This is a genomic window from Faecalibacterium sp. An121 (assembly GCF_002160915.1).
Taxonomy (GTDB): Bacteria; Bacillota; Clostridia; order Oscillospirales; family Ruminococcaceae; genus Faecalibacterium; species Faecalibacterium avium.
The window spans coordinates 1-54,897 of record NZ_NFLM01000016.1 but is presented as its reverse complement, the minus strand read 5'-3'; the positions used below and the strand labels follow the sequence as shown (position 1 = coordinate 54,897).

The following is a 54,897-nucleotide window of genomic DNA, read 5'->3' as shown; positions in this document are numbered from 1 at the left end:
CCCAGGTGATCCAGCGAGAACTGCACGGCGCGCTTCAGGTGCTCATAGACCGTGCCCTCGGACCGGTTGGCAAAGGGGATCACCTCATCCAGGAAAGCGGTGTTGCCGGTCTCGGCCACATATTTGTACACCGTGGGGAACAGCCACAGGGCGTCGTCGGCGCGGTAAGCGGGGTGGCCGGTCTCCTTGACATAGGAGGCGTCGTCCGGGGTATCCTCGTGGCCGGGGTTGTGGGTGAACTTGACCAGGGGGAGCCCGCCGCCGTTGTCCACCTGGGCGGACAGCATGAAGCGGATCTTCTCGCAGGCCATTTCGGGCTCCAGATGGATGATGCCCTGGATATCCTGCACGGTGTCCCGGTAGCCGTAGCCGTTGCGCAGGCCGCAGTAGATGAGGGACGCGGCCCGGGACCACACAAACGTGATGAAGCAGTTGTAGGCGTTCCAGGTGTTCAGCATGGTGTTGAAGGCCGGGTCGGGGGTCTGGACCTGCAGATGGCTGAACCGGCCATACCACTCCGCCTTCAAAGCCTCGATCTCACGGGCAGCCGCGGCGGCGGGGTCGGCATAGTTCTGCAGGATCTCGGCCGCCTCGGCCGAGGGCTTCATCCCCAGCACGAACGCCACCGTCTTCTGCTCGCCGGGGGCCAGCTCCACCACGCAGGACAGGGCGCCGCAGCTGTTCTCGTTGTAGCTGTCGGTGTTGCCCAGGTCCCCGGCAGCGACGCCGGCAGGGTCGCCGTAGTCGTGGTAGGGTCCGAGAAAGACCGACTTGTCCCCGCAGTAGGAGGACACCGGCGCGCCGGCCAGACCGAAGAAACGCTCGGTCACCGTCTTGTCATCCACATCCTCCCCCTGCGCCAGGGCGTCCAGATTGCCGTGGATCTGCTGGGTGACGCGGTTGCCCTCGAACAGGGTGCGGCTGATAAAGAGGGAGTATTGCAGGTTGACCTGGTCCTGCTCGTAGTTGCTGTGATTGGTGAACTCGGCGTAGCCGGTCAGGGTCAGGCTGCGGGGGCGGTCCGACTCGTTGGCCACCGTCAGGGCCCAGACCTCATAGGCCTTGCCCTGGGGCACATAGTAGGCCGCCTCCGAGCGGATGCCGGCATAGCTGGCCTTCATTTTGGTGTAGCCCATGCCGTGGCGACACTCGCTCCGGTAGACGTCCACCGGCTTTGCCACCGGCTGCCAGGAGGCCGACCAGTAGTCGCCGCTGGCGTTGTCCCGCAGATAGAGGTAGCGGCCGGGGCGGTCGAACTGGTTGAACACATAGCGCAGAATGCGCCCGTTTGCGCCCGAGCGGGCAAAGCTGTACCCGCCTGCGTTGTTGGAAATGATGGCGCCATATTCCGGCGAGCCCAGATAGTTGACCCAGGGGGCCGGGGTATCGGGGCGGTCGATCACATATTCACGGGCGGCATCGTCAAAGTATCCGTATCTCATAAAATCGTTTCCTTTTTTTGATCTATCTGTTCCCTGCCTGCTTCGTTCAGCAGAGCGTCACCGTGATACGGTGTTCCGGCGCAGCCGGCAGTGCTTCCACTATGGCCCGGGGGATCAGAAGGCTGCTCGAGCTGCCTGCACACAGCTCTGCGCCGTCACACGCCGCAGCCCCGATCCGGTAGCTGCCATAATCCAGCCTCTCCGGGTTTTCATAGCAGACCGTCAGCCTGCGCCCTGCAAAGGTAACGCTGACCATGGCGCGGCCCTTTTCGTCGAACTGGCCGGCGGTCAGCTTGGGCTCCAGCAGCAGATCCCCGGCTTCGCCGCGCACGCCAAAGACCTGGGTGATCATGGTCATCATGTACCAGCTGGCCGCGCCGGTGAGGTAGTGGTACATCCCCCGGCCGTCGGCGCGGAAGTATTCGGGGATGCCCGGGTAGATGCGGCTGGTGTCGAAATCCAGCGCGGTATCCGCCAGGCTCTTCAGGGCCTTCCAGCCCTCCTGCACGAAGCCCCGGCGGTAAAGCGCGTTGGCATACATCACAGCCATGTGGGAGAAGACCGCGCCGTTTTCCTTTTCACCATAGGCAAAGCCGAACATCCGTCCCAGATCGAACTTCAGTTCGTGGAAATCGGTATTCAGCCGGTAGCCGCCGATCTCCCTGCGATAGAGATAGCGGTCTGCGCTCCGGGTGATCTGGCCGACCTGCGCGTCGGTGGCCACGCCGCCCATGATGGCAAACACCTGCCCTGTCAGCATCATGCGCACGCCGGTGGGGAAGATGCCTTCCACCGCCCGGCCATGGTCATCGTAGTAGCTGTTGTACCAGCCCTGGCCGTCGCCCGCGTCGATCCACTCATGGCCCTGCAGCCATGCGGTCAGCCAGCTGGCCTTCTTTTCCAGGCTGGCGGCCAGATCTTCCAGCCGGACTTCCACCTGCCGGCCGCTGATGGTGTGGCTGCACGCGCCGGCGTACTGCTCCAGCACCCGGTGCTTGGCCTCCACCTGGTCCAGCACCTCGGGCTGGTCGTTCAGCAGCACCAGGGCCTCCTCCAGGATGCGGGCGCTGGCGGCTCCGGTGCTGCGCTGCAGCAGGCGGATCATCCCCGCCAGCTCCCGCAGGTTGCCGGCATAGGCGCAGGTGAAGGCGACGCTCTCGCCCTGCGCGGCGGCCATATCCAGCGCGTCGTTCCAGTCTGCGCCCCGCAGGCGGTAGATGTTGTGCCGGCCCACCTCATAAAATGCGGCCAGCTGCTGGATGAGCAGATGCTCCAGGATGGTGCCTGCATACACCTCCCCGCCGGCCGTGCGCTGCCAGCAGCCCTGCTCGGGCCGGTGTTCGGGATCGATCCGGGTGCCCCGCATGGCCTGTGCGTCCTTGAAATAGGGGGCCTGCCGGTTCAGGATGGCCACGTCGCCGGTCTGGTCTATGTACAGCTTGACGGTCATCTGGGGCCACAGGGCGTGGTCCATCCAGACACGGGCAATGCCGTTGCGGTCTGCGATGAAATTGCCGTCCCCGTCCCCGATGATGGTGGCGTTGGTGCCGTCGATCCGCACGCCGCCGAAGTTCTTCTCGATCATCCGGCCGACCCCGCCGGGGTCCATCAGCAACAGGGAGAGGCAGTCCTGCCAAAGATCGCGCCATCCCCGGCCGCCCCGGCCATAGTCGTGGTGCGGGAGGAAGGAGCAGCCGAACAGCCGCCGCAGGAAGGGCTGGAAGCAGACCCACCGCATCAGGCAGTCAAAATCCGCGTCGCCGGTGGCAAAGCGGACGTTCACCTTCTCCAGCCAGTCGGCCCGGGTGCTCTCCAGCGCGTCCAGGGCCTTTTCCGGTCCGCCGTACTTTTCCCAGACGGCGGCAATATCCGCCTCGCTGTCCTCTACGCCCAGCAGCAGGACATATTCCGCCTTCTGGCCGGGCGCCAGGGTGACGGCCGGGAAGCGGAATGCGCCCATGGCCTCACGGCCTTCCGCCGTGCAGCCGGCCGCAGCGCCGGGGCGCCCTTCCAGGACGGCCCGGGGATGCAGGTAGGTCCCGCCTTCCCCCAAAAAGTCCTCCACGGTGGGGTAAAAGCCCTCCGGCTTCTGCCCGTCGGGGCCGCAGCCCCACACATAATAGATCTTGTGGTTGGGCCGGTGCCCGCGCTCATCAAAGGACATGGTGGGCCGCACCATCACGCCGTTGTCCCCGGTCCAGATGCGGTGCAGCATCGAGGTGACGTTGCGGTGGTCCCGGATGTTGTCCGCGCTGCGGCCATAGATGGGGATGGCCGCGGTGGGGGTCACCCGGCGGGGCTGGTCCGACCGGTTGTGCACACAGACCAGCATGATCTCCACACGGTCCCGCCGGGGGCAGAAGGTGGTGACCGCTGTGTGCAGCCCCATGGCCTGCCAGTCCCGCTCCAGGGTGTGCCACATCAGGCCGGCGGTCACCGCGCTGTCGTCCTGGGCGGGCGTGAAGCGGGCGGCCTCCTGCCCGGCCGAGGCCCCTGCCGCCGAAAAGACTTCGCCTTCCGGCCCTGCCAGCCAGAAATTGCGCACCGAACGGTTGTTGTGAAGGTTCTCCGCGCTGACCGGCTCCAGCAGGAACGTCTCCTGATCCAGCTTGGCGTCGCCGCCCAGATTGGGGGTGACAGAGCTCTTCATCCCGGTCTCCGAGGCAAGCGGGAAGTACAGATAACTGACATTTTCGGGCTTGCTGAGGGTGAAGCTGCCGTCCCCGTCCACAAAGTGCAGATGGTTCAATGATACCTCTCCTTTCCAGTGCAGTATGTTTACCCATATTATATAGGATCCGGACGCAGCCCAAAATCAAAACCGTGTGCAAAAGTGTCAGAATCATGACACATTTTACTCTTATATCCAAAAGCTTGTCAAGGATTTGATATTTTTTATGGAATTGTTATATATTCAGCCGGAAATATTCCGTTATAATACAGTTACAAGACGGGGCTCCCACAAAAAAGCCCCCACTGCACGACCAAAGAGGAGGTACATACTATGAACACAAGCAAAATCAGCCGCCGCTCTTTCCTGAAGGGCGTGGGCGCTGTGGGCACCACCAGTTTGCTGGCCGCCTGCGGCGGCGGTGATTCCACCGCCACATCCGGCGCTGCATCCGGCGCCGGCGCCACGGCCGAGGGCAAGGTCATCAACATCTACAGCTGGAACGACGAGTTCCGCACCCGTCTGGAAGCCGTTTATCCCGAAGTGGAGAGCACCTCGGACGACGGCACCGTGACCACCCTGAAGGACGGCACCGAGATCCACTGGATCATCAACCCCAACCAGGACGGCGTCTATCAGCAGAAGCTGGACGAGGCCCTGCTGAACCAGGCAAGCGCTGCCGCCGACGACAAGGTGGACATCTTCCTGTCCGAGACCGACTACGTCTTTAAGTATACCGACGCCGCTGCCGACGTGGCCATGCCCCTGACCGACCTGGGCATCGACCCCGACACCGACCTGGCCGACCAGTATCCCTTCACCAAGACCACCGCTTCGGACGCCAACGGCGTGCAGCGCGGTTCCACCTGGCAGTGCTGCCCCGGCCTGCTGGTCTACCGCCGCGACATCGCTCTGGACACCTTCGGCACCGACGATCCCGTGGCCATCGGCGAGAAGGTCAAGGACTGGGATACCTTCCGCGCCACCGCCGAGGAACTGAAGGCCAAGGGCTACTATGCACTGGCCTCCTACGCCGACACCTTCCGCTTGTACGGCAACAGCATCAGCCAGCCCTGGGGCGTTGAGGGCTCCGGCACCATCACCGTGGACGCCCAGATCATGAAGTGGGTCACCGACTCCAAGGAGTGGCTGGACGCCGGCTACCTGAACAAGACCGTCAAGGGCCAGTTCAACGACGACTGGAACAAGGCGATGGGCTCCGCCTCCAAGGTGTTCGCTTTCCTGATGCCGGCCTGGGGCATCGACTTCACCCTGGCCCCCAACTGGGACGGCCCCGAGGGTTCCTGGGCTGTCACCAATCCCCCGCAGGAGTACAACTGGGGCGGTTCCTACATCCACGCCTGCCAGGGCACCGATAACCCCGAGCACGTGCGGGACATCATCCTGGCCCTGACCGCCGACAAGGACAACCTGATCAAGATCTCCAAGGATTACCTCGACTTCACCAACACCGTGAGCGGCATGGAAGAAGCCGCCAGCGACGATTCCTTCGCCTCTGCCTTCCTGGGCGGCCAGAATGCCTACGAGTACTTCTCTCCCGTGGCCCAGAACATCGTCATGGCTCCCCTGTCCTCCTATGACCAGGGCTGTGTCGAGCTGATCCAGAACGCCTTCAGCGATTACTTCCAGGGCAACGTTGACTTCGACCGTGCCAAGGAGAACTTCGAGACCTCCATCATGGAGCGCTACCCCGACATCACCACAGTCCAGTGGCCCGACTGACCGGCAGCGCCATCCATCCCGGCCTGAAACCCCATGCCGGTTTTTCCAGAGAAAGGAACGGTGAGTTATGAAGCAACCAAAACGCAAGCACCTGAGTTATGCAAAGTGGGGATACATTTTTATCATCCCGTTCTTTCTGTGCTTTTTCATTTTTTCTCTGATCCCGCTGGTGGATACCATCCGCTACAGCTTTTATGAGTATTACCGCTCCGGCATCAAAGAGATCGGCCCCAACTTCATCGGGCTGCAGAACTACAAGAGCCTCTTTGAGTCCGACCTGCTCAAGTACGCGGGCAACACCCTGCTGCTGTGGCTGATCGGCTTCATCCCTCAGATCGTCATCGCACTGCTGCTGGCCAACTGGTTCACCGATATACGGCTCCGGATCCGCGGCAAGCAGTTCTTCAAGGTGGTCATCTACCTGCCCAACCTGATCATGGCTTCGGCCTTCGCCATGCTGTTCTTCGCCCTGTTCTCCAACAGCGGCCCCATCAACTCGATCCTGATGTCGATGGGCATCACCAAGGAGCCCATCGACTTCATGGGCACGGCGTTTGGCACCCGCAGCCTGGTGGGCCTGATGAACTTCCTGATGTGGTTCGGCAACACCACCATCATGCTGATGGCCGCCATCATGGGCATCAGCCCCGAGATCTTTGAGGCTGCCGAGCTGGACGGCTGTACCAGCGTCAAACGCTTCTTCCGCATCACGCTGCCCCTCATCCGGCCCATCCTGGCCTACACCCTGATCACCTCGATCATCGGCGGCCTGCAGATGTTCGACGTGCCTCAGATCCTGACCAACGGCCAGGGCAGCCCCGACCGTACCTCGATGACCCTGATCATGTTCCTGAACAACCACCTCAAGAGCCGCAACTACGGCATGGCCGGCGCTCTCTCGGTGTTCCTGTTCATCGTCAGCGGCATCCTGTGCTTCATCGTCTACCGTATGACCAACGGCAAGGATGACACTGCGGCCAAGCCTGCCCATACGGCGAAAAAGAAAGGAGGCGCAGAGGTATGAAAAACAGACGCGTCAAAATGGGCGAGACCATCCTTGCCTATGTCGTGCTGGCGATCCTGTCGTTCCTGTGCCTGTTCTTCTTTTACATCCTGATCATCAACTCCACACGTTCCCACGCCGACCTGCAGAAGGGCTTCTCCTGGCTGCCGGGCAACTACTTCTTTGAAAACCTCAAGAACGTGGCCAACGACGGCAGCTTCCCCATGTTCAAGGGCATCCTCAACAGCCTGATCGTTTCCTCGGCGTCGGCGGCACTGTGCACCTACTTCTCGGCTCTGACAGCCTACGGCCTCTACGCCTACAACTTCAAGCTGAAGAAGTTCGCCTTCACCTTCATCATGGGCATCCTGGTCATGCCCACCCAGGTCACCGCCATGGGCTTTCTGCGGCTGATCACCAACATGGGCCTGTACGATACCCTGTGGCCTCTGATCATCCCGTCCATCGCATCCCCCTCCATCTTCTACTTCATGTACAGCTACCTGAAGTCCTCCCTGCCGCTGTCCCTGGTGGAAGCGGCCCGCATCGATGGTTCGGGCGAGTTCCACACCTTCAACCGCATCGTGCTTCCCATCATGAAACCCGCCATCGCGGTGCAGGCCATCTTCAGCTTCGTCGGTTCGTGGAACAACTACTTCGTTCCCGCCCTGATCATCCAGTCCAAGGATAAGATGACGGTGCCTATCCTGATCGCCACGCTGCGCGGTGCAGACTACATGAACTTTGACATGGGCAAGATCTACATGATGATCATGGTGGCCATCGTGCCGATCATCCTCGTTTATCTCCTCCTCTCCAAGTACATCATTGCCGGCATCACGCTGGGCGGTGTAAAGGAATAAGCATTTATCTTTCTCCTTCTTCTACATCACAAACGTTCGGGAAAAGCCGCCATGGTCCAAGCTATGGCGGCTTTTTCTCGGCGGAAGAACACATACGGAGGTCATTATGACACACGCACGCACATACAGCGGCACCCTCATCCAGGAGCCTTCCCTGCGGGAGCAGGAACACAGCCGCCTGGCCCGCCGGGCCGCCGCAGAAGGCATCGTCCTGCTGAAAAACACGGGCACCCTGCCCCTGGATCTCTCGGCCCCGGTGGCGCTGTTCGGCGCCGGCGCCAGCCGGACGGTCAAGGGCGGAATCGGCTCGGGCGACGTCAACAACCGCTCCAACGTCTCCATCTACCAGGGCTTGAAGGACGCAGGGCTGCGCCTGACAAGCGAGGGCTGGATCGAGGACTACGAGGCCCGCTATCATGCGGCCCGCGCCGCCTGGAAACAGAAGGTGCTGGAGGCGGCCAAACAGGTGGACAATCCCTTTGACGCCTATTCGGCCAACCCCTTTGTCCTGCCCCAGGGCCGGCCCATCGTACCCCAGGACGTACAGGGCGCGGCAGCCGTGGTCTATGTCCTGAGCCGGATCGCGGGCGAGGGCAAGGACCGCCGCCTGGAAAAAGGCGACTACTATCTCAGCGACAGCGAGTGGAACGACCTGCGCACCCTGGACCGTCTGGGCCTGCCCATCGTCCTGCTGCTCAACGCCGGCGGCCCCGTGGAGCTGACCGACCTGCTGGACGTGGCGGTGCACATCGAGGCGGTGCTGCAGCTGTCCCAGCTGGGCCAGGAAGGGGGCCATGCCGTGGCAGACGTACTGCTGGGCAAGACCACGCCGGAAGGCAAGCTGACTGCCACCTGGGCCCGGCGCTACACCGACTATCCCTGCGCCGAGCGTTTCAGCTACCTGGACGGCGACCTGGAAAAGGCCGTCTACCAGGAGGGGATCTATGTAGGCTACCGCTACTTTGACAGCTTTGGGGTGCAGCCCCTGTTCCCCTTCGGCTACGGGCTGTCCTACACCGACTTTTCGCTGCGCTTTGCGGGCCTGCGCGTGGGATCGGACGCCATCGAGGTGGACGTGGAGACCGAAAACGCAGGCATCTGCTTCTCCGGCCGGGAAGTGGTGCAGGTCTACATCTCCTGCCCCCAGAACGGCGGCGCCAAGGAACTGCGCCGGCTGGCAGGCTTTGCCAAGACCCGCCTCCTGGCCCCCGAGGAGTGCCAGACCCTGACCATCCGCATCCCCCAAAAACAGCTGGCCGCCTTTGCCCCGCAAAAGCAGGGCTGGGTGGTGGAGCAGGGCCTCTATGGCGTCTGGGTGGGCAACAGCAGCGCCTCGGTGACCCTCTGCGCCCAGATCCGCGTGGACGCCGAAACCCTCATCGAGCGGACCCATCCCATCTGCCCCCTGGACCATTCGCTGGATGAGCTGGGCGCCGCAAACGCCGCCCAAAAGGAAGCGTCCCACCCCGCAGGGCTGCCGGTCTACGGCTTCTGCCCCCAGCCCCAGAGCCTCCCCGAGCGTCCCGCGGCGCCTCTGGCCGAGGGCCCTGTGGAGGAGCTGATCCCCCTGCTGTACGGCAACATCACCAAGGGGACCAGCACCCTGGGTTCGGCCGGCGTCCGGGTGCCCGGCTCGGCCGGCGAGAGCACCGAGGAGCTGGAGGCCAGCCACGGCGTGCCCTCCCTGATCATGGCGGACGGCCCTGCCGGCCTCCGCCTGCGCCAGAGCTACCAGGTGGACCGCGCCTCAGGCCGGGTCTACGGCGTCGGGGTGCTGGGCTCGCTGGAAAACGGCTATCTGGAGACCCCGCCGCAGCATGACAACGCCGACACCTACTATCAGTTCTGCACGGCCTTCCCGGTGGGCACCGCCCTGGCACAGACCTGGGACACCGCCCTCATGGAGGAATTTGGCCGGGCGATCGCCCGCGAGATGGAGGAGTTCGGGGTGGACCTGTGGCTGGCCCCGGGCATGAACATCCAGCGCAACCCCCTGTGCGGACGCAACTTTGAGTACTACGCAGAGGACCCCTTCCTGTCCGGCACACTGGCAGCCGCCGTGACCTGCGGCGTCCAGCAGAGCGGCCGGTGCGGGGTGACCATCAAGCACTTTGCCTGCAACAACCAGGAGGACAACCGGATGGGCGTGGATGTCCAGATCAGCCAGCGGGCCCTCCGGGAGATCTACCTGCGCGGCTTTGAGATCGCCGTCAAGACCGCCGCCCCCGCAGCCATCATGTCCTCCTACAACCGGATCAACGGGGTCTACGCCTCCAACAGCCGCGACCTGTGCACCGTGCTGGCCCGGCAGGAATGGGGCTTCGACGGGGTGATCATGTCGGACTGGAACACCACCGTCCCCGACGACGGCAGCACCCCCTGGAAATGCGCCGCAGCCGGCAACGACATCATCATGCCCGGCAACCCCGACGACGATGCCGACATCCGCAGCGCCTACGCCGGCGGCAGCCTGTCCGAGGAGGACATCCGCACCTGCGCAGGCCGCGTGATGGCGCTGGCCAAAAAGCTGAGAGGCTGATCTTCTCCGGCTCAAATCTTAACCATTCAAAATGCCCCCGGCCTTGCGGCCGGGGGCATTTTGTGTATGTGTGCTCTTAGGATCAGAGGGCGGGGGCCTCGATCTTTTCGAGCAGGATGTTGTCGATGCAGATGCGGTGCTGCTGGCTGATCTGTTCCCCGGCCACGGCGCCCATCGAGATGCTCAGCACGGCTTTCAGGTCGGTGGGATAGGCCATCTGGAACGTGACCGAATAGGTCTGGTAGTCTGCACCCAGCTGGACGATCTTTTCGCCGGAATAGGGCGTCCAGTTGTCATCGGCGGAGCCGTCGCGCTGGATGGCGAACATCAGTTTGCGGTCCAGGTTGGACTTTGCCTGGAAGGACAGCCGATACCACTGCCCCTCCTCCAGCTCCACATTGCTCTGCTTGAGCTGGATCTTCCAGGCCTCGTCGCCGGTGTTGCGGATGGTGATGTCGGCGGCGTTGTCCTCGTTCAGGCTGTCCACCACATAGCTGACATCGGAAGTGGTATAGGCGTACAGCTCATACCCTGCAAAGCCGGCGTTGAAGCTGCCGTTCTTGATCAGGCTGTCCTCCTCGATCCGCACGTTGTCGATGTAGTAGACGCCGGGCTCACGGATGATGAAGGCGATGTCGTTGCAGGCGGGCTCCTTGGCCAGCGAGAGCTTGTACTCATAGGCCGTCTCGCTGCCGTTCATCTCCGCCTTGAAGCTGCGGCCCGCGGCCTGAACGGTGATGTTCTTGCCTGCGGCGCCCTCCGCGTCAAAGCTGAGTGCATAATCCCCTGCCGTCAGGGCCAGGTCTTTCTGATAGACCACCACGGGGTTGAGGATGGAGGTGAAGGGGCCGGCCTCGATCCGCAGCCGGCGGACATTGTTGTCGTTGGTGACGGTGACCTGCGAGCTGCCCAGCTCCCAGACGCTCCAGTAGCCAAGGCGCTTTTCGCCCTCCTGGAATTTGCCGTTGTAGACATAGTTGCCGTCTGCCAGCACCGTCTTTTCCTGCCGGCTCATGTCCTCCTGGCCCACCTTCTTGACGCTGACATTGGCGATGGTGACGCCGGCGGCAGAGCCGGCCGCGCCGAGGTTGAACTCCAGACGGCCATTGGCGTCGTCATCCGCCTCCATGGTGAAGGTGTAGGTATAGGTCTGCTTTTCGGGGGACAGGGCGACGGTGGTATCCTCCAGGTAGCGCTGGTAGGAGCGGTCGGGGGCCGACACGCCCACCTTCATGGTGCGGGGAGCGTCCGCCCATCCGTCAAAGCTGACCTGATAGACGCCGCCCTGTTTCAGGGGCAGGCCGGGCTGCACCAGCTGGACGCTGTAATCCACGGTGCCCTCGTCGGTCGTGGCGATCCGCATGGTGTTGTTCTGGATGGCTGCCTGAGCCTGCCCGCCCAGGGTGGTCAGGAAGATCCAGCCGGACTCGTCCGCCAGGTCCTCGGCCTGGGCGAAGTCGCCGTTGACGATGTAGTTCCCGTTGGCGTCGGGATCGCGCAGGACCACCACCTTCTCGGGACGCTCCACATCCTCATCGTAGCTGTCCTTCTGATAGACGCGGACGTAATCGATGTACATGGCCGCCTGGGCAATGTTGGTCGTCTCGTCCGGGCTGCCGGGCCAGTTGCCGCCCACGGCCAGGTTGAGGATGATGTAGAAGGGCTGGTCAAAGGGAGCGGGATAGGTGATCTCGCCCTGCCCTTCGGTGGCCGAATACCAGTCGTTGGCGGTGTGGATCAGGTTGCCGTCCACATACCAGTTGATGCGGCCCGGCTCCCACTCCACCGCAAAGTTGTGGTACTCGCTGGAGAAGCTGCCGGAAGGCAGCACATAGCTGCCCTGCTGCTCGCTGTGGGGGTTGCCATAGTGGACGGTGCCGTAGGACTTGGTGGTGTCGTTGCCCAGCACCTCCATGATGTCGATCTCACCGCAGCGGGGCCACTGGCCGTACAGGTTCTCGTCGGTGGGCATCATCCAGAAAGCGGGCAGGAAACCCTGGCCTTCCGGCACCTTGACCCGGGCCTCGAACAGGCCGTACTTGAAATCATGCTTGTTCTGGGTGTTGACACGGCCCGACGTATAGGACACCGTGCCGTCGGCATTTTTGATCTCCACCGGCTTGATGACCAGGCTGCCGTCCTGCAGGTAGATGTTCTCCGGCGAGTCCACATAGGCCTGCAGCTCGTTGTTCACCCAGCCGGGATCGTGCAGTTCCACATTCCAGTCCTCCCGGTTGAGGGTGGTGCCGTCGAACTCGTCCTGCCAGCGCAGGGTGTACCCCTCGTAAGACAGGCTGTTTTCTGCCTCGGGGGCAGTGTTGATGGGCTGCTGCATTTCAGCTTGGACCTCCTTGTTTTGGGCGGACACCGGACCGGCCGCCAGAGCCGGCGCCCCAGCGCCGCACATTCCTGTTGCCATTACAGCCGCCATGGCAGCTGCCAGTAACCTTCGTATTCTCATGACCATGCCTCCTTTTTTGGTCTGCTTGAACAGTTCTCTGCTATTCCGGCGCATTTCTGTTCAATTTGTACAATTTATTTTAACAAAACGGAGAATGGTTTTTATACCAAAATTGTGCAGATTCTGTCGTATTCTTGTTCTCATCGGAAAAGCCGTCTTTCCGGCAAGCGCCGCGCCCCTGCAAACCGGCCCGTTTTTTGTTTGGCAGCGCTTGCGAAGCGGCCCGCAAAACCTTATAATCAAAGCGTACGCAGAACCTGTCATACAAGTGGAGAGGTGGAACGCATATGACCGGCCAGAAAAAGCAGGCGGTGCTCAAGCGGTTTTATTTTCGTAATTTCACCATCATGGTCGTCATCCCGCTGCTGGTGGTGTTTATAGGGGCGTTCAGCATCGTGAGCTACCTGATCCGGCAGACGGCGGTGGAAACCATCGACGCCTTCCAGGACAGCGTAGTCTCCGCCCTGGAAAACGATATCCGCACCGCTTCCCTGCAGCTGTCCCACTTCGTATACGCCAACGACGGCGAGTTCCCCGCCATGGCGGCCCAGGTGCATCAGGCGGCCAATGCGGACCAGTATTTCACCTACAGCCAGCAGCTGGACCAGGCGTTCCACACCGCCGTGGTCCCGTCCCAGGACATCCTCAGCGGGATGTTCTATATGAAGGACGGCGGCAGCGTCTATATGGCCGACAAGATCATCCTGCCGGTCGATGCGGTGCAGGCTTCCGGCTGGTACGCCCGGGCGCGCCAGGATCCCAACCAGGTCCAGATCGGCGGCTACGACACCAACCGCGTCCGCCTGACCTACACCGGCCAGCGGCGCAATGTCCTGATCCTGGTGGCGGCGATGGCCCTGGACACCTCCTCGGACAAAAGCGGGCAGATCGACCTGCTGGCCTTCTTCACCTCCACCCAGGCGGGGGATGTGATCCGCAGGGCGCGGGGCCGGGAGGAGCTGGGCCGGACCGTCCTGCTGGACGAGAACGGCCAGGTCCTCTATGGCGATTTCGGCAGTCAGGCGCTGCAGGAATACTTTGCCGCGCACACCGGGATGTTTTCCGCCGACAGCCAGCTCCACCGCGCGCCGCTGCGGGAAAACGGCGGGTCCGCCCTCTTTCTGTTCCGCTCCCGGCCCATCCCCGACACAGGCTGGACCCTGGTCACCTTCATCGAGGAGGCGCAGCTGACCCGGGGGTTCCGGCAGGTGGGCAGCGCCCTGGTGCTGGTGGTGGCGGGGCTGCTGGGGCTGTTCTATCTGTTTTCCCGCCGGTTTTTGAACGCCATTGTCGCCCCCATCCAGACGGTGGCCCAGGGGATGCGCCAGCTGGTCAACAACGACCTGGACATCCAGGTGGAGCCCAGCGGCCACGAGGAGATCCGCGACCTGATGGAATCCTTCAACCAGATGGTCCTGAGCCTGAAAAATATGCTGGCCATCAACGAGGAAGCCCACCGGCGCAAGCACGCCGCCGAGATGCAGGCGCTGCAAAGCCAGATCAACCCCCATTTTATCGTCAATACCCTCAACTCGATCCGGTTCATGGCCCAGGTATCGGGGCACGACGGCATCCGCAGGATGGCCGCCGCCCTCATCAGCATCGTGTCCTGCTCCTTCCGCAGCAACGTCAGCCCCTATACCGTGCGGGAGGAACTGGAAGTGCTGGACAGCTATGTCTATCTGATGCAGATCCGTTACAGCGAGGGGTTCGAGGTCCACTACCAGATCCAGCCGGAGTGCGAGGGCTATCTGCTGCCCCGGCTGATCCTGCAGCCGCTGGTGGAAAACGCCATCACCCACGGCCTGACCGAGATGGACGAGGAGCTGGGCCAGGTCTGGATCTCGGTCTACTGCGAGGGGGACAGCCTCTGCCTGGAGGTGCGGGACAACGGCCAGGGGATGACGCCCGAACAGATCGAGCAGATCCTGCGGGGACGTCCCCGCACCAAAGAGGACAACACCAGCATCGGGCTGGAAAACGTCCTGGCCCGCATCCGGCTGTATTACGGGCCGCTGGCCAAAATGGAAGTGGAGAGCCAGCCGAACGTTTCGACCTGCGTGCGGCTGCGGCTGCCGCTGAACCGCTGCGAAAAGGAGGAAGCACATGATCCGGACACTGATCGTGGATGACGACGCCCTGGTCCGCGCCAACCTGTCCTCCCTGCTGGACTGGGAGAGCTGCGGTTACCACATCGTACACGACTGCATCAACGGGCTGCAGGCCCTGGACTACCTGCGCCTGCACGACGTGGATCTGCTGATCACCGACATCAAGATGCCGGGCATCGGGGGCCTGCAGCTGCTGGAACAGCTGCGGGCCAGCGCGCGGCTGCCGGTATCGGTGGTGCTGTCGGGCTACGACGAATTCGAGCTGGTGCGGGATGCCTTCCGCCTGGGGGCCTACGATTACCTGCTGAAAGCCAACCTGAACGAACACACCCTCCGCCGCCTGCTGGACGACCTGCGGGACAAGGTGTTCCATGAGGCGGCGGCCCCGGGGACCGGCCGGAAGGAGGAGCTTTCCCTCCCGCCGGGGCGGTACATCGCGGCGGCCTTTTCGGTGCAGAACTTCGCCCAGGTGGCCCAGCGCTACGGGGGCGACCTGCGGGAGCGGATGCAGCGGCCCATGCTGGAGCTGGCCCGCCAGATCCCGCGGGTCAGCGCCCGGGCAGCCATCCGGGCGGTGGACCCCTCCTACTATGAGCTGTATTACCAGGCGGCCGACCCCTTCCGGGCCGAAAGCGGGATGGATCTGGCGGTCCGCCAGATCTGCCGGGTCTGGAAAGATATGATGAACCTGGAGGTCTCGGTGGGGATCAGCGGGGTGATCCCCCACACCCAGATCCCCGAGGCGGCGCGCCAGTGCGGGCAGCTGTGCCGCCTGGCTGCCCTGCGCGGCCCGGGAGCGGTGTGCGGCAGCCTGCGCTATGGTTCGCTGGCCCACCGGTGCGAGCAGGAGGCAGCGGCCTGTGCCGGCCTGGTGGAAGCGGTCTGCGGCGGCAGCGGCCGGGACGCCCAGCGCCAGACCTCCCTCTGGTTCGTGGACCTGCGCCGGCAGGAGGGCGAGGCCCACACCGCCCGGTGCGCCGCTTTGCTTCTGGGCCTGGAGCAGAAGCTGCAGCTTTCCGGGCAAAGTCTGGCCGCGGTCCTGCCCGAGCGGCAGGATCTGCTGGACACCCTTCTGGAGATGGATTCTTCCAACGACCGGGAGCTGTGGCTCCAGGGCATCCTGCGGCGGGTGCAGTCCGCCTGCGCCGCGGCATCCCACCAGGAGGCAGACCCCATGGCCCGGGCCAGGGTCTTTATCCAGGACAACCTGATCAACCCGGAGCTCACCCTCAAGACGGTGGCCGACCATGTGGGCTTCAACGAAAAGTATTTCAGCTCCCGCTTTGCCAAAGAATACGGCTGTACCTTCATCAGCTATCTGAACGGTTTGCGGATCGAACGGGCCAGCCAGCTGCTGCTCCAGACGGACATGAAGATCTATGAGGTGTGCGAGGCATCCGGCTACCACAATGTTGAGCACTTTAACCAGGTTTTCAAGAAAAAGATGGGCACAACGCCCAAGCTCTACCGTCAAAGCAAGAAAAACACCTGAAAAAATCTCAAGAAATCAAACGCTTCCTTCTGTTTTCCCGACCCCCGGAACGGTATACTTTTGATAGAAAAAGGGACGGCGAAAACCTGTACACGCCGCCGTCCGCTGACTGTGAAAACGCATCCACTTTGGTACATGGGGAGGAAATCATCATGAAAAAGATCTCACGCCGTTCGTTCCTGCAGGCTGCCGGTGCGGCCGCCGCAGCCATGGGCCTGGCCGCTTGCGGCGGTTCGGGCAGCAGCACCGCCGCTTCGGGCGCGGCCGGCAGCGCCGGAGCCAGCCTCTCGGGCGAGCTGGTCTTTACCATCTGGGACAACAACCTGATGAACTACATCGACGAAAACGACATGGTGGGCAAGTTCCAGGAGAAGTACCCCGACGCCGAGATCGAAGTGGAAAAGATCAAGGACGACACCGAGTACTGGAACGCCATGAAGATGCGCGCCTCGGCCAACCAGCTGCCCGACGTCATGTTCAACAAGCCCTTCACCCTGGCCCGCTTCAAGGACTATCTGCTGGATCTGAGCGACACCGAAGCCGCCAAAAACAACAGCCTGGCCGAGGGCTATGCCGTGGACGGCAAGATCCTGGGCGTGCCCATGACCGCCGGCTACGAATACGTGTACTACTGGAAGGACCTGTTCCAGGAGGCCGGCGTGGAAGTGCCCACCACCTGGCCCGCGCTGCAGGAAGCAGCCAGCGCCCTGCAGGCACACTTCGGCGCATCCGACCCGGACTTCATGGCCATCGCCATGGGCGCCAAGGACGAGTGGCCCGACTATCCCTTCATGGAGTTCATGCCCTCGCTCATCAACGGCAACGGCCAGAACTGGAACGACATGGCCGCCCAGGACGCCCCCTTTGCCGACGGCACCGACATCAACGTCGCCTACCACCGCATTTATGACCTGTTCACCAGCGGCGTCTTTGGCAAGGACCCCCTGGGCCTGAGCAAAGACCAGGCCACCACCCTGTTCACCCAGAAGCGGGCCGCTATCACGGCTCTGGGCGACTGGGGCCTGCAGGACATCATGAACGGCGCCGAGAACGTGGACCAGCTGGGCACCTTCTACCTGCCCGTCCGGATGACCGAGGACGAGCCTTTCCGCTACATCGTCCAGGGCGACAGCTTTATGGGCGTGACCACCCACTCCAAGAACCCCGAGCTGGCCAAAGCCTTTGTGGAGTGGTTCTACAGCGAGGACTGGTATCCCGGCTACCTCGACTACATCACCAGCGCTTCCTCCATGACCAACTTCCCCAAAGAGAAGGACCCCATCCAGGCTGAGTCCGACACCGCCCAGCCCGATGCCGAGATGGTCCTGTACGGCGGCGCCGGCGACGACTTCACCGCCATCCAGAACGAGATCGCCTTCGACTACAAGAAACTGGGCGCCCAGATGTTCACCGAAGGGTTCGACCTGGACGCCACTCTGGCCGACCTGGACGCCAAGTGGGCAGCGGCCCGCTCCAAGTTGGGCATCCAGTAACCGCTCATTCGTCCGAGGGGCCGCTGCAAAGCGGCTCCTTTTCTTGAAAAGGAGGGTCTTTCATGCATACGCTTGCCAAACAGCGGCGCATTTTTATCCTGATCTCGCTGGCGGTGCCGGTGCTTCTGCTGGTGGGGTTCGTCGTTTTCCCGGCCGTGGATCTGTTCCGGATGAGCTTCACCGACTGGGACGGCCTGTCGCCCACCAGCAACTTCATCTGGTTTGAAAACTACATCGATATGTTCCACAACCCCGACCTGTGGCAGAGCCTGCGCAACAACGCCGTCTATTTCTTTGCCCACCTTCTGATGATCCCGGTGGAGCTGGCCTTCGCCGTTCTGCTCAACTCCAAACTGCGGGGCGCCAAATTTTACAAGACCATGGTCTTTATGCCCTATATCATCAACGGCGTGGCCATTTCCTATGCCTTCTCCTATTTCTTCTCCCCCATCAACGGCGCGTTCGACTCCATCCTGGAAGCGCTCAAGCTGGGGATGCTGAGCCAGAGCTGGCTGTCCGACCCCAAGATCGTCAATTTTGTGCTGGCTTTCGTCTCTCTGTGGCGCTACTCGGGCTACCACATCGTGCTGTTTCTGGCGGCGCTGCAGTCGGTCTCCAGGGACATCCAGGAGGCGGCCATCATCGACGGCGCCAACACCTGGCAGATGTTCCGCTACATCCAGATCCCTTCCATCATGCTGATGGTGGACTTTGTCCTGTTTGACAACATCCGCGGCGCGCTGCAGGTGTTCGATATCCCCTTCGTCATGACCTCGGGCGGCCCGGGCTACGCCTCCAGCACCTTCACCCTCTACACCATCAAAACCGCCTTTACCTTCTCCGACTTCGGCCTGGCTTCCACCATGGCGGTGGCCATCATGGTCCTGATCATCGTGATCTATCTGGTGCAGAACAAGATCATCCACGGCGTGATCTTAAAGGAGGACAAATAATATGCTCAACCAACGCAGTCCCCGCGCCATCATGGCGCAGATCATCAAACAGATCATCTGCATCGGCATGACCCTGGTGGTCATTCTGCCCATCCTGCTGACCGTCTTTGCCGCCCTCAAGACCCGCGGCGACATGGTCAACACCTCTCCCCTGCTGCTGCCGCCTTTGGACCGCATCACTTTGGAAAACTTCGAGACGGTCCTCGGCAACAAATACCTCTGGATCGGCTTCAAAAACACCCTCATCATCCTGGCGGTCAGCCTGATCTTCAACGTGCTGCTGGGCACCATTACAGCCTATATCATCGAGCGGTTCAACTTCCGGGGCAAAAAGATCGTGGTCGGCCTGTTCTTTGCCGGGATGCTGGTGCCCACCTTCGTCACCGAGATCGCCCGCTTCAAGATCATCAACAGCCTGGGCCTGTACAACACCCTGGGCGCCCCCATTGTGATCTACATTGCCTCCGACCTGATGCAGCTGTATATTTACCGGCAGTTCATCTCCACCATCCCCCAGGCCCTGGATGAGAGCGCCCTGCTGGACGGCTGCAACTACTTCCAGCTGTTCGGGCGGATCATCTTCCCGCTGCTGGCCCCTGCCACGGCGACGGTGGTCATCATCAAAGCCATCACCATCATCAACGATATGTACATCCCCTATCTGTACATGCCCAAAAACAAACTGCGGACCCTGACCACCTTCCTGATGGACTACGCCAACGCCCAGCAAGGTTCCTGGCAGAGCCTGGCGGCCGGCATCGTCATCATCATGCTGCCCACCATCCTCATCTACGTTTTCTTCCAGCGCTATATCCTGGCGGGCGTCGCTGCCGGCGCCGTCAAGGAATAAGCTGCGATCCTTTCTTCTCTTTTCTTCTCTCCGCGCCAAAACCCGGGCCTTTGCGGCCCGGGTCTTGGCGTTTGGAAACGATACAAAACAGGAGGGTCATTCCTATGAACACAGCACAGCAGTCAGCCGCCGTGGAGGCGGTGGTCACCAGCTACAATCAGGGTCCTCTCATCCTGGAAGCCCTGGATTCCCTGTACCGTCAGACGGTGCGGCCGGCCCGCATCCTTCTGGTGGACGACGGCTCGACCGACCCGGCCTCCCTTGCCATACTGGCCGGGATCGAAGCGGGCCCCGCGCCGGTGCCGGTCCAGGTGATCCGGCGGCCCAACGGCGGCGTCTCGGCCGCCCGAAACACCGGCATCCGCGCCGCCCGGGCCGGCCTGGTACTGGTTCTGGACGGGGATGACCGGCTGCGCCCCGCCTTCCTTGAAAAAACCAGCGCGCTGCTGGCCGCCCGCCCTGCCATGACGGCGGCCTCCTCCTGGGTGCATACCTTCGGGGTGCTGGACGCCGTGGTCCGCCCCAGCGGCGGCGGCCTGACCGCCTTTCTTTCCCGCAACAGCTGTCCCGCCACCCATCTGCTGCGGCGCAGCGCCTGGGAACAGTGCGGCGGCTATGACGAGACCATGCGGTCCGGCTTTGAGGACTGGGAGTTTTTCCTCCGCCTGCTGGAGACCCGGCCGGACGCCCAAATCGGCATCGTGCCGGAGCCGCTGCTGGAATACCGCACCGCCCCCGCCTCCTCCAACATCCAGAGCATGGACAAGCGGCTTTCCCTGATGCGCTTTATCATCGAAAAGCACCTGCCCAGCTACCAGGCCCATCTGGCGGATGCGCTGCTGGGGCTGGAGGCGGCTTCCATCCAGCGTCTCAGCGGCTGGGAGGCCGAGATCCGGCAGAGCCTGCAAGACAGACAGCCCCTGAGCGATGCCTCCCAGGACTTTCTTGCCCACCCCTCCTATGGGGACGGCGGCATGGCCGCAGCGGTACGGCTGCGGTCAGAGATACCGGACAACGCATAAAGGGTATGTCCGCCCTATTTGGGCTCAGTAACGTTTTTCAAAGGCGGCCAGCTGGTAGAGACAAGGCTCCGTCTCGCCGCTGTTGGCAAGACGGATGCCCGGCTGGCCGGTGATGGGGTCCACTATGCCCAGCTGCAAGCTGTAATGGCCGGGGGGCAGACTGCCGCTGCCAGCAAAGGTGTAGCTGAGTGTATTCGTCCCGGGCAGCCATTCGGTGATGCGCCCGTCCACCATTTCCTGCCGGAGGACGGCGCCGCCCGGGTCCACCAGACGCAGGCACAGCGGCCAGTTTTCGTAGATGGGGGCCACCCCCATGTTCTCGACGGTGAGGGTCACGTTCAGGTCGGGCGCGTTGGCCCACTGGCGCACCTGCACCTGAGTGACCGCAAAGCAATAGCCCAGCTCCTGGCTCAGGGCATTCACCCGGGCGGCGGCAAGGTCTCGCTGCTCGGGGGGCAGGTCGGCCAGGGTCTCGCTGCCAAAACAGCGCGGACCGATCCAGCTGGTGTGACTGCTGCGGATGTACTCCAGAGTGGCCTCGTAGTCCTCCAGTACATAGGCCCACACATCCCGGTCGGTGGCAAATTCCCCGCCGGAAGCGCCATTGTGCCAGAAGTCCGGCATCCCGTCCAGCTGTTCCCCGTTTTCACTGGAGCGATAGCCATCGGCGATCCAGCCCAGCCATTCCTGGTGGGAGCCCGCCTGGGCGAAGGCATCGTTGTACAGTCCCAGCCCCAGTTCGGCGCCGATCCCGTAGGGCCGCCGCAGCATCAGCTGTTTGTGAGGGAAGGCCGCCCGGTACTGCTCTACATAGCAGTCGGTGACCTCCTGCGAAGGGAAGGGGTCAATCCCCGCCTCCTCGTCCACATGCCACTCGCCCCAGTGCCCCAGGCTGCCCAGCTGGATGTAGGCGACATAGGGATCGTGGTCGTAGCGCTGGCCCAGCGCTTCCAGCAGTCTGCCGTGGGCCTCCAGAAAGGCCGGGTCCCGGTAATCGGGCGAGCAGCCGCTGCCATACTCTCCCTCATACCAGGTGCCGCCGGTCTCCTCGTACAGCCAGTCGGGGATATCCAGGTGGGGTTCCTTCCCGGGGTAGTCGCAGACCACCCGCAGCACAAGCCGGACACCCTGGCGGCGCAGCTGGTCGATCTGGTGGGCCCGCTCCATCTGGTCGAAGGCATAGACTCCCTGTTCCGGCTCCAGTTCCCGCCAGGAGACCGACACAAAGGCCAGGGTCGAATCAAAATCCTCCCGCTGGTTGCCGTTCCAGGGGGCCCAGCCCTTCAGGGGGTTGGTCACCGGCTTTTCCGCCGGCGCCAGGGTGAAAGTTTCCTGGTGCAGGGAGCCGCTCCCGGTGCAGGCCAGACAGCACAGGGCCAGCGCCAGCACCGCCGCCAACCGTCCCTTACGTCTCATAGCTGCCCCGGTACTGCACCAGCGTCACATCCCGGACCCCCTTCACCGAGGAGACGCTGTCGGCAAGGTTGACATTGTCGTTTTTCAGGATGACCTCGATGGTCAGCTCGGCGCTGTCCCCCCGGATGATCTTGGAGCGCACGCTGTTCTTGTGCTTGGCCAGCCGGCGGCGGACCTCCTCGTCGGCGTGGGTAGCCGGGTCGTAGTTGACTACCAGCATATAGGTGTGATCGGAGGACTGCAGCTGCCGCAGGGCCGCAAAGGTCACCGCCACAAACAGAAAGGCCAGAGCCGCTATGTAGTAGTAGGTGGCCCCCACCGCAATGCCGGTGGTGATGGCCCAGAACAGGAACATCAGGTCCATAGGGCTTTTGACGGCGGTGCGGTAGCGCACGATGCTCAGCGCGCCCACCATGCCCAGGGACAGCATCACGTTGGAACTGATGGTCACAATGATCACTGCGGTGAGGATGGTCATGACCACCAGAGAAATGTTGAAGGAATGGTCGTACACCACCCCGATGAAGCAGTGGCGGTACACCAAAAAGATCCCCAGCCCCAGCAGCAGGGACACGGCCAGCACTGTGACAAGGCTCCAGGGGTCGATGGTTTCGGGGAACATGTTCAGGAAAGAATTTCGGAACATATCCCCAAAGGTCATACGGGTCGTTTCTGTCATGATTTCACTCCTCTGACGGCTTATATCCGGCGGATGCGGTCGGCACACAGGCAGAACTTGGAAGCCGACGTCTGGGGCATATCCCGCAGCCGGAAGATCCTGCGCACTCGCTCGGGCAGGTAGCCGGTGAATTTGATCTCCAGGATCATGCGGTCGGGCGGGATGGCGCTGTAGGTGGGGATGCGGGGGTCAAAGAGGTCCGCCCGGGGACTGGCGGCCCGCACCCCTTTGTCAAAGGTCACCCGGACGGTGCCGGCGTCCAGGATATAGGGTTCCCGCTCATAGTCCACCACCACGTCCGGCCGCAGCAGGCGGCTGTGGGCATCGGCGCAGAACTCCCGCCCCATCTGGGAGGACTTCTCCAGCAAAAAACTGCAATCTCCCCGCAGCAGGCTCTGGTATTCCTGCCGGGTCAATGCCAGCGACTCCTTCGAGATGTAACTGCCCTGTTTGTACTTGCACTCCAGCCGGATCACCGAGTCTTTGCAGTTGTAGACCCGCACCCGGTACTTTTTGCGGGCGTAGACGCCGCTCTGTTTCTGCACATAGGCGCTGCGGTACAGATCGTCGAAATACAGGCTGCGCACCAGATATTCCCCGCCGGGGCCCACATTCTTATCCCGCTGCAGCAACGCCGCCAGCACCGGGCGCAGCTCCTGGTATTGAGGGTAGGTGATCAGGTATTTTTGCTCGTGGCGAAAGATCCTTTTGGTCAAAGCGCTCCCTCCCCTATGTCAGGACAAAACTGTACACGCCCAGGTAGTATATATCGTTGATGACGACCTCGTTCATGGCCTCGGCCACAGCGCCATCCTCCCTGATGGCACGCACCCGCCAGTAGAACTCACCGTCCCCCAGAGTATTCTCAGGCAGGGTCAGGCGGGTTGCGGTCAGGCCGCTCTGGCTGAACAGAGGCTGACGCATATCGGGATAGCGGCTGATTTCGACGCTGTAGGTCATGGCACGGCCCTCAAAATCATAGGCGGGTTCCCAGCTGAGGACGACATCCTCGCCGGTCTCCTCCGCCTCATACATCCAGAAGGGCATGGCGTCGGTCAGGCTCTCTTTGAAGTCCCGGTAATTTTCCTCCACCTCGTCTCCCAGACGGGACAGGATATCCTCCACCTCTGTACGGGTGTGCTGGAGGTTGAGGTAATCCGGCATATTGTAGATGTATTGGCTCACCGTTTCATAATAGCGGGCTGCCAGCGCATCCACCGTCTCTTTGTTGAGCCAGGTATGCATCTGGTCCACCACCGCCTCCAGATCGGCACGGTTGCCGGCGTCGCGCAAAAAGCGCTTGTGCAGCATGATGCCCCAGTAGTTGGCGATGCCCCACTCCCAGTCGGCCACCGGCTGTCCATCCTCGATGGAAGATTCGTACCGCATCAGACTGGCGTCCCCGTCCCAGGGGATGAAATAGAATTTGGAGCCGTTCAGAGGACTGTAGAGATAGTAGTTCTGCATGGTGGTGTCCCGGTTTCCCATTAGTATATTGAAGGCCAGCCACTGCATATAGTTGTCCCGGTCAAAGTAGGCGTCGATCACCTCGTTGATATCCCGGGCCGTGTCGTTCACCGCCTCGATCATCTCGAGCAGCCGGGTGTTATCCTCCCGACCCCGGCAGGAGATCACCGTATCCATGGCGGCCAGGTCGAAATCCGGGTCATCAAAGTTTTTGATCAAGTCGTTGGGCTCATAATTGAAGCTGATGACCTTGTACAGATAGCCCGCCCTGTCCAGTCCGTGGTTGGCCAGGTACTTTTTGGTGGGCACTTCTACCTGGGTGAACAGACCGTAATCCTCAAACTGGGTGGCGCCCGATGTCTCATCCCTGATGAACAGCCGCACAAACTGAGTGCGGGCGCTGGGCACGTCGCTGAGGTTTTGGGCCAGGTCGAAGTAGAGCTTGTTGCGCAGGCGGGTGGCATCGAAAGCGTGCTTGTTCAGGGCAATGTTGGACTGACCCCGCCACAGCCCCGCCTCGTCGTTCAGCGAAAGCTTATAGGACTTTTGGGGCATCAAGGTGGAGCTGTTGCCCCGGATGCGGATGGTAGCATTGCTGTCGGTCTCGCCATAGCCCAGCATACCGGGCACGGGGCCGTTTTCGTCCCCCACCTGCACCAGGGCGTCGGCATAGACCTGGGTGTCCACATGGGTGCTGTCCGCAAAGCGGACGGCATTGTTTACCTCGTTGAACGTATGGTTGGTGCCCCGGGCCTCGCTGCCATAGCGCACCGTGACATAGAAGTAGACCACCGAATCGGGGTCATCCTCCGCATAGACGCTTTTGTCCTCCCGCAGGGCGCCGTCGATATCCGCCGTTCCGGCGATCTGAAAGCCGCCGGAGGGCCGTTCTTCCTGCTGCTCAGGCGCCGGGGCCTGTTCGGGCGCCGTCTGGGCGGCCTGCTCCACCGCCACGGTCTGCCGCAGGCTGCCCGCCTGGAAAGCCAGCCCCAGCAGCAGCAACACGCCGGCTGCCGCCGCCAGATACCAAAATTTGAACCCTCGCCTCATGGTCTGATTCCTCCTCTCGCTGCGCTGTGCCTGCCCCGGCGGGCGGCGGCGCGCTGTTTTCGACGGGCCCGGCGCTGCTGCCGCCAGGTGGGCTTGTAGTGGGCCTTGAAATTCCCCCGGCCCGGCCCGCGGGATTCCACATGGTCGGCGATCCGCTTGAACACGCCGTCGGGTTCTTCGTAAAACAGGGGCTGGCGGCAGAACACCTTATATTCCAGCCGCTTGATGTAGTGGTAGAGGTAAAACAGCCCCGCTGCCGATGTAACCGCCCCTGCCGCCAGGAACCCAAGGCCATAGGCCTCGATGCCAAAGGGCAGGGTGAGGATCGACAGCAGGATGCTGCTCACCGCGAACAGGGCCGATGTCGCCATGGCGCCGACCCGGTCATCAAAGTAGAGCATCAGGATCACCAGGCTTTTGACCAGCACAAAAAAACAGTAGCCGATGCACAGGTAGCGGAAGATGATCAGCATCTCCCGGTCAAAGCCGATGGTGCGCAGGAAATTGCCTAAAAAGGTGATGCAGAGCAGCTCCACAAAAAACTGCAGCTCAAACACATGGGCCAGCTCACGAAACAGTGTCTGGCCAAGGTTCCGGTTTTCCACCTGGATATCCTCCAGGGTGCCGCCATACAGGATGGTGTCGAAGTAGCTGCGGTAGGCCTTGTAGAAGTTGACCTCCAGCGCCACCACAAAGACCACCAGAAAAGGGATAATGGTCAAGCTGGCAAAGAAGGCCGCCACATCGTATTTCATGCAGTAGACCATCCGGGGGATGACCCGGGTGTGGTATTCACTGAACCAATAGACAAAGTTGTGGCCGAACAGCCCCAGGGCGCTGCAAAAACCGGTGAGGATCAGGCTTTTGTACTTGTCCAGATAAGGGAACAGCACCACCAGGCTCATGGGCCCGGAGGGGAAAAAGTCGATCAGCTCCTGCATATACAGCACCACCATGACAAAATCCCCCAGGACGGTGCCGAGATAGGCGGCAGTCAAAATCTCCAGGCCTGCAAACATCAGCGCCATACTGGAGGCAATGGAGACAAAGGAGGCGATCAAAAAGCAGACCAGCACCTTGCTGTACTTTTTCACCGCCGAGAGATAGCTCATCTGCACCCACAGCACCTGCATCAGCTCAAACTGCAAAAACAGCAGTGCCTTGTAAACAGGCCGCAGGTCCAGCAGCAGGATGTACACCCCCGCCACCAGCGCCCCCAGCACCAGCAAATAGAACACAATGCTGAAAAAGGAAGGCAGGATGCGGTTTTTGTGGTCCTCATAGATGCTGTCGGAGATGTAGCGGCTGGTGAACATCAGGAAGGTGTTGGACAGCAGAAGCGAAAAGATCATCACATAGGTGGTGGTGATCAGATAGGTCTCCTGCACATTGTAGGCCGCCCCGTGCAGCCGCAGCAGCAGCCGTATGGCAAACTGGACCACAATGCACAAAATCATCGGTCCTTCGGTGACGGCGGCCGTCACGGCATAGGCCTTCACCGTATTCAGGTAGCCGCCCCGCTTGCGGAACAGCTTTTTCAATTCAAACCCTACGCCCGCCATGCTGTTTCACTTTCTCGTACAAATCGCGGTACGCCTGCAAAAATGTTTCTTCCCGGTAGTAGCGCTGGGCGCGGCGGCAGCCATTTTCCCCCATGCGGCGCATCCGGTCGGGGTCTGCGGCCAGCTGCAGGATGCTGCGGGCCATCAGTCCCGGGTTCATCACCGGCACGATCTCCCCGGCAGGACCCAGGCCGTCCCCGTTGCCCTCCAGCAGTTCCCGGCAGGAACCCACGTCGGTGGCCACCACCGGCCTGCGGGAAGCCATCGCCTCCAGCACCACAAAGGGCTGCCCCTCCGAGATACTGCTGAGCAGCACTATATCGACCTTGCCATACCACTGGGCCACATCTACCCGCCCCACAAACTCGATGCCCTGGATGTGGAGGCTGTCGATGAGGTCCAGGCATTCCTGGTAGTAGTCCGGGTTTTCGTCGGTGGGGCCGATCATATAGAGCTTTGCACCGGGCAGCTTCTGGCGCACCTGGGCAAAACTGTAGATCATGGTTTTCAGGTCCTTGATGGGTACCACCCGTATCACCGCCCCCAGCGCCAGGCTATGGCCGTCCGCCTCGATGGGCCCGATGCCAGCAAAGCGGGACAGCTTGATGCCGTTGGGTATGACGATGCAGCGGGCGGGGTCGGCCCCGTAGCCGATCTGCAGGTCCCTGGCATGGTAGAACAGGGAAACGATCCGATCGGCCTGGTGGTAGGCCGCCACCGACATCCCCAAGAAAAAGTTGATCCAGGTCTGTTTGAAGTAGACGTCCACCCAACTGGCCTTCAGGATCTCCTCCTCCCTCTCCCTGCTGTAAATGCCGTGCTCGGTCACCAGGAGGGGCCTGCCGGTTTTATGGCTGAACATCGCTCCCAACAGCCCCGCATAGCCCGTGGACACGGTGTGGAACACGTCCACCTCCGGCACAGGGCAGCGCAGGATGTTCAGCACCGGCAGCAGCATCGACCGCATCGTCCAGAAGGTTTGGTTGAAAGGGGTCTGGCTGTAGGCGCCCCGGCAGGCCTCCATCACAATGTCCAGGAAGGCCTCGCTGGTCAAAAATTCGTTGGCGTTGTAGCGGCCCCCCGCAGCGAACATGTCGAACAGCAGGGGCCAATCGGTGCGGTCGCTGGTGATCAGGTCCAGCACCGCCTGCTTTTCCGCCGCCGTCAGCTGGAACCGGGCCTGCCGCCGCACCTTGGCGTCCATGAACTGGTCCAGGAAGTTTTCTTCCACCGACTCCACGTTGGCGGGCAGCTGATATTTGAACTTGCCCCGCTGTTCCTCATTGGCGCCGATGGTATAGATCACAAAGCGGTGCTCCGGCATACCCTCAATGAGCATCTGCACCCAGGAGGATACGCCCCCTGCCACATAGGGATAGCAGCCTTCGGCAATCAGGCAAATCTTCATAGTTCACTCCAGCTTAAAGGAAAAGACGGGCTGATCGATCTGCACCAGGTAGTAGTACCCTCCCCCCTGGCCGCTGACAGAGCTGATGAAGCAGCTCTCATTGGTCATTTTGGGGGTGCGCTCGGTGCGCAGGTAGCACCAGCCCTGGCCCGAAAATCCGTTGCACCAGCCGCGGACGGTGCCGTCGGCTTCCACCTGGACGGTCACATCCAGGGCGTCTGCCACGCGCAGCGCACCGGCCGCCTGGACCGCCGTCATGGGCCGCAGCCCTGCAAAGCAGCTGTTGACGAACTGCAGCTTCTCGCAGAATTGCTGGTACAGCTGATCCCAGCCAAGGCCCCCGCCCCGCTCCTCATCCAGAATATCATCGGGGTGGATGAAGTGAGAGTAGACACCGTACAGCCCGCCCACGCTGAGGGTGGAAAATCGGTCGAATTCATCCTCCAGCATGCCGGAGGTGGCCCGGGGAAACTCCACAACACCGTCCGCTGCCACGTCAAAATCCTGGACGCAGACGGTGCCCTCCTCTCCTTCCATGGTATAGACCCCCGAGATGACCTGCAGGTCGGGCAGGGCCTCCACCACCGCCTGTCGGCCTTCGGCGCTCAGGTAGTTGGAAGGGGGTACATAGGTATAAAGCTTTACCTCCGGGAACAGTTCTCTTGTGATGTCCACCAGCTCGGCCAGGGAGGCCTCCATATCCCCGACACTGCCCCAGGGGGTATAGCCCAGGTCCGCAGGGACCTGGCCCGCCAGAGCCAGAGACTGATGGTTGTAGCCGTGGGCCCCCATCTCAAAGCCGTTATCCAGCAGGCTGTTGCCGAAATACTGCTCGGTGGAGTCCATCGTGTAGAAAAAGTCCTCCGGGTCCACCACGTCGTCGTAGGTGGCTATGAACAGCCCCACATAGCCGACATTGTAGCGCACAGCGGCACTCTGCATGGCGGGCCACCAGATATCCCGGAAGAACTCCCGCACGGTACGGTTGTAGTCCCGCTGGATCACTTTGCTTTCGCTGTTGTACTGAGGCGAGGGGAAGTCATCGATGAACACTGTTTTGGTGTTGATCACCGGCCAGATAGCCTCCCCAAGCAGGCTTTGGATGCAGCCGGCGGCCACGCCGGTCCACAGATCGCCGGTGATGGCGGTGGCATTGAAAGTCAGTATCCTGCCCCGGCCTGTGTCATGCCGCCAGACCACCGGCACCTCCCGGCCCTGTTCGGTCAGGCCGGCGGCCAGCACCAGGCTGTCCGTCTCCACCTGCACTCCCAGAGCCACATCTTCAAAGCCTTCTCCCTCAAAGCGCTGGCCCAGGCTGCCAGGCAGCAGTTCTTGGGTGAAGTGCAGCCCTTGGATGGTCACATAATCCCCGTACTCCACCACCCCCATGCCGCGGTACAGGGTCCGGTAGACCGAGCCGGGTTCATCCGGCATCAGTCCCAACAGCAGCCGGCCGCCCTCCTCCGCATAGCCCAGCAGGCGGCCGGCGTCATCGCCGATCGTTCCCTCCCAGTCGGAACAGGCCACCATCACAAGGTCGTATTCCGGATAGAAGGCCGTATCCCCGCGCCGGGCATCCAGGAACCGGGCGTCCATGTCCAGCCAGCGGAATACCCGCTCCAGGTTCTTTTGGTATTTGAGCGACTGCTCGCTGCCGGGGTCGTACAGCACCAGAGCTGTGGGGCGGGCGGCGGCCATCTCCTCCGCCGGGAGGCTGTCGGTCAGCTCAGGCAGCGCCAAGTCCACCGCCTGGGCGCTGGTCCTCACCAGAGCGCCGCTGTTGATGAGCAGAAAGATCAGCACAGCGGCAATGGCCGCCAGCATGTAGAGATAGATTTTATGGTAATAATCTTTCATACTCCCCCTTCTTCCTTGTCACTGCCGGGCCAGGAACCGTATATAAGGCAGGGACTTGTCGGTCAGCATCACCGGCATATCCTTCAGCCGGGCCAGGAAACGGTCCAGACTTTCCCGGTCGGACAGCTGGATGCAGGCCTGGATGACGTCCACCACCGCGTCCTCATTGTCGGGGCAGGCCTCCATAAACCGGAAGGCCGTCGCCTTCGCATGGAGGGCGGCCCCTGCCTGCAGGTCCACCCGGACCCGGTGGTGGTACCATTCCGACCGGATCTCACCGCCAGCCAGAAGCCGATCGGACAGCTGGCTGTACTGCGCCTGATAGCGCGCCATGGTGTGCCGGTCGAATACACCGCTTTCCATTACATGGTACAGCTCCTGCTCCAGCAAAGCCTGACGCTGGGGGTCGGACGGGTCTTCCTGATACGACCGGGTACACCGGTTCAAGCGGTCCTGGATGCGGTTTTGCAAGTCCATAATGACGGCGCTGGCGTAGTGGGAAGTCTCCTGGTCCTCGTTGGACAGGGCCTGCTGCAGCACCGATACATAGTCCAGGGTGTCCTCCTGCCGCAGGGTATCCATTACCAGCCTGCGGCGCTGGGCATAGTCGCTCATGGCCAGAACATCGGCGGCGGGGGCCTTGTTCATCTCCTGGGCCCGGTCCACCGGGCGCAGCAGGTCCAGCTCATCCAGCATTTCTCCCCGGCCCAGATAGAGCTCGTCCATCTGGGCACCTGCATTGTTTTCTGTACAGTAGTCGATCCATTTGAACAACAGCACCCCCAGCAAAGGCAGGCACAGGCTGATGCCCAGACGGATGACCGCTTCCTGCCAGCGGCCATTGTCCTGGTACCAGTCCCAGGCGTAAACGCAGGCTGAAAGCAGATGGAGCACCAGCAAGATCAAGACCACAATATCCATCCGTCACCCCTCCCATACCAGACGGAAGCCCTCCCCGGCAAAGCGGCTTTCCAGCAGGGGGCGATGGCCAGCATCCAGGTACAAAAAGACCGCCCGTAGGCCGCCGTCCTCCCCCATGCCCAGCAGGTCGGTCCCACGCAGCAGGGGCTGGATCCGGCGGTACAGCTCCTGCACCGGGGTTTGGGCCAGCGTCCGGGCTGCAGGCTTGGGCTGCCGGGCCCTGGGGACCGGCCGGGCCGGCCGCTCCCTGGCGGTGTCGATCTGACGCAGCAGCTGTTGATAGAGGCTGTCCACATCCGAGCCGGCGTCCGGCTGTGGGGAGGGTCTGACCGCTTCCTCCTTTGGCGGGGGCAACGGGGCATCCCCCGAAAGTTCGATGCGGGCAACGCTGTAGGAATACCCATATTCCTCGCTGGCCTGCCGCAGGGCAGTCAGCTGCTCGGTGAAGGCCTCCGCCTTCATGATGCTGGTGCCGGGCAGGTGCAGCCGGGACCAGTTTTCCTTTTGGTAGCGGTAAGCATGGATCAGGTTGTTCTGTACGATCTGCACCAGGGTCTGGAACAGGCTGCGGTAGTAGACGGTGTACTGGTCCGCCGAAAGGTCGTACAGCTCCACCAGAGCCACCGACGTTTGGCCGTCGCTGACCGGCATGGCAAACACAGGACAGCTCTGCTCCAGCTCAAGATTGACAAACATTTCCCCCTTTTGGATCGCCTGCTGAAGCTTTGGCATGGTGCGCAGGTCCATGGAGGGACGCAGCCGGCTCGCCAGACTGCTCGAGCAGGCCATCAGCCGGCAATAGGGGCTGTCTGGTCTGGGCTGCAGGTAGATGGCCACCGCGCCGCACTCCATCACTTCCTCGATGACACCCACCGTGCGCAGCAGGACGATGTAGGGATTCTGCCGGTCCAGGCCTTCCGTGATGGTATAGATGCGGTTGAAGCTGTCCTTGGAGATGACGATCTGCTTTTGCAGCCGGTTTTTCACGTCCAGCACCTCCCGGTAGAGGTCTTTCAGCAGCTGGTAGCGGCTTTTATTTTCCTGGAACTCGTTTTCCAGGTTCTGGTATTCGTCGTGCTTGCGGTCGCTCCAATAGCCTCCAAAGGCACCCGCCACCCCATAGACGATGAGGGGCACCCAAGACTCGATGCTGTACAGCATATAGGACACATCCACCCCCGAGCGCAGCAGGCTGCCGGTGTAGGAGACGATGGCCAGCCCCGTCGCCAGCAGTCCCTGGCGCATCCCAAAGGTGATGGCAATGATCACCACATAAAGCAGCCGCACATCCACAAAGCGCAGATCGCTCCAGGACACGGTGAACCGAGTCAGCAGCACCGTGATCCCGAACAGCAGCAGGTTCTGGGCAGTCTCGTACAAAAACGGCTTCTTTTTGAGCCGGGTCTTCCAGTCTGTTTTCTTCTGTGCCGCCGCCCCATCCTGCCGCCAGCGGGCCAGCTCCCGCTCCATGATGGCGGCTCCATGTTCTGCAAAGGGATAAAAGGGCATCCAGCCGCACAGCTGCCGGATCTCCTGGTCCCATCCCCGGGGGCAGTGCCGCTCTTTCTGGCCGTACCGGATCGTTCCTTCATGGCCCAGGGCAGCGGCCGCCATCTCCCACAGCTGCCGTGCCGTAACCGGGCTGCCCGTCAGCACCTGGAAACTGCCGGAGGCGTCCATATTCAGCAGCCGGTAGGCCGCGTCCGCCATGTCCCATTTGAACAGGATGTCAAACTCCGAATCCGGCGTAAAGGGACAGGCCGCATCCTTTCCCTTCTGCATGGCGCGCAGGATATCCCCCACCAGGTTGGGCCCGTCCAGCATCCGCTGCCCATACACGCAGTCCAGCCGCAGCACCAGCAGGGGAATTTTTTTCTCCTGGCAAAAAGAGGTGACGATCCGTTCTCCCGCCCGCAGCTCCTCAAAACCGGGCTCCAGCAAGCCCTCATCCCCCAGTCTCACCGAGGAAAGGAAGCAGATATGCCGCACTTGTTCCGCCGCTGCGGCCCGCAGCACCGGCACCAGCATGGGCAGCAGGGTGCCCCGGCCCCAGACAGCGTCCTGGTCGTCCAGTTCACGGTAGATGCCGGTGAGTACTACGATGCAGTCTACCGCTTCCCCTTTGATGATCTGGCTGCAGTTGTTGTAGGTGATGGCCAGGCGGTGCACCTTGCCATGTACCCGGTCCCCCCACAGTATTTTATCTCGATTGGAGGTCAACCAGCTGACCTTGCAGCCCTCACGGTACATCCGGGTGGCAATGCCGCCCCCTGCCAAATCATAATCGCCTACAAAAAGGATCCTAGACACCATTGCCGCCACACCACCTTTACAGGCCCTATACCGCAGGAGGTCCAAACCATCCGCCGTCCTAAATCAAAGCGGGCAGCACCGCGCCTTCTGCGCACCTGCGCCGCCCTATCCCACTGTTGCTGTGAAACATTCAACATTATCTTATTTATTGTATCATAAATGTATAGAATTCGTCAATCAAACCGGGAGGAAAGCTGTGGGCACATTGGCACCACCAACTGCAAAAATGTGGATGCCGCCCTTCGCCTGTTCGATCACCTCTCTCCCGTGAGGAAGGACAGTACCTCCTGTGGGGCATCGAGGGAAAAGACTGACCCGTAGATCCCTCTATGTAGACTCCTACATGGCCGCAGCGGTACGGCTGCGGTCAGAGATACCGGACAACGCATAAAAACGCCAAAAGCATAATAAAAGGCAGAACCCCTTCACCAGAGGCTCTGCCTTTTATGGTTTTATGCAGTTGTAGTTGTCCTGCAGCCGCGACGCAGAACTTCCGGTAAACAAAAAACGTGCCCAAACACCTCGAAGTGTTCGAGCACGTCTGTGATGGTGGAGAATTAGGGACTCGAACCCCAGACCCCCTGCGTGTGATGCAGGTGCTCTAACCAGCTGAGCTAATCCTCCGAATCGGAACAACGCTATTATAGCACGTTCTGGACAAAAATGCAAGCCCTTTTTTGCGCAAAACGCAAAAACTTTTTGGACCGGAAGAAATCCGCGTGCAGACGGTTTTTTCCGGCGGGGGCATTGCCCTTGCGGACAAAATCGTGTATACTAAGATGGATCCGGAAGCTCAAGACCGCTGGGATATCCGCCCCAAAGGGCCGCGCAGCGCGGAGCTTTCCGATGCAACCCAACACAAGAAAAGAGGTTTTGCCCATGCTGACAGTACGCGGGATCATCACCTTGCTGGTGCTGGTCATCCTGTTTGCGCTGGCGGTGGTCTGGATCTCCAAGCACGGCGGCTGGAAGGACCAGGGCTGCGGCGGCAACTGTGCCTCCTGCCACCAGCGCTGCGAGAACCCCAAGCCCGGCCCAAAACAGAACTGATGCCAAACGGCCCCTGCCCTTTTATAAGGCGCAGGGGCTTTTGCTTTATCTCTCCCGGGCCAGCCGCAGGAAAATCTCCATCTGCGGGGTGACCCATTTATCCTTGTGGTAGAACAGCTGGCGGCGCATCTCGATATGGCAGTCCTCCACATCCAGCGGGACGGCGCCCCCCGCCAGGCTGGCATCCACCATATACCGCGGCAGGAAGGTCAGTCCCATCCCCTGTTCCACCAGACGGCAGAGCAGGGCCGCATCCCCCATCTCAATGTAGGGGTGCAGGGTCAGCTGGCGCGCCGCCAGCAGCTGTTCCAGCGCGTCCCGGTAGCTCATCCCCCGCTCGGTCAGCAGGAATTCCTGCCCGGCCAGATCCGCCAGGGCCAGCCCCTGCCGGCCTGCCAGCGGATGCCCCGCCGGGGCCAGAAAGCAGCAGGGTTCCGGCTCATCCAGGGCCACCACATAAGCCGGGTCGGTGACCGGGTGATCCAGGGTATAGGCCAGGTCGGCCCGGTTGGCGCTGAGCAGGTCCTGCATCTCCTGGGTATTGGCCGCCCGGAAGCTGACCTCCACCAGGGGGCACAGGGCGTGGAACTGCTTCAGCAGGCCGGGCATCAAGGCCCGGAGCAGGCTGTCCGCTATCGCCACCCGCAGGGTCCCCCGGGCCTCGGGGGCGGGCTGCAGGGCCATCCGGGCCTGCTGGGCGGTGGTGAGCAGGATGCGGGCATAGTGCTGGAAGGTCTGCCCCGCATCGGTCAGGCGGACCGTTTTGCCCACCCGGTCGAACAGGGGCACCCCCAGCTCCGCCTCCAGCTGGGCGATCTGGCTGGACACCGCCGACTGGGAATAATCCAGCTCCCGGGCCGCCCGGGAAAAACTGTGCAGCTCAGCCACATGCAAAAAAGTGTTGATGTTTCGCAGTTCCATGGTTCACTCCTCCGGCGCGGTCCGGATCTGTTCCACCGTCAGCACCCCGTCCGCCACCGTAAAGCGCACCTCCCATTCGGCAAAGCGCATCCCATACACCCTCTGGGCATCGTCCTGGTACGAGGGGCGTGGGTCGTTTTCCAGCACCCCTTCCAGAGCCTCCCATTGACCGGGAAGCAGCAGATCCCGCAGGGCCTTTGGGCAGCGCACCGCCAGCTTATAGGTCTGCGTTTGGGCCGTGTAGCCCTCGGCGGCATCGGGATGGCTGTCCACATAAGGGATGTAAGGCTTGATATCGTAGATGGGGGTGCCGTCCAGCAGGTCGGCCCCCCGCACAAGCAGGACCGGCCCGCAGACAGGGTCCTGCTCCACCCCTTCCAGCCGCACACAGGACAGCCCGATGGGGTTTGGCCGGAAAGGGGACCGTGTGGCGAACACTCCTACCCTTGTGTTGCCGCCCAGCCGGGGCGGCCGGACCGTGGGGCTCCATTTGTCCCGCACCGCCTGGGTGAACTGCCACACCAGCCACAGATGACTGAACTGCTGGATGCCCCGCAGGGCGCTCGGGTCCCGGTAGGGCGGCTCGAATACCACACGGGCCCGCAATGCGTCCACCAGGCCGCTTTGCCGGGGGATGCCGAATTTCTCCTTGAAATCGCTCTCGATATGGGCGATGGCGTGGATGGTAAGATCGTTGTCTGGCATAGCGGTCCCTCCTTACAGGGTGCGGCACAGGCCTACGGCCTTGCCCTCGATCTGGATCTCGGCCAGCTGGGGCCCCGCATAGATCATGGGCGGGCATACGGCGGCGTTGTCTGCCAGCAGCATCACCGTATCCCCCTGGCGGTGAAAGTGCTTGAGGGTGGCCTCCTCACCGATGCGGACGGCGGCGATCTCCCCCTGCTCCACCTCAGGCTGCACCCGGATGCATACGATGTCCCCATCCCGGATGGTGGGGGCCATGCTGTCCCCGTGGCAGGTGAGGGCAAAGTCGGCGTGCCAGGCCGCCGGCACCCCGATGTACCGTTCGATGTTCTGTTCGGCCGTAATGGGGCTGCCGCAGGCGATCGAGCCGATCAGGGGCACCCGGGCCATGGCAGGCAGCGGCTCAAAGCCCGGAGGCGCCGCCACCCGTTCCTCCTCCAGGCCCAGCAGCCAGGCGGCTGTCGTGTGGAGCGCGGCGGCAAAGTCCTCGATCTTGTTCTGAGGGATATCGTTGACCCCCTTTTCGATCTTGGTGATGGAGGACTTGGAGCGGTAACCCATCCGGGCAGCCAGCTCCTCCTGGCTCATACCCAGTTCTTCCCGCCGCTGGCGGATGCGGACCGACAGTACAGACATTTTTGCTCCCTCCCAATGTTGGCGCTTGGATGGTCTACGCTTTTAGTATACCATAAAATTTCCTCAAAATCAACTATTTCGTGTGTTTCGGGTCTCATTAGTTGACATAGAATCACCTTTGTGTTAGACTGGAGGCAGAAGGAGTCAAACCACCCATTTTTCAGCCAAAGGAGGAGGCATACGCATGATCGACTGCAAGGAACTGAACGAACGAGTCCGCGCCAGCGGATATAAGAAAAAACACCTGGCCCATGCTATGGGCATCACCGCCAACACCCTGCGCAACAAGCTGACGGGAAAAAGCGCGTTCAAGCTGGAAGAAGCCCAGCAGCTGAGCTTCCTGCTGGGGCTGAGCGCCGATGAACAGGAGCGCTGTTTTTGGCGGCTGAAGTAGATTTAAAATCACTTATCCCATGCATATTTATGCACATCCATCGATCCGCACGAGAAAGGAGACCCGCATGACCAACGAACACCGGCGGCAGTGCCGCGCTGCCCTGTGGCACTGGCAGCTGCTGGAGCGCCAGCCCACCCCCGAAAACCAGTGCTGGGCCCACGCCCTGCGCCAGACTGCGGCCTATTACCAGCAGCAGGACCCCATCCGGGCGGGCATCCTGGAGCAGCGCTACCGCCGCCATCAGACCGAGCAGCAGGTCCTGGACACCCTGCACATCGGCCGCACCACCTACCAAAAAGCCAACGCCGACCTGCTCAGTACCCTGGCCGTGTATGCCGCCAAGCAGGGCGTGCTGTAAGCATCCTTCCCCCACCTTCTCCATCGGGAGGCGGGGCCTTGCTTTTTCCGCCTGCGGCGGCCGAGAGGGCTGGCTGTCCCCATCCCCTGCCCCGCCCTGCGGTCCACCGGGCCCCCGCCAAAGACAGGCATCCGCACGCCCCTTTTCCGGCGGACAAACATTATAAAAAGCCCCTATCCAAAAGGACAGGGGCCTGGTGCTTATCTGTTTTGCGCGCTGCGCGATCAGACCAGCTCGAGGATCGCCATCTCGGCGGCATCGCCGCGGCGGACGCCGATCTTCACGATGCGGGTGTAGCCGCCGTTGCGGTCAGCGTACTTGGGGCTGATCTCGTCAAACAGCTTCTTTGCCACATCTTCCTTGGTGATGTAGCTGTAGACCTGGCGCTTGGTGTGCAGGTCACCGCTCTTACCCAGGGTGATCATCTTCTCGGCCATGGAACGCACATCCTTGGCACGGGTAACAGTGGTCTCGATCTTGCCATTCTCTAACAGGTAGGTGACCATTGCGCGCATCATTGCCTTGCGGCTGTCGGTGGTCCTACCGAGCTTTCTGGTACCGGGCATCCCGTTTCACTCCTTAAACAATATTAGTTATCATCGTCTGTGTTCAACTTGAATCCGAGCGAATCCAGCTTGGCCATGACTTCCTCCAGGCTCTTGCGGCCCAGGTTGCGGACTTTCATCATCTCGTCCTCGCTCTTGCTGACCAAGTCTTCCACCGTGTTGATGCCCGCACGCTTCAGGCAGTTGAAGCTCCGCACGCTCAAGTCCAGCTCCTCAATGGTCATCTCCAGAGCCTTTTCCTTGTCGTCGGTGGTCTTCTCCACCATGATCTCGGTGCCGGCGGCCTCGTCCGACAGGTTGACGAACAGATTCAGGTGCTCGGTCAGCACACGGGCAGCCAGGCTGACAGCCTCCTGCGCGTTGATGGTGCCATCCGTCCACACTTCCAGCGTCAGCCGGTCATAGTCGGTGATCTGGCCAACGCGGGTGTTGTCCACGCTGTAGTTCACCTTCAGCACGGGGGTATAAATGCTATCGACGGGAAGGGTGTTGATGTCGTTCTTCTCGACGATGCTCTGTTTGTTGCGCTCTGCAGGCACATAGCCGCGGCCCTTGTCGAAGGTCAGCTCCATCACGAGCCGGCCGCCCTCGCCCAGGGTGGCAATGTGCCATTCAGGATTCAGGATCTCGATCTCGTCGCCCTGCTTGATGCTGTCAGCGGTGACCTCACAGGGACCGACCGCTTCGACGCGCACCGTTTTGGGACCGTCGGAATACAGCTTTGCAGCAATACCCTTCAGGTTCAGGACAATTTCGGTAACGTCTTCCTTGACGCCCTCAATGGTGGAGAACTCGTGGACTACGCCGTCGATCTTGACACTGGTCACGGCGACGCCAGGCAGAGACGACAGAAGGACTCTGCGCAGGCTGTTGCCCAGCGTGATGCCGAAACCGCGCTCCAGAGGTTCTGCTACGAACTTGCCGTAGCGGCCGTCGGGCGAGAGGCTCGCCGTTTCGATTTTGGGACGTTCAATCTCCATCATATCTATGCCCTCCTTGTAAAACCGACGTTCACCATCGGCCCATTATGCAATTCTCAAAAGAATCCGAAAGGCCAGCGGCCCACAAAAGCCGCGCCTTTCCAATGGGTTTTACTTGGAGTACAGCTCGACGATGAGATGCTCAGCGACCTCGTAGTCGATGTCGCTGCGCTCGGGCAGGCGGGTAACGGTGCCCTTCAGGGTGCCGGTCTCGCGCTCCAGCCAGGCGGGCAGAGCCACCACGGGAGCCTCGGGGCCGGTCAGCTTGGCGAACTTAGCAGAAGAGCGGCTGGACTCGCGCACTTCGATCACGTCGCCGGCCTTGACCTGGTAAGAAGGGATGTTGACCTTCTTGCCGTTGACGGTGAAGTGAGCGTGGCTGACCAGCTGGCGGGCGTCACGGCGGGTCTGAGCGTAGCCCAGACGGAACACCACGTTGTCCAGACGGCACTCCATCATCTGCAGCAGGTTCTCGCCGGTCTGGCCGGGGCGGGCGGCAGCCTTCACGAAGGTGTTGTGGAACTGCTTCTCCAGCACGCCGTAGATAAACTTGACCTTCTGCTTCTCCTTCAGCTGCATGGCGTACTCAGACTGCTTCTTGCGCATGTTGCCATTGGAGTTGCGGGTGGTATTCTTCTTTGCATAGCCCATGACTGCAGGAGAAATGCCCAGGGCCTTGCAACGCTTTGCAATAGGCTGCGTATTCTTTGCCATAATTTAGTTTCCTCCTTCGATCAGACGCGGCGGCGCTTGGGGGGCCGGCAGCCATTGTGGGGGATGGGGGTCACGTCCTTGATCAGGGTGACCTCCAGGCCGGTGGCCTGCAGGGCGCGGATGGCGGACTCACGGCCAGCGCCAGGGCCCTTGACGTAGACCTCAACGGTCTTCATGCCGTGCTCGATCGCGGTCTTGGCAGCAGTCTCAGCTGCGGACTGTGCGGCAAACGGAGTGCTCTTGCGGCTGCCACGGAAATTCAGGCTGCCGGAGGAGCACCAGGAGATAGCGTTGCCCTGCAGGTCGGTGATGGTCACAACCGTGTTGTTGAAGGTGGACTGGATATGAGCCTGACCGGCGGCAACGTTCTTGCGCTCTCTGCGCTTGGTACGGACTGCGCCCTTCTTGGCGTTATTAGCATTTGCCATTTCTCAAATCCTCCTTACTTCTTCTTGTTGGCGACCGTGCGCTTGGGACCCTTGCAGGTACGTGCATTGGTCTTGGTGCGCTGGCCACGGCAGGGCAGGTTCTTGCGATGGCGAATGCCGCGGTAGGACTGGATCTCGACCAGGCGCTTGATGTCCAGAGCAACGTTGCGGCGCAGGTCGCCTTCAACGATGATGTTGGCCTCGTCGATGTAATCACGGATCTTGGCCTCTTCTTCACGGGTCAGATCCTTGACGCGGGTATCGGGGTTGATGCCAGTGGCAGCCAGGATCTTGTCCGCAGTGGTGCGGCCGATCCCGTAAACGTAGGTGAGACCTATTTCGATCCGCTTCTCGCGGGGCAGGTCAACGCCGGCAATTCGTGCCATAATAATTTCCTCCAAAATCATCCCATGTCAGTGTCGGGGTCTGCGCCGGGACTCTACGCACTTGACCCCCTAGCGCCGGGATCAGCCCTGGCGCTGCTTGTGCTTGGGGTTCTGGCAGATGACCATCACGCGGCCTTTGCGGCGGATGACCTTGCACTTTTCGCAGATGGGCTTCACGGAAGGCTTGACCTTCATGATGTTGAACCTCCTTTTGGTTGGCCCCGGCGCTTATTTGGAGCGCCAGGTGATGCGGCCCTTCGTCAGATCGTAGGGCGACATTTCGACTGTGACCTTATCGCCGGGCAGGATGCGGATGAAGTTGGTCCGCAGCTTGCCGGAGATGTGCGCCAGCAGGGTGTGGCCGCTGGGCGTGAGCTTCCCAGTAGCTTTGTCCTCGCTCAGCATTTCCACCTTAAAGATGGCGTTAGGCAGAGCCTCGCGCACGATGCCTTCGATCTCGATAACGTCTTCTTTAGACAAGCTATTTGCCTCCTTATGGATCTGCTCAGTTTGTCTGGTACGGACGGGGGCAGTGAGCGCCACATACTTTCCTCTGCGCGGCACAAAATCCGCAAACAGACAGCGCGTCTCTGCCTGCCGAGAAAGCATCTGGCCTCCACAGCCATTATTGGATTATACACCTTTTCGCGTTGAAATGCAAGGGGTTTTTTCGTGTTTCCGATAAAAATTTCCGCCCTTTTTACGGGGCGGAAATCCTCGGTTTTTGTGCACTTCGCCGGTGGGCAGACTTTCCCCTTTCCCTGCTCTTTTTACAGGGTGAAGTTGGGGTCCTCCCAGCCGATGGTCATGATCTCGGTGCGGTCCTTCAGGATGGCCACCGAATGCTCAAAGTGGGCGGCCAGGCCCCCGTCTTTGGTCTTGACGGTCCAGCCGTCTGCCAGAGTCTTGATCTTGCAGCCATACTGGCAGATCATAGGCTCGATGGCGATGGTCATGCCGGGCACAAGCCGGGGCCCCCGGCCCGCAGTGCCAAAATTGGGAACCTCGGGGTCCTCGTGCAGCTCACGGCCAGTGCCGTGGCCCACGAATTCCCGCACCACCGAAAAACCAGCCGCCTCGCAGTAGCTCTGCACGGCGTGGCTGATGTCCCCGATGCGGTTGCCTGCTTTGGCCTGGGCGATGCCCAGGTGCAGCGACTCCCTGGTGACATCCAGCAGGCGCTGGGCCTCCAGGTCGATCTTGCCCACAGCGTAGGTGCAGGCGTTGTCGCCGTTGAAGCCGTCCACCTTGGCGCCGGTGTCGATGCTGACGATGTCGCCGGGGCGGATGACAATGTCATGGGAGGGGATGCCATGGATGACCGTGTCGTTCAAACTGATGCAGGCGGTGCCGGGGAACCCGTACAGCCCCTTGAAATTAGGGACGCCGCCGTGCTTGACGATGAACTCATAGATCAGCTTGTCCAGCTCCCATGTGGTCATACCGGCCTCGATGTGCTCGCCGCCATACTTCAGGGCAGCGGCGCTCAGGGCGTTGGCCCGGCGCATACCCTCCAACTCTTTCGCATTCTTGATCTGAATCAATGGTTTATGCCTCCAAAGCCTTCATGACTTCGGCCGTCGTAGCCTCGACGGTCGAGCCGCTCTCCACCACGGCCAGCTTGCCGCGGGTGCGATAGAACTCGATCAGGGGCTCAGTCTGGGCGTGGTATGCCTTCAGGCGGTCCCGCACGGTCTCGGGCTGGTCGTCCTTGCGGATCACCAGCTTGCCGCCGCAGGCGTCGCAGATACCTTCCACCTTGCTGGGCTTGGTGCGCACATGGTAGCTGGCGCCGCACTTTTCGCACACGCGGCGGCCGCTCATCCGGTCAAAGATCACGTTCTCGTCCACGGCCAGGTCCAGCACCTTGTCGATGCGGATGCCCATCTTCTCAATGGCCTCGGCCTGGGCGATGGTGCGGGGCACCCCGTCCAGGATAAAGCCCTTGGCGCAGTCGGGCTGGGCCAGCCGCTCTTTCAGGATGCCGATGATCACCTCGTCGGGGACCAGCCCGCCGGCGTCCATGTAGCTCTTGGCCTTCAGGCCCATCTCGGTGCCCTCCTTGACGGCGGCACGCAGGATGTTGCCGGTGGAGATGGCCGGGATGCCCAGTTTTGCGGTGAGCACTTCGGCCTGGGTGCCCTTGCCTGCACCCGGGGCGCCTAACAGAATGAGATTCATTTCCATGCTCCTTTCTTGCCTATACCTTACTTATCAGGAAATATGCAAAAAAGCACTGAAAAATCGAGGGCTCCTCTCCTTTCCAGTGCTTCTTTCGACGGTGCTTGATTCAGTTCAAAAACATCCCGTCAGGGGAACATCAGCCCAGGAAACCCTTGTGATTGCGCATGGTCATATAGCTGTCCAGGCTGCGGGTGGTGTCCAGTGCCACGCCAACGACGATCAGCATACTGGTGCCGCCCAGCTGGATGGCCACGCCGGTCAGATTGCCCAGGATGATGGGCAGTACAGCCACAAGCGCCAGGAAGATACCGCCGATCATGGTGATCTTGCTCAGCGTCTTGATGATGAAATCGCTGGTCGGCTTGCCGGGACGGAAGCCGGGGATCGAACCGTTGTTGCGGCGCAGATTGTTGGCGATCTCGATCGGGTTGTACTGGATGGAAACGTAGAAATAGTTGAACGCGACGATCAGCAGCACATACACCACCACATACAGCGCAGAGGTGTAGTTGAAGGTGCTGAAGAACGCATACCAGAACGGATGCGCCACCGGGTCCACATTGATGAAGCTGCCGATGGTGCCGGGGATGGAGCAGAAGGTGCTGGCGAAGATGATGGGCATGACGCCGCTCATGTTCAGCTTGAGGGGCAGATAGCTGTTCTGCCCGCCGATCTGCTTGCGGCCCACCACCCGCCGCGCATACTGGATGGTGATGCGGCGCTCGGCATTGGTCATGATGACGATGAACACCACCACGGCCAGTGCAAAGACCACCAGCAAAGGCAGCAGCACATAGTACAGCGGCTGTCCGCTGGAAGCGCGGGTGAGCATATCGGTGACCATGGTGGTGACCGACGACCAGTTGGAGACGATGGAAGCGAAGATGATGAGGGAGACACCGTTGCCGATGCCCTTGTCATCGATCTGCTCACCGCACCAGGTGGTCAGCTGTGCGCCTGCGGTAAAGGTCAGGATCACCACGATGGCGGTGAAGATGCCTGCGGCGCCCGCAGTGTACTTGAGTGCGCCCATATTGCGCACCAGGAAATAATAGCCGATGCTCAGCACCAGTGCGATGCCTGCGCCCACATAGCGTGTGATCTGGCGGATCTTGTTCTGGCCGTCGGATTCTTTGGCCAGGTTCTCAAGATACGGGATCGCGACGCACAGCAGCTGCACGATGATGGAGGCATTGATATAGGGTGTGACGCCTAACGCGAAAATCGTGCACCGGGACAGCGCGCCGCCGCTCATCATGTCCAGATAAGTCAGCATGCTGCCGTTTGCGAACATCGCCGTGAGCGCGTCGCCCGACACGAAGGGCACAGGGATCGCGCTGCCCAGACGGTAGACGATCAGGATGCCCAGCGTGAAGAGCAGCCGGCTCTTCAGTTCAGGGATTTTCCATGCGTTTCGGAATGTCTGAAACACCTTACATCACCTCAGCCTTCCCGCCTGCCTTCTCGATTTTCTCTTTGGCAGAAGCAGAAAAGGCTGCGGCCTTGACGGTCAGGGCCTTGGTCAGCTCGCCGTTGCCCAGGATCTTGACGCCGTCGAGGGTCTTCTTGACCAGGCCTTTCGCCTTCAGCGCTTCGGTATCCACCACGGCGCCTGCCTCAAAAACCTTCTCCAGGTCCGCCAGGTTGACGATGGCGTACCGGGTAGCAAAAACGTTGTTAAAGCCGACCTTGGGCAGACGGCGCTGCAGCGGCATCTGGCCGCCCTCGAAGCCGGCGCGCTTGACGCCGGAACGGGCCTTCTGGCCCTTGCTGCCGTAGCCGGCAGTCTTGCCATTGCCCGAGCCGATGCCGCGGCCCTTGCGGGTGCGGGCTTTGTTGGCGCCGGGAATCGCGTGTAATTCATGAAGATTCATTGCGTGTACCCCCTGCTGTTACGCTTCGGTGACGCTGAGCAGGAAGCCGATCTTTGCGATCTTGCCCTGCGTAGCGGCATTGTCAGGCTGAACGGTCACGTCGCCGGGCTTCTTCAGACCCAGGGCCTCAGCAGTAGCGATCTGCTTTTTGCCGCGGCCGATCAGGCTCTTCTTCAGCTCGATCTTGAGCATCTTATCTGCCATGGTGTGTACCCTCCTCAGCCAAAAATTTCTTTGACGGTCTTGCCCCGCTTCTCAGCGACAGACTCGGCGCTGACCAGGCCGCACAGACCTGCAAAGGTAGCGGAAACAACGTTGATGGGGTTGTTGGAACGCATCGACTTCGCACGGATGTCCTTGATGCCGGCTGCCTCGATGACAGCACGGACAGGGCCGCCGGCGATCATGCCGGTACCAGGGGCAGCGGGCTTGAGCAGGACAGCGCCTGCGCCGTACTTGCCCACGATCTCGTGGGGGATGGTGGTGCCCTTGGTGGCGATCTTGTGCATATTCTTCTTGGCAGCGGCCTCACCCTTGCGGATGGCCTCGGGCACTTCGCCCGCCTTGCCGATGCCGTAGCCGATGGTGCCCTTGCCGTCGCCCACGACCACCAGAGCGGCAAACTTCATGATGCGGCCGCCCTTCACGGTCTTGGACACGCGGTTGATGGAGACCACCTTGGTGATCATGCCGTCGTCTTCACGGTTTCTCATAGCCATAACTGTCTTCCTCCTCTCGTTACAGCTTCAGGCCGCCCTCGCGGGCGCCCTCAGCCAGGGCCTTGACACGGCCATGATACACGAAACCGCCGCGGTCGAACACGACCTCAGTGATGCCCTTGGCCAGGGCGCGCTCTGCGATCTTCTTGCCGATCTGGGTGGCTGCCTCGACGTTGCCGCCGAAGCCCTCGAAGTCCTTGTCCAGGGTGGACGCCGACACCAGGGTCACGCCCTTCTCATCATCGATGACCTGAGCGTAAATATGCTTGGCGGAGCGGAAAACATCCAGGCGAGGACGTGCGGCGGTGCCGCTGATCTTGCCGCGAACGCGGCGATGACGACGAAGACGGGCTTCGTTCTTGTCGATCTGCTTAACCATTGTCTTTCACTCCTTACCTTATTTCTTGCCCTTGCCGGCTTTGCCTTCCTTGTGCTTGACGACCTCGCCCTTGTAGCGGATGCCCTTGCCCTTGTAAGGCTCGGGCGGCTTCTTGGCGCGGACTTCAGCGGCAAACTGGCCGACCTTCTGCTTGTCGATACCGGTAATGGTGAAGTTGTTGGGATCCTGCCACTCGATCTTGATGTCATCGGTGTCGGAGATGATCACCTGGTGGGAATAGCCCAGGTTCATCACCAGGTTGGAGCCCTGCTTCTGGCAGCGCAGGCCGACGCCCACGATCTCCATCTGCTTGGAGTAGCCGTTGACCACGCCGTTGACCATGTTGGCGATGTTGGTGCGGGTCAGGCCGTGCAGGCTCTTGGCCAGCTTCTCGTCATTGGGGCGGGTAACCAAAACCTCATTGCCCTCGACCTTGACGGTCATCAGGGGATGATAGTTGGAATTCAGGCTGCCCTTGGGGCCCTTGACGGCGACGGTGTGTGCTGCCTCATCGACAGTGACAGTGACGCCGGCAGGAATGACGATGGGTTTTCTTCCAATTCTCGACATTGTCTTTTACCCCTTTCTTACCACACGTAGGCCAGGACCTCGCCGCCGACGTGCGCAGCACGAGCAGCCTTGTCGGTCATGACGCCCTTGGAGGTGGAAATGATCGCGATGCCCAGGCCCTTCATGACGCGGGGCATATTCTCGCAATTGGTGTAGATGCGCAGACCAGGCTTGGAGATGCGCTTCAGGCCGGCCAAAACGGGCTCGCCGTTGGCCTGGTACTTCAGGTTGAGCACGATGGTGCCCTGGACAGTGTCGTTCTTGACCTGCATGCTCTTGACGTACCCTTCGTCGACCAGGATCTGGCAGATGGCCTTCTTCATGTTAGAAGCCGGGATCTCCACAGAAGGGTGTTTGGCAGTGCTGGCGTTGCGGATGCGGGTGAGCAGGTCCGCGATAGGATCGGTGATTTGCATGCCACTAACCTCCTTAGATTAGCTTTGCGTTGTGTTTGTTCTTTCTATAATGATACCGCCCCGAAACGTATCTGCGCCCCGGGGCGGGTATCCAACTACCTCAAAGCCCCTGGGACTTACCAGGAAGCCTTCTTGACGCCCGGGATCTCGCCCTTGTAGGCCAGCTCACGGAAGCACACACGGCACACGCCGTACTTGCGCAGCACCGAGTGGGGCCGGCCGCAGATGCGGCAGCGGGTGTATGCGCGGGTGGAGAACTTTGCAGGGCGGGCCTGCTTGAGCTTCATAGACAGCTTTGCCATTTTGGTTAATCTCCTCCCTTAGTTATTCTCGAAGGGGGCGCCCAGAGCCTTCAGCAGCTCCTTGCCCTCCTCGTCGGTCTTGGCGGTGGTGACGAAGCAGACATCCATGCCGCGGACTGCATCGACCTTATCGAAGTCGATCTCGGGGAAGATGATCTGCTCACGGATGCCGCAGGCAAAGTTGCCGCGGCCGTCGAATGCGTTGCCGTTGATGCCGCGGAAGTCGCGCACGCGGGGCAGCGCAACGTTGAAGAAGCGGTCAACGAACTCATACATCCGCTCGCCCCGCAGAGTGACCTTGCAGCCGATGGGGGTGCCGGCGCGCAGCTTGAAGTTTGCAACGCTCTTCTTGGCGCGGCAGATGACTGCCTTCTGGCCGGTGATCTGGGCCAGGTCCTTCATGACCGACTCCAGGATCTTCTCGTTCTCCTTGGCCTCGCCGCAGGCGACGTTGATGACCACCTTGTCGAGCTTGGGGATCTGCATGACGCTCTTGTAACCGAACTTCTTGTTCAGAGCAGGAGCAATTTCATTGACATACTGTTCTTTCAAACGAGCCATTGTTCCATACTCCTTTCTTACAGCTCAGCGCCGCACTTCTTGCAGACGCGGACCTTCTTGCCGTCCTTTTCCACATGGCCCACGCGCACAGCCTTGCCGCACTTGGGGCAGATGGGCATCACCTTGGAAGCGTACATAGCGCCCTCGGCCTTGACGATGCCGCCCTGCTCGCCCTGACGGCGGGGCTTGACGTGCTTGGTAACCATGTTCTGGCCTTCAACAATGACCTTGCCTTCGGAGGGGCTGACCTGCAGAACCTTGCCGGTGTGGCCCTTGTCCTTGCCGCTGATGATCATAACGTTGTCGCCGGTTTTAACATGAAGATGATTCATAATTTAAAACCTCCTTACAGCGATTCCGGAGCCAGGCTCAGGATCTTGGTGTAGCCGGCATCACGCAGCTCGCGGGCCACAGGTCCAAAGATGCGGGTGCCCTTGGGGCTCTTGTCGGCCATGACGATGACGGCGGCGTTCTCATCGAAACGGATGTAGGACCCGTCGTCGCGGCGGACGCCATGCTTGCTGCGCACGATGACAGCCTTCACAACGTCGCCCTTCTTCACGGTGCCGCCGGGGGCTGCCTTCTTGACGGAGCAGACCACGACGTCGCCAATATTTGCATATCTCTTGCGGGTACCGCCCAGCACGCGGAAGCACATCAGCTCTTTGGCACCGGTGTTGTCGGCAACTTTGAGATAAGTTTGCATCTGAATCATATCAGACTTCTCCTTTCAAACTGTTCAAAGCAGCGGGGGCCGAAAAGGCTTACTTTGCCTTCTCGACGATACGGACCAGGCGCCAGCGGACATCCTTGCTCAGGGGGCGGCACTCCATGATCTCAACACGATCACCGATGCCGCACTCGTTCTTCTCGTCACGAGCCTTGAACTTGGCGGTGCGCTTCAGGATCTTCTTGTACAGGGGGTGCTGCACGCTGTCCTTGACGGCAACCACGATGGTCTTGTCCATTTTGTCGGATACGACCACGCCGACGCGGGTCTTGCGCAGATTACGTTCTTCCATCGTTTAACCTCCTTACTGCTTCTCAGCCAGAACCGTCATCACACGGGCGATGTCGCGCTTGACTGTCTCGATGCGGCCGGGGTTCTCCAGCTGGTTGATGGCATGCTGGAAACGCAGGTTAAACAGCTCTGCCTTCAGGTCTGCCAGCTTGCTGGTCAGCTCTGCAGGCTGCATTTCGCGGAGTTCATTAGCCTTCATTGGTGCCATCCTCCTTCACGGAGTCCTCACGGACAACAAATTTGCACTTGATGGGCAGCTTGTGCATGGCCAGGCGCAGAGCCTCGCGGGCAGTTGCCTCATCGACATCTGCCAGCTCAAACAGCACGCGGCCGGGCTTGACAACGGCGACCCAGTACTCGGGAGAGCCCTTACCGGAGCCCATGCGGGTCTCGGCAGGCTTCTCGGTGACGGGCTTGTCGGGGAAGATCTTGATCCAGACCTTGCCGCCACGCTTGATATAACGGGTCATGGCGACACGGGCGGCCTCGATCTGTGCGGAGGTGATCCAGGCCGGCTCCAGGGCAACAAGGCCGTACTGGCCCTGGCACACCACGTTGCCGCGGGTGGCCTTGCCGGTCATGCGGCCGCGCTGGACGCGGCGGTATTTAACACGCTTAGGCAGTAACATTACTTGTTGCCTCCTTCCTTCTTGGGAGCGGTCTTGGCGTTCTTGGCGCTCTTGAGGACCTCGCCCTTGTAGATCCACACCTTGACGCCGATGCGGCCGTAGGTGGTGGCAGCCTCTGCAAAGCCGTAGTCGATGTCGGCGCGCAGGGTCTGCAGGGGGATGGTGCCCTCGTGATAGCTCTCGGTGCGGGCAATATCAGCGCCGCCCAGACGGCCCGAGCACATAGCCTTGATGCCCTTTGCGGGGACAGTGCTGCGGTCGCGGGGGCTCATGGCATTGCGGATGCACTGCTTCATGGCGCGGCGGAAGGTGACGCGGTTCTCCAGCTGACGGGCGATGTCCTCAGCCACCAGCTGTGCGTTGGTGGAGGGGCTCTTGACCTCGATCACGTTGACCACGATGTTCTTGCCGTACTCCTTGCAGAGCTTGCTCTGCAGGGCGATGCGCTCCTCACCGCCCTTGCCGATCACCATGCCAGGCTTGGCGCAGTAAACGTTGACGGTGACGCGGGGTGCGCTGGTGGAAGAATCCACCGTGCGCTCGATCTCGATCTTGGGGACACCGGCGTCCTTGAGCAGAGCCTTCAGCTCGGTGCGGATCTTGTGATCCTCCACCAGGTTATCGCTGAAGTCCTTCTTGGAAGCAAACCAGCGGCTGTCCCAGTCTTTAATAACGCCGACACGAAGCCCGTGCGGATTAACTTTCTGGCCCATTTGTTTACCTCCTCACTTACTCTTTCTCTTTCAGAACGACGGTCATGTGGCTGGTGCGCTTCAGGATGCGGTAGCCGCGGCCCTGGGCGCGGGGCATCATCCGCTTCAGCGTGGGGCCGGGGCAGACGTAGCACTCGGCCACATAGAGGTTGTTCTTATCCATATTGAAGTTGTTCTCAGCGTTTGCAGCAGCAGACTTCACCAGCTTCAGAAGGGGCTCACAAGCGGCCTTCGGGGTGTACTGCAGGATCGCCATCGCTTCGTCCAGGGGTTTGTTGCGGATGAGGTCCATCACGATCGAAACCTTGCGAGGACTAATGCGGGCATAACGAAGAATTGCCCGAGCTTCCATGTTTGTGTTCCTCCTTCACTTACTTAGAATTGCCGGTGTGGCCCTTGAAGGTGCGGGTGGGCACGAACTCACCCAGCTTGTGGCCAACCATATCCTCGGTCACGTACACAGGCACATGCTTGCGGCCGTCATGAACGGCGAAGGTGTGGCCCACGAACTCGGGGAAGATGGTGGAGGCCCGGCTCCAGGTCTTGATGACCTGCTTCTTGCCGGAAGCATTCATGGCTTCCACGCGCTTCATAAGAGCAGGCTGGACGAAAGGTCCCTTTTTAATACTTCTACCCATGGTCTACACTCCTCTCTTACTTGCCGGCACGCTTCACGATCAGCTTGTCGGAGCGCTTGTGATGCTTGCGGGTCTTGAGGCCCAGTGCGGGCTTGCCCCAGGGGGTCATAGGCCCGGAGTGGCCGATCGGGGCGCGGCCCTCGCCACCGCCGTGGGGATGGTCGTTGGGGTTCATGACAGAACCACGGCTGCCGGGACGGATGCCCATGTGGCGCTTACGGCCGGCCTTGCCCAGGTTGACGTTCTCGTGGTCGATGTTGGAGACCTGGCCGATGACTGCGGTGCAGTTCAGGGGCACGTTGCGCATCTCGCCGGAGGGCAGACGGATCAGGGCGTAGCCATTCTCCTTGGCCATCAGCTGTGCCATGTTGCCGGCGGAGCGGACCAGCTGGGCGCCGCGGCCGGGGTACAGCTCGATGTTATGGATGATGGTACCGACGGGGATGTTCTCGAAGGGCAGGCAGTTGCCGGGCTTGATGTCGGCGCCGGCGCCCGAGATGATGGTGTCGCCCACCTTCAGGCCTTCGGGGCAGACGATATAGCTCTTGACGCCGTCGGTGTACTCGATCAGGCAGATGAACGCGCTGCGGTTGGGATCATACTCGATGGTCTTGACGGTAGCGGGGACATCCAGCTTCTGACGCTTGAAGTCGATGACGCGGTACTTGGTGCGGTTGCCGCCGCCGTGGTGACGGACGGTGATCTTGCCGGTGTTGTTGCGGCCGCTGTGCTTCTTCATGGGCTCCAGCAGGCTGCGCTCAGGGGCGACCTTGGACAGGACACTGTAGTCCGTGACGGTCATGCCGCGGCGGCCCGGGGTAGTGGGGCCGTATTTCTTGATAGCCATTGTGCTATTCTCCTTTTGCTTATCTCATGAATTATTATCGGGGTCATATCCCCATAGCGGGGCCCTCGGCGGGCCCGGCCCTCATCAGACCATGCTGTTGAAGAATTCGATCTCCTTCGAATCCTTGGTCAGGGTGACGATGGCCTTCTTGGAAGCGGCGGTGTAGCCGCCGTGCAGGCCCTGGCGGCGGAAACGGCCGCGGACCGAAATGGTGTTGACCTTGCTCACCTTGGTGCCGGGGAACAGAGTCTCCACAGCCTGGGCGATCTCGATCTTGGTCGCGTCGGTGGCGACCTTGAAGGTGTACTTCTTGTCAGCGATGCCAGCCATGGAGTTCTCGGTGATGACCGGCTTCAGGATGATGTCATGTGCGGTTTTCATTAGCCAAGCACCTCCTCGAGCTTCTTCGCTGCGCCTTCGCTGAGGATCAGCTTGTCGGCGTTCAGCACGTCATAGGTGTTCACGCTGCCGGCGAAGGTGGTCTTGACGCCCTGGATGTTGGCGGCGCTCTTGACGAACATGGGATCAACGTTCTCGTTGACCACCAGGTTCTTCTTGCCGGCGCCGATGGCATTCAGCATCTGGACCACAGCCTTGGTCTTGTAGGCCTCCACAGCCAGGCTGTCCACCACGATCATGTTGCCGTTTGCAGCCTTGTCGCTCAGCACGCTGAGCAGGGCCAGGCGGCGAACCTTATTGTTGATGTGGTAGCTGTAGCTGCGGGGCTTGGGGCCCAGGGCGACGCCGCCGTGGGTCCACTGGGGAGCACGGATGGAACCCTGACGGGCGTGACCGGTGCCCTTCTGGCGCCAGGGCTTCTTGCCGCCGCCAGAAACTTCCTTGCGGATCTTGGTGTTCTGGGTGCCCTGGCGCTGGTTGGCCAGGAAGTTCACGACTGCGATGTGAACAGCCTTCTCGTTCGGGGTGATGCCGAACACGGCGTCGGAAAGCTCGATCTCGCTGACCTTTTTGCCGTTCCGATCGACTACGTCAAATTTTGCCATTGTAGCTTTCCTCCTTAGGCCTTCACGCTGTTGGCCAGGGTGATGATGGTGCCCTTAGTGCCGGGCACTGCACCCTTGACAGCGATCAGATTGTTCTCGGTATCCACCTTGACCACCGTCAGGTTCTGCACGGTGACCCGCACAAAGCCCATGTGGCCGGGCAGGCGCTTGCCGGGATAAACGCGGCTGGGGGTCGAGGTCGAGCCGTTGGAACCTGCATGCCGTGCAACGGGGCCGGTGCCATGGCTCTCGCGCAGGCGGTGCTGGCCGTAGCGCTTGATGACGCCCTGGTAGCCCTTGCCCTTGGAGATGCCGGCCACGTCCACCTTATCGCCAGCGGCGAAGACGTCAGCCTTGATCACATCGCCCACATTCAGACCGGACACGTCCTCGAGGCGGAACTCGCGGAGAGTCTTCTTGGGGGCCACGTTGGCCTTCTTGAAGTGGCCTGCTGCTGCCTTGTTGACCTTCTTGGCGGAAACCTCGCCAAAGCCAAGCTGGACAGCCTGATAGCCGTCGCTCTCGACAGTCTTCTTCTGCACCACGGTGCAGGGGCCTGCCTCGATGACGGTCACAGGGATGACCTTGCCATTTTCGTCAAACAGCTGGGTCATACCGACCTTTTTGCCGATAATGCCTTTAACCATTTTCTTTTCCTCCTGTAAAGGTTATTGGTTGGCGGCGCACGTCACCGCCAACATGACCCCTCGGGAAACGAGGGCCCGAGCCAAAGCCTTACAGCTTGATCTCGATGTCCACGCCAGCGGGGAGCTGGAGGCTCATCAGAGCCTCGACCGTCTTGTTGGACGGCTTCAGAATGTCGATCAGGCGCTTGTGGGTGCGGCTCTCGAACTGCTCACGGCTGTCCTTGTACTTGTGGGTCGCACGCAGGACGGTGACCACCTCACGATCGGTGGGCAGGGGGATGGGGCCGGACACGCGGGCGCCGGTGCGCTTTGCGGTCTCGACGATCTTCTCTGCTGCCGCATCGATCAGCTGGACATCGTAGCTCTGAAGACGGATTCTGATCTTTTCCTTGACTGCCATTTGGTTGTGCCTCCTGATAATGTTAGTATGGGCAACTCGATCAATCACTGCACACAGTTCCGGGTGTCTCACGTCTTCGCATTAGAAAAGCCGGTAAACCGCCCATTGCAGTTTTCCCGGAAAACAACCTAGCAAAGACAAACAGACATTGGTCCGCATCGCGCAGCGGCGCGGGGACATATCCCTTCACTGTCAGTAATTCTTTCGCCCGGTTCGTAGATCGGACATACTCCGCGGAAATAACCCGCATCGGCCAAGCCGTGCGGCAACCTCCCGCATCAACGCATATCGTGGCCTGCACGACTTGTATCGCACAAGCCCTTTGCAGCCGTCAGATATTTTACCATATCCCGGCCTATTTTGCAAGCCCTTTTTTGAAAAAAATCAAACTTTTTTTCGCGGGTTTTTGGGACGCCGCCCTATGCCCCGCAGCTTCCTTATGATACTACAAACCCGGCCGTTCCGCAAGATGTAATTGTGCACAAAGCATAAAGAATTCGCTCCATCTTTGGCACAAGGCTGCCCAAAACGGCAGAAAGTGCCACCCCGCCGCGCAGATCCTCCTACATATATATAAGTACAGGCAAGGCCGCAGCAAGGCAGACAACAACAATGCGGGGGCCGGCCGCATGGCCGACCCCCGCAGAGGGACCCTATCTTTCGTGACGCAAAAGTTCTTTTGTTTTGGTGCGATCAACAACAGAAGGAATATTGGTTCTATTCCTCTTTGCCGCCACATCGGATGGGTGTTTTACCCGAGCGCGCCGGTGGTCTCTGGCACCCGCTCGCCCCTTATATCATCTCCCGGTATGGTGCCCCGGGGGTGTTATAAGTAAAGTTCAAGTTACTTAGAAGTGCCAGTGCTGGTGCTAGACTTCTCAACCATCACTGCAACCAGATAGCAGCTGTCGCCAGTGTTGTCGTTAGTAACTTTCGTCATCTCAACATAGCCCTTGTAAGCATGGCTGAAGTCTTTGTTACCAGAGATATTGCCGCCTTCATAGAACATATCCTTCATGCCATCAACGCCATTCATGACATATTCTGCAACTTTATCAGTGGACGCAACAGAACCATCGACCAGATAAGTCCAGATGTAGGTCTGATCCCAGTTCTCAAGATGCTTTGCAGCGCTCTCGGCCAACATCTCAACCTCAGGCAGAACACCATCGAACTGGTCTGCAATCGCATCAATAATGTCCTTATCTTTAGCAGAAGTCACAATCGTGGGAACGCCAGCATTCTGGATGTCTTCATAGGTAACCTTCTCTGCGCCCTTAGCGACAGCTGCTGCCAACTTAGCGTTGGATGCAAAGCTGAGCTGCTCTTTCTGCTTCTCAGACAGCTCGTTATTCATAGCAGAGACAATAGGAGCGGCTGTGACAGTAGTCCCACTGCTGGAAGAGCCACCGTTACCGTTGCCGCCATCCTTGCAGCCAGCCAGCATGCTGACGGCCATGATGCCGGCCAGCGCCAGAGAAGCAATCTTCTTGAGTTTCATAATGAATTTTTCCTCCTTATGGTGTATAAAAGATA

General features: G+C 60.9%; 60 protein-coding genes and 1 tRNA gene (1 of these 61 only partly in view). 13 read left to right on the top strand and 48 right to left on the bottom strand.

Annotation, left to right across the window (positions count from 1 at the left end; all coding sequences use genetic code 11):
- Positions 1-1,442: the 5' portion of a GH36-type glycosyl hydrolase domain-containing protein gene (locus tag B5E66_RS09450; protein ID WP_087232021.1), read on the bottom strand. The gene continues 970 nt to the left of window position 1, outside the view; 1,442 of the gene's 2,412 nt are visible here — the first part of the coding sequence; it begins with the start codon at positions 1,440-1,442; its stop codon lies beyond the left edge, outside the window.
- A 46-nt stretch (positions 1,443-1,488) separates the two neighbouring features.
- A complete protein-coding gene (locus tag B5E66_RS09445; RefSeq protein ID WP_087232018.1) occupies positions 1,489-4,191 on the bottom strand; it encodes a GH36-type glycosyl hydrolase domain-containing protein in 2,703 nt (900 codons plus the stop codon).
- A gap of 255 nt (positions 4,192-4,446) precedes the next feature.
- Here B5E66_RS09445 and B5E66_RS09440 point away from each other — a divergent pair, with 255 nt between their 5' ends.
- The 4 genes from B5E66_RS09440 (at position 4,447) to B5E66_RS09425 (ending at position 10,261) form a co-directional block, all read left to right on the top strand.
- The gene (locus tag B5E66_RS09440; protein WP_087232015.1) at positions 4,447-5,856 is read left to right on the top strand and encodes a twin-arginine translocation signal domain-containing protein; all 1,410 of its coding nucleotides are present in this window, start codon (positions 4,447-4,449) and stop codon (positions 5,854-5,856) included.
- 67 nt (positions 5,857-5,923) lie between these two features.
- Entirely contained in the window at positions 5,924-6,880 is a 957-nt protein-coding gene (locus B5E66_RS09435; RefSeq protein ID WP_087232012.1) for a carbohydrate ABC transporter permease, read from the top strand.
- The gene (locus B5E66_RS09430) at positions 6,877-7,722 is read left to right on the top strand and encodes a carbohydrate ABC transporter permease (protein WP_087232009.1); all 846 of its coding nucleotides are present in this window, start codon (positions 6,877-6,879) and stop codon (positions 7,720-7,722) included. The genes B5E66_RS09435 and B5E66_RS09430 overlap by 4 nt, the downstream gene beginning before the upstream one ends.
- Before the next feature lie 106 nt (positions 7,723-7,828).
- Positions 7,829-10,261, top strand: a complete 2,433-nt coding sequence (locus B5E66_RS09425) for a glycoside hydrolase family 3 protein (RefSeq protein ID WP_087232006.1) — start codon at positions 7,829-7,831, stop codon at positions 10,259-10,261.
- A gap of 82 nt (positions 10,262-10,343) precedes the next feature.
- Here the strand turns inward: B5E66_RS09425 and B5E66_RS09420 are convergent, their stop codons facing one another.
- On the bottom strand, positions 10,344-12,596 hold the full coding sequence (locus B5E66_RS09420; protein ID WP_242958146.1) for a carbohydrate binding domain-containing protein: 2,253 nt from the start codon (positions 12,594-12,596) through the stop codon (positions 10,344-10,346).
- Positions 12,597-13,009: 413 nt separating this feature from the next.
- On the opposite strand from B5E66_RS09420, the gene B5E66_RS09415 reads away from it, so the two are divergent.
- From B5E66_RS09415 to B5E66_RS09390, 6 genes are all read left to right on the top strand, one after another.
- The gene (locus B5E66_RS09415) at positions 13,010-14,854 is read left to right on the top strand and encodes a sensor histidine kinase (protein ID WP_087232000.1); all 1,845 of its coding nucleotides are present in this window, start codon (positions 13,010-13,012) and stop codon (positions 14,852-14,854) included.
- Complete coding sequence (locus B5E66_RS09410) at positions 14,829-16,325, top strand: response regulator transcription factor (RefSeq protein ID WP_087231997.1); 1,497 nt, start codon at positions 14,829-14,831, stop codon at positions 16,323-16,325. The genes B5E66_RS09415 and B5E66_RS09410 overlap by 26 nt, the downstream gene beginning before the upstream one ends.
- 152 nt (positions 16,326-16,477) lie before the next feature.
- Positions 16,478-17,818 carry an ABC transporter substrate-binding protein gene (locus tag B5E66_RS09405; protein WP_087231994.1) on the top strand — a complete coding sequence of 447 codons (1,341 nt, stop codon included), beginning with the start codon at positions 16,478-16,480 and terminating at the stop codon, positions 17,816-17,818.
- Positions 17,819-17,880: 62 nt separating this feature from the next.
- Positions 17,881-18,771: a carbohydrate ABC transporter permease gene (locus B5E66_RS09400; protein WP_087231991.1), complete on the top strand. Its 891-nt coding sequence runs from the start codon at positions 17,881-17,883 to the stop codon at positions 18,769-18,771.
- 1 nt (position 18,772) lies between these two features.
- Positions 18,773-19,621, top strand: a complete 849-nt coding sequence (locus B5E66_RS09395; protein ID WP_242958145.1) for a carbohydrate ABC transporter permease — start codon at positions 18,773-18,775, stop codon at positions 19,619-19,621.
- A gap of 104 nt (positions 19,622-19,725) precedes the next feature.
- Complete coding sequence (locus B5E66_RS09390; protein ID WP_087231988.1) at positions 19,726-20,643, top strand: glycosyltransferase family A protein; 918 nt, start codon at positions 19,726-19,728, stop codon at positions 20,641-20,643.
- Positions 20,644-20,667: 24 nt separating this feature from the next.
- Here the strand turns inward: B5E66_RS09390 and B5E66_RS09385 are convergent, their stop codons facing one another.
- The 10 genes from B5E66_RS09385 to B5E66_RS09335 form a co-directional block, all read right to left on the bottom strand.
- Positions 20,668-22,059 carry a DUF4832 domain-containing protein gene (locus B5E66_RS09385; protein WP_143406971.1) on the bottom strand — a complete coding sequence of 464 codons (1,392 nt, stop codon included), beginning with the start codon at positions 22,057-22,059 and terminating at the stop codon, positions 20,668-20,670.
- Positions 22,049-22,738: a DUF4956 domain-containing protein gene (locus B5E66_RS09380; protein WP_087231982.1), complete on the bottom strand. Its 690-nt coding sequence runs from the start codon at positions 22,736-22,738 to the stop codon at positions 22,049-22,051. The genes B5E66_RS09385 and B5E66_RS09380 overlap by 11 nt, the downstream gene beginning before the upstream one ends.
- A gap of 20 nt (positions 22,739-22,758) precedes the next feature.
- Positions 22,759-23,454 (bottom strand): polyphosphate polymerase domain-containing protein, encoded by a 696-nt coding sequence (locus B5E66_RS09375; RefSeq protein WP_087231979.1) that lies wholly within the window; start codon positions 23,452-23,454, stop codon positions 22,759-22,761.
- Between the two features lie 13 nt (positions 23,455-23,467).
- Entirely contained in the window at positions 23,468-25,255 is a 1,788-nt protein-coding gene (locus B5E66_RS09370; protein WP_087231976.1) for a CotH kinase family protein, read from the bottom strand.
- On the bottom strand, positions 25,252-26,817 hold the full coding sequence (gene pelG, locus B5E66_RS09365) for an exopolysaccharide Pel transporter PelG (protein WP_087231973.1): 1,566 nt from the start codon (positions 26,815-26,817) through the stop codon (positions 25,252-25,254). Before pelG ends, B5E66_RS09370 begins: the two co-directional genes overlap by 4 nt.
- Positions 26,798-28,225: a GT4 family glycosyltransferase PelF gene (pelF, locus tag B5E66_RS12890; RefSeq protein WP_143406970.1), complete on the bottom strand. Its 1,428-nt coding sequence runs from the start codon at positions 28,223-28,225 to the stop codon at positions 26,798-26,800. Before pelF ends, pelG begins: the two co-directional genes overlap by 20 nt.
- 3 nt (positions 28,226-28,228) lie before the next feature.
- Complete coding sequence (locus B5E66_RS09350) at positions 28,229-30,082, bottom strand: DUF2194 domain-containing protein (RefSeq protein ID WP_087231970.1); 1,854 nt, start codon at positions 30,080-30,082, stop codon at positions 28,229-28,231.
- A gap of 18 nt (positions 30,083-30,100) precedes the next feature.
- Positions 30,101-31,003, bottom strand: coding sequence for a hypothetical protein (locus B5E66_RS09345; RefSeq protein ID WP_087231967.1), 903 nt, complete (start codon positions 31,001-31,003; stop codon positions 30,101-30,103).
- A 3-nt stretch (positions 31,004-31,006) separates the two neighbouring features.
- Positions 31,007-33,316: an NAD-dependent epimerase/dehydratase family protein gene (locus B5E66_RS09340; protein ID WP_087231964.1), complete on the bottom strand. Its 2,310-nt coding sequence runs from the start codon at positions 33,314-33,316 to the stop codon at positions 31,007-31,009.
- A gap of 547 nt (positions 33,317-33,863) precedes the next feature.
- A tRNA-Val gene (locus B5E66_RS09335) sits at positions 33,864-33,940 on the bottom strand.
- A gap of 255 nt (positions 33,941-34,195) precedes the next feature.
- Here B5E66_RS09335 and B5E66_RS09325 point away from each other — a divergent pair.
- Positions 34,196-34,366, top strand: coding sequence for a FeoB-associated Cys-rich membrane protein (locus B5E66_RS09325; protein ID WP_087231958.1), 171 nt, complete (start codon positions 34,196-34,198; stop codon positions 34,364-34,366).
- Between the two features lie 45 nt (positions 34,367-34,411).
- Here the strand turns inward: B5E66_RS09325 and B5E66_RS09320 are convergent, their stop codons facing one another.
- Genes B5E66_RS09320 through B5E66_RS09310 form a run of 3 tightly spaced genes read right to left on the bottom strand, consistent with a single transcriptional unit; the run spans position 34,412 to position 36,628 of the window.
- On the bottom strand, positions 34,412-35,287 hold the full coding sequence (locus B5E66_RS09320; protein WP_087231955.1) for a LysR family transcriptional regulator: 876 nt from the start codon (positions 35,285-35,287) through the stop codon (positions 34,412-34,414).
- 3 nt (positions 35,288-35,290) lie between these two features.
- On the bottom strand, positions 35,291-35,992 hold the full coding sequence (gene tsaA, locus B5E66_RS09315; protein WP_087231950.1) for a tRNA (N6-threonylcarbamoyladenosine(37)-N6)-methyltransferase TrmO: 702 nt from the start codon (positions 35,990-35,992) through the stop codon (positions 35,291-35,293).
- Positions 35,993-36,004: 12 nt separating this feature from the next.
- A complete protein-coding gene (locus tag B5E66_RS09310; protein ID WP_087231946.1) occupies positions 36,005-36,628 on the bottom strand; it encodes a LexA family protein in 624 nt (207 codons plus the stop codon).
- 184 nt (positions 36,629-36,812) lie between these two features.
- Here B5E66_RS09310 and B5E66_RS09305 point away from each other — a divergent pair, with 184 nt between their 5' ends.
- Positions 36,813-37,022: a helix-turn-helix domain-containing protein gene (locus tag B5E66_RS09305; protein ID WP_087231943.1), complete on the top strand. Its 210-nt coding sequence runs from the start codon at positions 36,813-36,815 to the stop codon at positions 37,020-37,022.
- Between the two features lie 67 nt (positions 37,023-37,089).
- Complete coding sequence (locus B5E66_RS09300; RefSeq protein WP_164474875.1) at positions 37,090-37,383, top strand: SqdX protein; 294 nt, start codon at positions 37,090-37,092, stop codon at positions 37,381-37,383.
- A 224-nt stretch (positions 37,384-37,607) separates the two neighbouring features.
- Here B5E66_RS09300 and rplQ read toward each other — a convergent pair whose 3' ends face one another.
- The 32 genes from rplQ to B5E66_RS09140 form a co-directional block, all read right to left on the bottom strand.
- Positions 37,608-37,949: a 50S ribosomal protein L17 gene (gene rplQ / locus B5E66_RS09295; protein WP_087231939.1), complete on the bottom strand. Its 342-nt coding sequence runs from the start codon at positions 37,947-37,949 to the stop codon at positions 37,608-37,610.
- Between the two features lie 23 nt (positions 37,950-37,972).
- Entirely contained in the window at positions 37,973-38,932 is a 960-nt protein-coding gene (locus B5E66_RS09290; RefSeq protein WP_087231936.1) for a DNA-directed RNA polymerase subunit alpha, read from the bottom strand.
- A gap of 108 nt (positions 38,933-39,040) precedes the next feature.
- Complete coding sequence (gene rpsD / locus B5E66_RS09285; RefSeq protein ID WP_087231933.1) at positions 39,041-39,643, bottom strand: 30S ribosomal protein S4; 603 nt, start codon at positions 39,641-39,643, stop codon at positions 39,041-39,043.
- A gap of 20 nt (positions 39,644-39,663) precedes the next feature.
- Positions 39,664-40,071, bottom strand: coding sequence for a 30S ribosomal protein S11 (gene rpsK, locus B5E66_RS09280; protein ID WP_087231929.1), 408 nt, complete (start codon positions 40,069-40,071; stop codon positions 39,664-39,666).
- Between the two features lie 14 nt (positions 40,072-40,085).
- On the bottom strand, positions 40,086-40,457 hold the full coding sequence (gene rpsM / locus B5E66_RS09275) for a 30S ribosomal protein S13 (protein WP_087231926.1): 372 nt from the start codon (positions 40,455-40,457) through the stop codon (positions 40,086-40,088).
- 81 nt (positions 40,458-40,538) lie between these two features.
- Complete coding sequence (rpmJ, locus tag B5E66_RS09270) at positions 40,539-40,652, bottom strand: 50S ribosomal protein L36 (protein WP_005921832.1); 114 nt, start codon at positions 40,650-40,652, stop codon at positions 40,539-40,541.
- A gap of 33 nt (positions 40,653-40,685) precedes the next feature.
- Positions 40,686-40,937, bottom strand: a complete 252-nt coding sequence (gene infA / locus B5E66_RS09265) for a translation initiation factor IF-1 (protein ID WP_087231923.1) — start codon at positions 40,935-40,937, stop codon at positions 40,686-40,688.
- Between the two features lie 290 nt (positions 40,938-41,227).
- The gene (gene map / locus B5E66_RS09260) at positions 41,228-42,001 is read right to left on the bottom strand and encodes a type I methionyl aminopeptidase (RefSeq protein ID WP_087231920.1); all 774 of its coding nucleotides are present in this window, start codon (positions 41,999-42,001) and stop codon (positions 41,228-41,230) included.
- 4 nt (positions 42,002-42,005) lie between these two features.
- Positions 42,006-42,638, bottom strand: a complete 633-nt coding sequence (locus B5E66_RS09255) for an adenylate kinase (protein ID WP_087231917.1) — start codon at positions 42,636-42,638, stop codon at positions 42,006-42,008.
- A gap of 139 nt (positions 42,639-42,777) precedes the next feature.
- On the bottom strand, positions 42,778-44,073 hold the full coding sequence (secY, locus tag B5E66_RS09250; RefSeq protein WP_087231914.1) for a preprotein translocase subunit SecY: 1,296 nt from the start codon (positions 44,071-44,073) through the stop codon (positions 42,778-42,780).
- A gap of 1 nt (position 44,074) precedes the next feature.
- Positions 44,075-44,515 (bottom strand): 50S ribosomal protein L15, encoded by a 441-nt coding sequence (rplO, locus tag B5E66_RS09245; RefSeq protein ID WP_087231911.1) that lies wholly within the window; start codon positions 44,513-44,515, stop codon positions 44,075-44,077.
- Between the two features lie 18 nt (positions 44,516-44,533).
- Positions 44,534-44,719, bottom strand: coding sequence for a 50S ribosomal protein L30 (gene rpmD, locus B5E66_RS09240; RefSeq protein WP_087231908.1), 186 nt, complete (start codon positions 44,717-44,719; stop codon positions 44,534-44,536).
- 14 nt (positions 44,720-44,733) lie between these two features.
- Positions 44,734-45,234: a 30S ribosomal protein S5 gene (gene rpsE / locus B5E66_RS09235; RefSeq protein ID WP_087231905.1), complete on the bottom strand. Its 501-nt coding sequence runs from the start codon at positions 45,232-45,234 to the stop codon at positions 44,734-44,736.
- Positions 45,235-45,253: 19 nt separating this feature from the next.
- On the bottom strand, positions 45,254-45,613 hold the full coding sequence (rplR, locus tag B5E66_RS09230) for a 50S ribosomal protein L18 (protein ID WP_087231902.1): 360 nt from the start codon (positions 45,611-45,613) through the stop codon (positions 45,254-45,256).
- Between the two features lie 18 nt (positions 45,614-45,631).
- On the bottom strand, positions 45,632-46,183 hold the full coding sequence (rplF, locus tag B5E66_RS09225; protein WP_087231899.1) for a 50S ribosomal protein L6: 552 nt from the start codon (positions 46,181-46,183) through the stop codon (positions 45,632-45,634).
- A 17-nt stretch (positions 46,184-46,200) separates the two neighbouring features.
- The gene (gene rpsH, locus B5E66_RS09220) at positions 46,201-46,599 is read right to left on the bottom strand and encodes a 30S ribosomal protein S8 (RefSeq protein WP_087231897.1); all 399 of its coding nucleotides are present in this window, start codon (positions 46,597-46,599) and stop codon (positions 46,201-46,203) included.
- Between the two features lie 116 nt (positions 46,600-46,715).
- Entirely contained in the window at positions 46,716-46,901 is a 186-nt protein-coding gene (locus tag B5E66_RS09215; protein WP_087231894.1) for a type Z 30S ribosomal protein S14, read from the bottom strand.
- Between the two features lie 18 nt (positions 46,902-46,919).
- On the bottom strand, positions 46,920-47,462 hold the full coding sequence (rplE, locus tag B5E66_RS09210) for a 50S ribosomal protein L5 (RefSeq protein WP_087231891.1): 543 nt from the start codon (positions 47,460-47,462) through the stop codon (positions 46,920-46,922).
- A gap of 17 nt (positions 47,463-47,479) precedes the next feature.
- Complete coding sequence (gene rplX / locus B5E66_RS09205; RefSeq protein ID WP_087231888.1) at positions 47,480-47,794, bottom strand: 50S ribosomal protein L24; 315 nt, start codon at positions 47,792-47,794, stop codon at positions 47,480-47,482.
- A 14-nt stretch (positions 47,795-47,808) separates the two neighbouring features.
- A complete protein-coding gene (gene rplN / locus B5E66_RS09200) occupies positions 47,809-48,177 on the bottom strand; it encodes a 50S ribosomal protein L14 (protein WP_087231885.1) in 369 nt (122 codons plus the stop codon).
- Between the two features lie 49 nt (positions 48,178-48,226).
- The gene (rpsQ, locus tag B5E66_RS09195) at positions 48,227-48,484 is read right to left on the bottom strand and encodes a 30S ribosomal protein S17 (protein WP_055190687.1); all 258 of its coding nucleotides are present in this window, start codon (positions 48,482-48,484) and stop codon (positions 48,227-48,229) included.
- A 12-nt stretch (positions 48,485-48,496) separates the two neighbouring features.
- Positions 48,497-48,682 carry a 50S ribosomal protein L29 gene (gene rpmC, locus B5E66_RS09190; protein WP_087231882.1) on the bottom strand — a complete coding sequence of 62 codons (186 nt, stop codon included), beginning with the start codon at positions 48,680-48,682 and terminating at the stop codon, positions 48,497-48,499.
- Positions 48,672-49,112, bottom strand: coding sequence for a 50S ribosomal protein L16 (gene rplP / locus B5E66_RS09185; RefSeq protein ID WP_087231879.1), 441 nt, complete (start codon positions 49,110-49,112; stop codon positions 48,672-48,674). The genes rpmC and rplP overlap by 11 nt, the downstream gene beginning before the upstream one ends.
- Positions 49,112-49,825, bottom strand: coding sequence for a 30S ribosomal protein S3 (gene rpsC, locus B5E66_RS09180; RefSeq protein ID WP_087231876.1), 714 nt, complete (start codon positions 49,823-49,825; stop codon positions 49,112-49,114). The genes rplP and rpsC overlap by 1 nt, the downstream gene beginning before the upstream one ends.
- Before the next feature lie 16 nt (positions 49,826-49,841).
- Positions 49,842-50,177 (bottom strand): 50S ribosomal protein L22, encoded by a 336-nt coding sequence (gene rplV, locus B5E66_RS09175; RefSeq protein WP_087231873.1) that lies wholly within the window; start codon positions 50,175-50,177, stop codon positions 49,842-49,844.
- A gap of 19 nt (positions 50,178-50,196) precedes the next feature.
- Positions 50,197-50,463, bottom strand: a complete 267-nt coding sequence (gene rpsS / locus B5E66_RS09170) for a 30S ribosomal protein S19 (protein WP_087231870.1) — start codon at positions 50,461-50,463, stop codon at positions 50,197-50,199.
- A 16-nt stretch (positions 50,464-50,479) separates the two neighbouring features.
- Complete coding sequence (gene rplB, locus B5E66_RS09165) at positions 50,480-51,310, bottom strand: 50S ribosomal protein L2 (protein WP_087231867.1); 831 nt, start codon at positions 51,308-51,310, stop codon at positions 50,480-50,482.
- 84 nt (positions 51,311-51,394) lie between these two features.
- Positions 51,395-51,691, bottom strand: a complete 297-nt coding sequence (rplW, locus tag B5E66_RS09160) for a 50S ribosomal protein L23 (protein ID WP_087231864.1) — start codon at positions 51,689-51,691, stop codon at positions 51,395-51,397.
- Entirely contained in the window at positions 51,691-52,314 is a 624-nt protein-coding gene (gene rplD / locus B5E66_RS09155) for a 50S ribosomal protein L4 (protein ID WP_087231860.1), read from the bottom strand. The genes rplW and rplD overlap by 1 nt, the downstream gene beginning before the upstream one ends.
- A gap of 14 nt (positions 52,315-52,328) precedes the next feature.
- Positions 52,329-52,961, bottom strand: a complete 633-nt coding sequence (gene rplC, locus B5E66_RS09150) for a 50S ribosomal protein L3 (RefSeq protein ID WP_087231856.1) — start codon at positions 52,959-52,961, stop codon at positions 52,329-52,331.
- Positions 52,962-53,049: 88 nt separating this feature from the next.
- Positions 53,050-53,361, bottom strand: coding sequence for a 30S ribosomal protein S10 (gene rpsJ, locus B5E66_RS09145; protein ID WP_087231854.1), 312 nt, complete (start codon positions 53,359-53,361; stop codon positions 53,050-53,052).
- Positions 53,362-54,205: 844 nt separating this feature from the next.
- Positions 54,206-54,862, bottom strand: coding sequence for a hypothetical protein (locus B5E66_RS09140; protein WP_143406969.1), 657 nt, complete (start codon positions 54,860-54,862; stop codon positions 54,206-54,208).
- Positions 54,863-54,897: the final 35 nt, after the last annotated feature.

Coding starts and splice junctions, on each gene's coding strand:
- rpsE (WP_087231905.1), bottom strand. CDS start 45,234: ATGGCTATGAGAAACCGTGAAGACGACGGCATGATCACCAAGGTGGTC.
- B5E66_RS09140 (WP_143406969.1), bottom strand. CDS start 54,862: ATGAAACTCAAGAAGATTGCTTCTCTGGCGCTGGCCGGCATCATGGCC.
- B5E66_RS09345 (WP_087231967.1), bottom strand. CDS start 31,003: ATGGATATTGTGGTCTTGATCTTGCTGGTGCTCCATCTGCTTTCAGCC.
- rplQ (WP_087231939.1), bottom strand. CDS start 37,949: ATGCCCGGTACCAGAAAGCTCGGTAGGACCACCGACAGCCGCAAGGCA.
- B5E66_RS09385 (WP_143406971.1), bottom strand. CDS start 22,059: ATGAGACGTAAGGGACGGTTGGCGGCGGTGCTGGCGCTGGCCCTGTGC.
- pelG (WP_087231973.1), bottom strand. CDS start 26,817: ATGGCGGGCGTAGGGTTTGAATTGAAAAAGCTGTTCCGCAAGCGGGGC.
- B5E66_RS09350 (WP_087231970.1), bottom strand. CDS start 30,082: ATGAAAGATTATTACCATAAAATCTATCTCTACATGCTGGCGGCCATT.
- B5E66_RS09410 (WP_087231997.1), top strand. CDS start 14,829: ATGATCCGGACACTGATCGTGGATGACGACGCCCTGGTCCGCGCCAAC.
- B5E66_RS09310 (WP_087231946.1), bottom strand. CDS start 36,628: ATGTCTGTACTGTCGGTCCGCATCCGCCAGCGGCGGGAAGAACTGGGT.
- B5E66_RS09340 (WP_087231964.1), bottom strand. CDS start 33,316: ATGGTGTCTAGGATCCTTTTTGTAGGCGATTATGATTTGGCAGGGGGC.
- rpsJ (WP_087231854.1), bottom strand. CDS start 53,361: ATGGCAGTCAAGGAAAAGATCAGAATCCGTCTTCAGAGCTACGATGTC.
- rpsD (WP_087231933.1), bottom strand. CDS start 39,643: ATGGCAAAGAATACGCAGCCTATTGCAAAGCGTTGCAAGGCCCTGGGC.
- rpsH (WP_087231897.1), bottom strand. CDS start 46,599: ATGCAAATCACCGATCCTATCGCGGACCTGCTCACCCGCATCCGCAAC.
- rplP (WP_087231879.1), bottom strand. CDS start 49,112: ATGTTACTGCCTAAGCGTGTTAAATACCGCCGCGTCCAGCGCGGCCGC.
- rplB (WP_087231867.1), bottom strand. CDS start 51,310: ATGGCTATCAAGAAATACGGCCCCACTACCCCGGGCCGCCGCGGCATG.
- B5E66_RS09425 (WP_087232006.1), top strand. CDS start 7,829: ATGACACACGCACGCACATACAGCGGCACCCTCATCCAGGAGCCTTCC.
- B5E66_RS09390 (WP_087231988.1), top strand. CDS start 19,726: ATGAACACAGCACAGCAGTCAGCCGCCGTGGAGGCGGTGGTCACCAGC.
- B5E66_RS09300 (WP_164474875.1), top strand. CDS start 37,090: ATGACCAACGAACACCGGCGGCAGTGCCGCGCTGCCCTGTGGCACTGG.
- rplR (WP_087231902.1), bottom strand. CDS start 45,613: ATGGTTAAGCAGATCGACAAGAACGAAGCCCGTCTTCGTCGTCATCGC.
- B5E66_RS09420 (WP_242958146.1), bottom strand. CDS start 12,596: ATGCAGCAGCCCATCAACACTGCCCCCGAGGCAGAAAACAGCCTGTCT.
- B5E66_RS09395 (WP_242958145.1), top strand. CDS start 18,773: ATGCTCAACCAACGCAGTCCCCGCGCCATCATGGCGCAGATCATCAAA.
- rplN (WP_087231885.1), bottom strand. CDS start 48,177: ATGATTCAGATGCAAACTTATCTCAAAGTTGCCGACAACACCGGTGCC.
- rplW (WP_087231864.1), bottom strand. CDS start 51,691: ATGAAAACCGCACATGACATCATCCTGAAGCCGGTCATCACCGAGAAC.
- B5E66_RS09325 (WP_087231958.1), top strand. CDS start 34,196: ATGCTGACAGTACGCGGGATCATCACCTTGCTGGTGCTGGTCATCCTG.
- rplE (WP_087231891.1), bottom strand. CDS start 47,462: ATGGCTCGTTTGAAAGAACAGTATGTCAATGAAATTGCTCCTGCTCTG.
- B5E66_RS09415 (WP_087232000.1), top strand. CDS start 13,010: ATGACCGGCCAGAAAAAGCAGGCGGTGCTCAAGCGGTTTTATTTTCGT.
- rplV (WP_087231873.1), bottom strand. CDS start 50,177: ATGGAAGCTCGGGCAATTCTTCGTTATGCCCGCATTAGTCCTCGCAAG.
- B5E66_RS09215 (WP_087231894.1), bottom strand. CDS start 46,901: ATGGCAAAGCTGTCTATGAAGCTCAAGCAGGCCCGCCCTGCAAAGTTC.
- B5E66_RS09290 (WP_087231936.1), bottom strand. CDS start 38,932: ATGATGGAGATTGAACGTCCCAAAATCGAAACGGCGAGCCTCTCGCCC.
- rpsK (WP_087231929.1), bottom strand. CDS start 40,071: ATGGCAAATGCTAATAACGCCAAGAAGGGCGCAGTCCGTACCAAGCGC.
- rpsM (WP_087231926.1), bottom strand. CDS start 40,457: ATGGCACGAATTGCCGGCGTTGACCTGCCCCGCGAGAAGCGGATCGAA.
- rplD (WP_087231860.1), bottom strand. CDS start 52,314: ATGGCAAAATTTGACGTAGTCGATCGGAACGGCAAAAAGGTCAGCGAG.
- B5E66_RS09400 (WP_087231991.1), top strand. CDS start 17,881: ATGCATACGCTTGCCAAACAGCGGCGCATTTTTATCCTGATCTCGCTG.
- B5E66_RS09405 (WP_087231994.1), top strand. CDS start 16,478: ATGAAAAAGATCTCACGCCGTTCGTTCCTGCAGGCTGCCGGTGCGGCC.
- tsaA (WP_087231950.1), bottom strand. CDS start 35,992: ATGCCAGACAACGATCTTACCATCCACGCCATCGCCCATATCGAGAGC.
- B5E66_RS09255 (WP_087231917.1), bottom strand. CDS start 42,638: ATGAATCTCATTCTGTTAGGCGCCCCGGGTGCAGGCAAGGGCACCCAG.
- B5E66_RS09430 (WP_087232009.1), top strand. CDS start 6,877: ATGAAAAACAGACGCGTCAAAATGGGCGAGACCATCCTTGCCTATGTC.
- B5E66_RS09305 (WP_087231943.1), top strand. CDS start 36,813: ATGATCGACTGCAAGGAACTGAACGAACGAGTCCGCGCCAGCGGATAT.
- rplX (WP_087231888.1), bottom strand. CDS start 47,794: ATGAATCATCTTCATGTTAAAACCGGCGACAACGTTATGATCATCAGC.
- rplO (WP_087231911.1), bottom strand. CDS start 44,515: ATGAATCTTCATGAATTACACGCGATTCCCGGCGCCAACAAAGCCCGC.
- rpsC (WP_087231876.1), bottom strand. CDS start 49,825: ATGGGCCAGAAAGTTAATCCGCACGGGCTTCGTGTCGGCGTTATTAAA.
- rplC (WP_087231856.1), bottom strand. CDS start 52,961: ATGGTTAAAGGCATTATCGGCAAAAAGGTCGGTATGACCCAGCTGTTT.
- pelF (WP_143406970.1), bottom strand. CDS start 28,225: ATGAAGATTTGCCTGATTGCCGAAGGCTGCTATCCCTATGTGGCAGGG.
- rpsQ (WP_055190687.1), bottom strand. CDS start 48,484: ATGGAAGAACGTAATCTGCGCAAGACCCGCGTCGGCGTGGTCGTATCC.
- rpsS (WP_087231870.1), bottom strand. CDS start 50,463: ATGGGTAGAAGTATTAAAAAGGGACCTTTCGTCCAGCCTGCTCTTATG.
- B5E66_RS09440 (WP_087232015.1), top strand. CDS start 4,447: ATGAACACAAGCAAAATCAGCCGCCGCTCTTTCCTGAAGGGCGTGGGC.
- rpmD (WP_087231908.1), bottom strand. CDS start 44,719: ATGGCAGATAAGATGCTCAAGATCGAGCTGAAGAAGAGCCTGATCGGC.
- rplF (WP_087231899.1), bottom strand. CDS start 46,183: ATGTCGAGAATTGGAAGAAAACCCATCGTCATTCCTGCCGGCGTCACT.
- B5E66_RS09370 (WP_087231976.1), bottom strand. CDS start 25,255: ATGAGGCGAGGGTTCAAATTTTGGTATCTGGCGGCGGCAGCCGGCGTG.
- rpmJ (WP_005921832.1), bottom strand. CDS start 40,652: ATGAAGGTCAAGCCTTCCGTGAAGCCCATCTGCGAAAAGTGCAAGGTC.
- rpmC (WP_087231882.1), bottom strand. CDS start 48,682: ATGAAGGCTAATGAACTCCGCGAAATGCAGCCTGCAGAGCTGACCAGC.
- B5E66_RS09435 (WP_087232012.1), top strand. CDS start 5,924: ATGAAGCAACCAAAACGCAAGCACCTGAGTTATGCAAAGTGGGGATAC.
- B5E66_RS09320 (WP_087231955.1), bottom strand. CDS start 35,287: ATGGAACTGCGAAACATCAACACTTTTTTGCATGTGGCTGAGCTGCAC.
- B5E66_RS09380 (WP_087231982.1), bottom strand. CDS start 22,738: ATGACAGAAACGACCCGTATGACCTTTGGGGATATGTTCCGAAATTCT.